Source organism: Niameybacter sp. (genome assembly GCF_036655075.1).
Taxonomy (GTDB): domain Bacteria; phylum Bacillota; class Clostridia; order Lachnospirales; family Cellulosilyticaceae; genus Holtiella.
The window spans coordinates 1-55,447 of record NZ_JAVVQU010000017.1; the positions used below are offsets into that span (position 1 = coordinate 1).

Here is a 55,447-nt window from a genome sequence, read left to right on the forward strand (position 1 = left end):
TCATATCCTTCTACAAGTTTATCATCAGTGGAGAGTATTTGGTACCAGCTGATTTAGCACTTGCAGGGGAGGCAGCTAGTATCAGCAAAGAGATGGACATAACAATAGAAAGACAGGTAGTTATAGGTGTATTGGTCTGTTTAACTATTATTATTAGTGGGTTTAAATGTAAATGGATTGAATTTAGAAAAGGATATCGCTTAGCAGGAAGTATACTTTGTGCCACTTTGTTTTTTACTACTGCTGTTATAGGTGCTAAAGTATGTCCAAGAGAGCAGGGGGCAACATCCCCAAAACCAAGTTTAACAGTCAATGAGAAGTACAATGAAAATGGATTTATCGTAGGCTTCACCCAAGAGATTATAGACTTGTTAGTAGAAGAGCCAGAAGGCTATAGTAAGGAAAAGGTAGAGTCACTTTTGGCACCTTATACGCTAGGTGGAAGTGAAGAAATGGACATAAAACCAAACATTATTATGATTATGAGTGAGTCCTTTTTCGACGTGACAAAGCTTACGGAAGTTACCTTCTCACAGGACCCTTTAAGTTTTTTTAGAAGTTGTCAAAATCAACTTGGAAAAGGTAATTTATCTACTGCTATATATGGTGGGAGAACAAGTCAGACTGAGTATGAAGTGTTGACGGGGCAATCCGTTTATTTTACGGACCCAAGTAATATTGCTTATAATGAGTTTGTCCATGAAGACACCCCAAGTTTAGCTAAGCTACTTAAGGCAGAAGGTTATCAGACTATGGCATTGCATGGTTATGAGAAAAAGTTTTTCTCAAGGGATAAGGCATATCCCAATCTTGGATTGGATACCTTTATTGCCAGTGAAGACTTTGTAGCACCAGACTTAGCAAGAGGATATATTTCAGATAACACTTTAGTAGATCATGTGGTACAACTTTATGAGGACAAGGGTGAGCAGCCATTGTTTTATCACATTGTAACCATGCAAAACCACATGCCTTATAGCGATACTTATAAAACAAATGGCATTACTGTGAGCGGTTCAGACTTATCAAGAGAGCAACAAGATATTTTAGAGACTTATGCAAATGGGTTGAAAGACTCTGATAAGGCGCTAGAAAAGTTAGTAAACTACTTCAGTCAAGTGAAGGAACCCACCATTATTGTTATGTATGGCGACCATTTGCCTGCGTTAGATGAGCAGTATAGCTTATATAAAGATTGCCATTATATAAAAGGAAACTTTGATGCCATAGACTGTAGCAAACTTTATGAGACACCATTGATGGTATGGAATAATTATGGTTTGCCAAGTCATGACTTTGGAACAATTGATACCACCTATTTAAGTAGTCAGTTACTTAATTATATCGGTTATCATAAAGACCCTTATATGAACTATCTTTTAGATGCAAGTAAGGTGCTACGAGGCTATGGGGAATATTTCGATATAGATGGTACAGGTCAGGTACAAAGTCCTAAGGCGCGTAGTGCACAAGAAAAGGAAATGCTCAAGAATTTATGGCTCATACAATACAATAGGTTAGGCGTAGAGTGATAAAACTTAGTATAGATAAAAAGTATAGGAGATTTTAGAATAATTTGGATAAAAATATTGAAAAAATATTGGAAAAAATAATAATTAATGATAAGCTAATAAGAATGTACAACATATAAATAGACTATAGTAAGGATGATTAACTCATGATGAAACAACTAGATACACTTAAATACATCAATGATGAAGTAATTTTTGTAAAAGCTAGCGGTGAGACACTTCAAATGCCTAATTTAACAGCGCTTTTAAAGCTTTATAATCAAACTGAAGATGAAGCTTTAAAAGAACGTATTCAAGATATTTTAAATCATGATATTGCAAGTTTATTAATTGCAGAGATTATGATTGATATGCAAAATGATCGTGTACAAGAACGTTTGCAAACTGGAGAAATTAGCAAAAATATGCACCATGTAGGTACATATAATATTATTTTAGAAAGTCATCTAGAACAAGCAAAGGCACTCTTTGAGGAACTAGTATTAAAGGGTAAACTAATAGGAAATTTTGAAGAAGTATTATTTGCCAAGTTCCCATGCGGAATTGTTATTGAACATGTGAAGTTTCCTCAATATGTAAATACTGAGTATGTGGTAGAACTTTTAAAATAAAATTAAATAAAGATATAATGTTAAAATTTGATAACATTGTAATAAAGCAACTTAACAAATAAAGGAAGTATGTTAAAATGAAAGATGTTCCTAAAAAACGACAAGTTTACAACCATCAAGGAGGTTACAATATATGCGGAAAATATGGACATTATTCATGGCTAGCACCCTTTTTTTGAGCCCAATTTATGTGCAAGCAGAGATGTTAGATCCAATCAAAGAAGTTTTAGATAGCTTAGAAACAGTAGCAGGGGAAAACGAAAATCTAGGTATTGTAATAGGGGAAGAAGGGAATCCTCAAGGCGATAACCCGGAGGTATTACGAGAAGAATTAGAGACAGAAGTGCCAACACCAGAAACAGAGAGTACAACAGAAGGTACGACTGAAGAGGGGGGAACAACAGATGCCCCTATGATTGATGATCATGTACCAGAACAAGTTATGGACCCCAATAAGGTATTGCTAACATTAGATAGTACAATAGTATGGCTATACGGTGAAGCAAAAGAACTTCTTTTAGCACCTAAGGTTGTAGAGGGGCGTACTTATTTGCCACTTAGATTTGTAGGGGAAGAGATTTTACAAGCTCAAGTAGAATGGCTAGCAGATACAAGACAGGTTCGTGTCACTAAGGAAGGAAAAGAAGTTGTCCTTAGTACTACAGAAGCCAAAGCGTATGTGAACGGTGTAGAAGTTGAAATTGAAGCAATGCCTATTGTTGAAGAGGGGACAACACTCCTTCCACTTCGTTTTATGGCAGAGCAATTTGAACTTTCAATTGAATATGATGCACCAACGCGTACCATTGCAATTGAAAAACCTATTGAAATTCCGAATACACCACCTGTTGCGCAGTTCGAGTTTGTAGAAGAGCGTTATGTAGCAGGGCAACAGGTACAAACAAATGACTTAAGCTTTGACCCAGATGGTCACCTCATTACAGAGCGTCTATGGATGATTGATGGTAATCCAACAAAGACTGCATCATCTTTAGAAAAAATCTTTAAAACGCCTAAGCAAGGCTACTATGAAATTGCTTTAAAGGTTAGAGATGAAAGAGGTATGTGGAGTGATTGGAACAGTCACATGATTATGATTGCACCCAATGAGGCACCAGAAGTTATAGAATTTGATACCACAAAAAGTAAGTATAAACGTGGTGAAGCAATTACTTTAGAGTATGAATATGAAAATGAAGAATGGGAACAAATCACAGCGGAAAAATGGACTTATCGGAGTACAAAAGAAGCTGCTAACAACTACTTGTTTACAAAACCAAAGGCTATTTATACAGAAGGTGAATACATAGTAATGTTAGAGTTAAAAGACGCCTATGGGAATTGGAGTACAAAGGCTGAAACAACAGTTGAAGTAACAGGTGAAGTACTTCAAACAGAATTTGAAGCCATGTTTAACTCAGGTACAATAGGGGATACTTTAGCGAACTTTGAAGGCACCAACTATCAAATGTATAAAGAAGCAGATGCCATCTACTTAGAAGATACAAAAGGGCTACTGATGATGAGTAACTCACCAGAGGTGGTTAGCCAAAAAGGACTTTTATATGAAGATACATTAATTGGTTTAGGACGTGTCATGTTCCATCACATTAACAATTTTGACAGCTTAGACAATCAACTAGATAAAAAGCGTTTAGTCGTTATTGCTAAAAATAATACAGAGGCACCTGTCATGGGGACTATTTCAAAATTAACAACAAAAGGGCCTTCAGATGATGTTTTATTTGTAGGACAACAATTGCTTTTAAGTTACTTAGATAATACAGCTGTGCAAAGTTTAAACTTAGAGCCAGGGGCACAGCAAGTAATTTATGATAGCCAAAATAAAAATTGGTTAAAAGGGCAAGCTATTTCAGGGATGTTTGATGTAGAACTTAATGGACCTGTAACGTTTACAGTAGCCTTACTTGGGCAAAATGATACACTTGAAGATATACCACTTATGCCAAGACCAGACAGAGATGTTCATCCAAGGGGAACATTTGGTATAATAGATAAAAATATTATGATTGATTTAATAAGTGAAGATGAAAAGACCAAGTTAGTGATCGGTAAAGATGCAACGGAGTGGGTGCAAGGTTATGATGCGCTTCTCAATACAGAGTCTGCGAACAGAGGAAACTTTGGAGTAAACTACCATGTCACTGTAACTGCAAAAGAAGATACAGCTGTGATTCTTAATCCACGTGGAAATATGTTCAAAGGGGCTATCAAATGGGAGCAAGACCGTGCCTATTTGACACCATCAGCAGGGTACTTCCCAAGTTCTAATCGTGCTGCCTTTATGGGAATCGTTAAAGGGGGCGAGACAAGAACCTTTACGTATATGTTACCAAATGGTTCTTCAGCACCTGTACTCTTTGGTTTCATCCCAGAAAGTGAATGGGGAGAATAATGTAAGAAGATCACATACCAAGCTAGACGGTGGAAGTAATGAGTCAAGAAAAAACAGAGATAGATAAAAAGATAACTAGATAGAGACAAATCAAATCAGGATGGATACAAGATAGATAAAGAGAGATAAAACATTGGAAAAAATTACAATGTCTTATCTCTCTTTTAAAATTTCCTAAACGGCATATAATAAGCCCAAAGGGAGATGATGAGATGAAAAAATTGACTTTAAGTCTGTCTTACATTGCAATAGCCTTTCTCGTGGTATTAGGCTGTAGTCAGTTTATTGAGGAGAGAGCCATTGGACAAGTGAGTGAACAAGTTATGGAGCAATTTGCCACTCAACCTGTAGATAAAACTACAGGCGCCCCTATAGGACAAACTGTGGAGCGAGCCATTGGGCAAATTAAAGATGCCACTATGGAACAACTTATAGAAGAGCCTCTTATTCCAAAGCCTGAGCCAAATAAAGCTAAGGCAAGTGACAAAGCACAAGAGACTTTAAAGGAGGAAGAAAAGGTTGTTTATCTAACCTTTGATGATGGTCCAACAGGAAAGGTGACAGAAAAAATATTAGATGTACTCAAAGCCCATGATATAAAGGCCACTTTTTTTGTTGTTGGAAAAGAAATTATTCAAAGAGAGTCTGTGCTTAAACGTATTTATGAAGAAGGACATAGTATAGGGCTCCATACTTATTCTCATAATTTAAAATCTATTTATGCCAGTGATGAGAACTTCTTAGCAGAGATGGAAAAGGCAACAGATAAAATTCACGAAGTGTTAGGGACAACTATCAATCCTAAGATTATTCGTTTCCCAGGAGGTAGTTCAGGGAGACTTAGTGAAGACCTGCTTAATAAGCTTCATGAAGAAGGCTACAAAATTTACGATTGGAATGTCAGTCTAGAAGATGGTGTCAATCCTAATTTAACGCCTAACCAGATGGTGCAAAATGCAAAAAAATGTAGCCGTAATACAACAAGACGTATTATTTTGGCACATTGTAACTCAAGTAATAAAAACACATACAACGCATTACCAGAGATTATTAATTATTACAAATCTCAAGGATATGTATTCAAACCTATTGATGAAAAAACACAAGAATTTTACTATCGTATCAAAACAAAGAAGTAGGGCATCAGAATAGATAAGTGAAATACTCAATAAGAGCCCTAGTCAGGATAATAAATGCATCCTGACTAGGGCTCTTATTGAGTGGGTTGTAGAAAGTGTATTTTTATTTAGATTTAGACCTGGTAAAGAAATTGAGTAATTTAATGGCACCATAGATCATAGTCATGACAAGGAAAATGCCTCCCATGCCCCCTAGCATAATTAACAAGCCCTGTTCTAACATACTAATCGCTCCCTTATATAAAGTTTTTAGAGTAGAAGTGCTAAGATAAGACCACCTGCAATAACAGAAGCTACCTGCCCAGCCACGTTTGCACTAACAGCCTGCATAAGAATGAAGTTTTGTGGGTCTTCTTCTTTAGCCAGCTTTTGAATGGTACGAGCAGACATTGGGAAAGCAGAGATACCAGCAGCGCCTACCATTGGATTAATCTTATCTTTTCTAAAGAGATTAATCAGTTTAACAAAAAGGACACCAGCAATCGTATCAAAGATAAAAGCAATGAGGCCCATAACAATAATCAAAAGTGTACTAGGTGTTAAGAAACTCTCAGCCTTCATTGTAGAAGAGATGGCAAGCCCTAAGAGGATAGTTACAATGTTAACAAGTTCGTTTTGAGCAGTTTGACTAAGGCGATCCACAACACCACTTTCACGCATTAAGTTACCAAACATCAAAAAACCAATAAGTGGAATGGAGTGAGGCGCTATAAAGCCAGCAACTAAAGTCACGATAATAGGGAAAAGTAGCTTGGCCCGTTTAGAAACGGTAGTAGAGGTATAAGTCATACGCATACAACGTTCCTTTTTGCTTGTAACACATTTGATGGCAAGAGGTTGAATGAGTGGAACAAGTGCCATATAGGAGTAAGCAGCAACTGAAATAGGACCTAAAAGACTGGGTGCCAACTTACTTGCAACAAATATAGAAGTTGGTCCATCAGCAGCTCCAATAATACCAATAGAAGCAGCTTCTGGAAGGGAGAAACCAAATAAAAGAGCAATAATTAAGGTGAAGAAAATACCAAATTGAGCAGCAGCCCCTAGGAAAAGCATAAAAGGACGTTCGAGTAAGGGGCCAAAATCAATCATTGCACCAATCCCAATAAAGATAAGGAGTGGGAAGAGCTCTGTGGCGATACCACTTTTAAATAGAATGTCTAAGATGCCTTCCATAGCGGTACCTTCTGCTGCTTGAGTAATAGCACCCGAAAGCGGGATGTTGACAAGGAGCACACCAAATCCCATGGGAAGGAGTAAAGTAGGTTCATACTTTTTGACAATGGCAAAATAAAGGAGTAAGAAGCCGATAAGAAGCATGAAGAAATGACTAGGCGTAAACTGTTTGAAGCTTTCTAATAATATTTCCACGACAACACCTACCTAAGAGGGATAAGTTTATAAATTATACAATATATATATTAGCTACCTAGATTAAATAGTCCAAAATAGTAGAAGTTTTAAGGGCGAGCTGTTATAATATTGAAGTTTATAAGCATACATCTTAGGAGGCAGAATGAATACAAAAATTAATAAAAATACTTCGTTATTTTTACTGACTTGGCCTATTATTGTGGAGCTTTTATTGCAGATGTTAATCGGAAATGTAGATCAAATGATGATTAGTCGTCATTCGCAAACAGCAGTTGCTGCCATTGGGAATGTGAATCAGATTATGAACTTACTTATCATCACGTTTAATATTATTACAATGGCTACTACTATTTTAGTCACCCAATATTTAGGGTCAAATAATAAGGAAAAAGTATCTGAGATTTACTCATTAGCAACATATACTAACTTGTTCTTTAGTGGTGTTATCGGTCTGCTGATGGTTGTCTTCCATAAGCCTATGTTCAACATGATGGGAATGCCAGCAGAACTTTATGCAGATGCTACGATTTACATCGTGATTGTAGGTGGCCTTATTTGCTTACAAGGTGTGTTTATGTCTTATGCTGCTATTTTTAGAAGTAATGGACTCATGAAGCAAACTATGATTATTTCGATGGTCATTAATGTAATCAACGTAGTCGGGAACTTTATTTTCTTAAATGGGATTTTGGGATTTCCAGAACTTGGCGTAACAGGAGTAGCACTTTCAAGTGTCATCAGCCGTTTGATTGGGGTAATTCTTGTGATGTGGTTATTTAAGAAAAAACTTGATGCTAAAATTAGCTTGAAATATTTGAGACCATTTCCAAAAGATACATTAAAACGTCTTTTGAAAATAGGAGTACCCTCCGCAGGAGAATCTTTGTCTTATGATATTGCTCAAGTGTGTATTTTGGCCTGTGTTAATAGAATGGGTACATATGTTATCGCAACTAGAGTCTATAGTAATATGATTGGGAACTTGTCCTGCATTTACTCGGCTGCTATCTCCTCGGCTATACAGATTGTGGTTGGGCACCTAATAGGTGCTGGAGATGTAGACGATGCAGATGAGTTGGTGCGCAAATCCTTAAGACCAACAGTGCTTATTTCTTTAGGGATTGCAGTACTTCTTTATCTAGGCAGTGACTTATTGTTTGGGTTATTTACCAAAGACCCTGCAATGTTGGCACTCGGAAAGCAAATTATGTTTATTCAAATCTTTTTAGAAGTAGGTAGAACTTTTAATTTGGTAATCATCCGTTCCATGCAAGCTGTAGGGGATATTAAATATCCTGTAGTGATTGGTATTGTGTCCATGTGGGGGATAGCGGCACTCCTTTCTTATGTATTAGGTATTGTCTTTAATATGGGATTAGTAGGCGTATGGATTGCTATGGCACTAGATGAACTTATACGAGCCGTACTCGTATATAGAAGATGGCGAAAAGGTACTTGGAGAGGCCGAGCACTTATATAAAGAGAATATTATAAAATATTCTAAAGAGTATAAGAAGAAGTATTGTTGTTTATAGCGATATACTTTATAATAAGATATTATATGAGATATACTATATACTATGGAATTTGAAATAGGAAAGGATGATGAAGGTGAGAAAAGATAATAATGTTGGATTATATGTAGGACTCTTATTGGTATTAGGAGGCATTGTAGCTTTTCTAGACTTAAATGGGTTGTTGCCAACGAAATTTTTGAGTCAATACGTAAGCTTAATTATGGGTATTGCCCTATTTATAGCCTTTTTAAGAACTCAGAAATTTTCAGTTTTAATGACCTCAAGTTTCTTCGTTTTTAATGGAATCTTATTACTTGTAGATCAATACGTACAGGGGTGGAATTACTTTACGGGAATTTTTATTATACCAGGACTTATGTTTATGGTAGCCTTTATTGCAAAGAGAGTAATAGGGTATTTAATACCTGGTGCCCTTTTAACCTCATGGGGGATTTTCCTATTGCTCATTACAGCGGATGTGATTTCAGGATTTAGTATGATTATGGGGATGGGATTCATTTTTACAGCACTTGCCTTCTTTTTGATTTTTCTTTATGACCAAGAAGCTTGGGCTGGTGTGCCAAGTTTAGTATTATCTATTGTAGGGGTTATTATTATTACCATGGGATTAGGAGAAGTGGCAAGACTTGTCCTCTTTAACATGACAGCCGTTAGTGTTGTACTTATTGGATTAGTTCTAATTGGTAGAAGCTTCTTAAAAGGGAAAAAATCACATGACGAGGAGGAATAGTTATGGGAGTAGTAGGGAGAGTTGAAAAACTAGAAAAAGGATTTGCTATTGTCACTATGGAAAGACAAGATATGTGTGGGGAATGCCATGTTTGTGAGCTACTAGGGGAAAAGAAGAGTTGCACCCTTAAATGTGTGAATGAGTGTCAATGTCAAATAGGAGACAAAGTAGAAGTAGATGTTGCTAAAGCATCCTTTTTAAAAGCAACACTCATTCTATATGGACTTCCTTTATTAGGACTCATAGTGGGAGTAGGCCTTGGCTACTTTATTTCAGAACTTGCTTCTTTAGGTCTGGGTATTTTATTTATGGGTCTTGTTTACTTAGGGGTCAAAAAGCAGGATAATAAAAATAAATACAACGAGATGCTCCCTTCTACCATACGTGTTGTAAAGTAGATTCAGACGATATAAATATATTTATTAAGTAGAAGAAGACCTATGAAACGTGTTAGAAACACTGATTTCATAGGTCTTTTATTAGATTATTTAAGTTTCAAAAGTATTTCCATTATTCATAAAGGCTTCAGTCAAGGATTTGAAGTCTTTTCGTTGTGCACCTAAAGCGGAAGAAGGGGATGAAGGAAGACTTTGTTGATCTAAGGTGGTACTTACAGAAGATAGTGGAGGTAAGGCAGATAGTGGTGTAATAGGTGCTTCAGGTGTAAAGGCTAGTGGCTCTTGAACCAAGGTATTCATCAATTGGTCTAAAGGAGAGAGACTTGCTTGAGGTGTAGACGTAGTGAGTGGTGTGGAAGCAATAGATGCAGATGCTGAGGTATATGTAGAAGGGATGTTGTAACGGAAGTTGATCCCTTCTATCAGGAGTGCTAATTCATCTTGTGCAACTAAATCAGGATGGATACCTCTTATATCTAAATCAGCGATGGTGAGTAACCGTAGTGTACTAGATAAACTGGCATAAAGAACAGAAGCATCCATATTTTCATGTCTTAAATCTATGTATGCATAGGGGTTTACATGACTTTGTAAATGACTCACAATAGGGCTGCTAAAGGTATCTGCCTCAGGTAGGGCCACTAAAGTATAGCAACGATTATTATAGGAGTAGTGAATCCACAAAGTATCTAGGTAGCTGAGAAGAACAGGGGCATTTGCATCTTCTGGAATAGAAAGAATTAGGTCTTTATTTGTACTGGTATCCAAAAGATGGAAGGTCGCATGACCATATTGGTCACCTTTATATAAGACATAGAGTTTATTGTGATGACTACATATATTCCAATCCACAATGGGTATAGAGGATTGCACCAAAGTTGTGATACTTCTATTTTCTGTGTTAAAGATAAGCATATTTAAACAGTAACTTTCTTCATAGGCGGGATATAGAATATAGAGTGTATCATTTAAGGTGTAATAAGATAGTGGTGTTTTAAGGGGTAAGGATGTTAATAGATTTTCAAGGTTAGGTGAAGTGCTTGTAAGTGTTTGATGAACCAGAGAGCGATTAAGGCCATTGGGATGCATGACCGTGTAAAAAAGATGCGGCTCATTCTCAAGCCATTGGATGGATAAGTTTTCAAATAAGTATACAAATCTAGAATCTTCTAGGACAACACGTTTAACAGGATGAGTGGGAGAAAGGTTGTAATAAGTTACTTGATGATTTGCACTTTCCACTACAACGTGCATGATGTCTTCAGTGTCTAAAGTTACACTATATACTAAGCTAGTGCCAGTGTGAATAAACAGAGGTCTTGAGAAACCATCTTTGTTATAAGTTTGATAAAAAATTCCTTGCTTAGGCTTTTCATCTACGATGATAAAAGTGTCTTGTGTGCGAAGTAAAAAAGGCATAAGGTTACCTCCTATAGAGTACTTAATATAATCATATTTATTTAAAAATTAATTTATACATAAATGTCACCCTTTTACTAGAATTTCCATATTATAGTATTGAAAACGACATTTTATGATGCACCTTAGCAAACATGTAGGAGGTTTGAATTTATGAGCAAATGTTCAAATACAGACACGAGATTTTTTAAAATGCCTAATGCAGGTATTTGTGATATATGTCATCCTTGTGAAACATCAAAACTTGAAGCAACTGCAATGTGTCCACCCATTGGCGAACCAAAATGTTTAACCATGGTGGCTCCAGTTGTATTCGATGAATGCGGTATTAATCTTTGCCGTGTTTTTGCAATCAACGATTTAGTAGACGCTTGTGAAGGTCCAACGAACCGTACAACAGACATTGTTTTTGATGGCCTTACAACTATTGACTTACAAAATGCATCTAACATCCAAATTAAAGTAGTAGATATTGACTTTAACTTTGTATGCCCAGAGACCTGTAGGTATTCTGAAATAAAACCAAGCAAGAACACACCTAATTTATCAAGAGTAGTCCTTAGAGACATCAACGTAACTTTCGTAGTAAGCATCATTGATTCTACTTGTAAAGTATGTAAAGAAGGTATGATGACATTAAGATATCTTCCAGGCGAAAACTGCCCAGGTTACACAGAAGACACTAATCCTAGCAACATCGCATTCGACTTGTATACACCATACGGTATTTCTTATGCACCAGAAAATCCAGCAGGTTGTAATAAACTTATTCCAACTATCAACTATCTTGGATTCGTAGAAAATCAGCATTGTCAAAACTGCAATTGTCCAGAAGCATGCCATGACTACCATGAATTTGAATCAAATAACAGCTTACGTCAAGGTATTTCTGCTCAAGCTCTTGCAAAAGTTATCGGTAAAGATGATGATTGTATGGCAATCGGACTTACAATGTACTTCAAAGTTATCTACTTTGTACAATACAAATTCCATCATGAAGGCCTCTGTGTACCACCAAAATTCTTAGCTGTAAACACTTCAGAAGTAAGTACTTGTAAAGCATTCTGTGATGGCGACCTTCTTGAACCATGTATCCAACCACTTAATGTAGGTGAAAGACCAAAATGCTTACAAAATGCTTGTGGATGTGGAACTAAAAAACCTGAACCTAGAAATGAAGGTAACTGTAGATAAATAGTATGTAAAAAGGGGGACACTAAGTAAAATTAGTGTCCCCCTTTTTATTGAATTAAGCGTTGAAAGTAAATTGACTAAGAAGTGCTTTAAGTTCTTGAGACCTTGCAGCAAGTAGTTCAGAAATATCTACACTTTGCAGTGCAAAGTCAGCAATGTCATAAGTAATGGTAGAAATTTGCTTGATATCCTTTTTCAGAGTATAAAGTGCGCTAGAACTATGCGTAATAGAATTAATAGGTGCTTGGGTCATATGCATATTCTTAGAAAGGACATTGAGACGGGTTAAAGATACACAAGATAGGGTAATGAGTAAGAAGTTCTGATATAAAAAGAAGTGTAAGAGATGAAAGGGTCACCTCTTGCACTTCTTTATAGTTTTTGTCTATGGGGGCGGAAAAGAATAGGAAGTAATGCTGCCATAATAATGGCACCAGCAATAACTCCTGAAAGTTGAAACGTCGTTAAGGCATACTCTAATGCTTTGGTATGATCAGAAAAGAGTAAGGCATACATGGTACGGTAGAGCCCAATTCCAGGTACCAGTGGGATAATCCCTGGAATGAGAAACACAGTCACAGGGGCACGCTTATATTTGGCTAAGAAGTAAGATCCTTGTGCAACAAAGTAGGCCCCTAAAAAAGTAAATAATACGTCAGAGTAGCCGCCTAGTACACCCAGTGTATAAATTCCCCAACCTATAGCACCTATAATACCACAAGCAATAAGATGCTTGTGCTGTACATTAAAAAGGATGGAGAAAAAGATTGTTGCAAAAAAGGCACTTACTACGTGAATAATTAATGTGCTCATTAGAGTAAACCTCCTAAATAGAAACCGATACTCATTGGTATGCCGACTCCAGCTGCAATAGCTACAGCAATGAAGAGGGCCTCTGCAAGACGAGAAATACCAGAAAGGAGTTCATCTCCAATGGTGTCACGAATACCATTGGTAAAGGCTAGTCCAGGCACAAGGGGCATGATACTTCCTATAACAACAGCCTCAGTATCAACTATATTGGCAACAAAGAAGTTGAGTATTGCAACTATACTTCCTATAAACAAGGAAACCATAAAAAGAATAAGGTAGTTAACGATTTCCTTATTGCGAAGATGATGTTGAATTGTAGAGGCACAGGCCCCTATGACACAGGCAATTAAGAATTCGGTAATTCCTCCATTAAACATAAGTGAAAAGAACCCCGAACTAAAAGCCGTTGCGAAAGTAATCATTTTAGGGGAATAAGAAGGTGCATCGTCAATGGATTTTAGCGTAGTAGTAGCTTCTTCTAAGGAAAGTATACCATCTACATAGTCACGAGAGAGTTGATTTATTTTTTCAATCTTATCCATTCGCGTACTTCGATTTTTAATACGGGTAAGTGTTGTTGAGTTGCGTGAATCAGTATTTTTGATGGTTGCCATAACTACAGTAGGTGTGACAAAGGTATCTACTTTGTCAAAATGATGGTGGGCTAAGAGACGGCAGATAGTATCTTCTACACGGTAAGTCTCAGCGCCGCTTCTTAGCATAATCTCACCTACGTTAACAGCAAATGCAAGTACTGATTCATTGTCGTTTTTTTGTTCCATAATAAGGCCTCACTGCATAAAGATTATTTAACATAAGTATACAATGGTCTATAAAGCGTGTAAAGGGATTTAGAATTCTTTAGGTTAAGTGCTTGTAAAATACAGAATAATGATGTTAATATTAATATATAATTCAAAAATTAAAATAGAGTATATTTAATCATTAGTAAAGATAAAGGGGAATAATATGAAGAAACTAATGCTTGGTAACGAAGCGATAGCAAGAGGTGTTTATGAATCAGGAGCGAGCGTTGCAGCAGCCTATCCAGGAACACCAAGTACAGAAATTACAGAATGTATTGCAAAATATGAAGATATTTATGCGGAATGGTCATCTAATGAAAAGGTAGCCATGGAAGTAGCTATAGGGAGTGCAGTAGCAGGTGCTAGATCTGTTGTATCCATGAAACATGTTGGACTTAATGTAGCAGCAGATCCACTTTTTACAGCAGCATATACAGGAATTCATGCAGGGCTTGTTGTATTTGTTGCAGATGACCCGGGTATGCACAGCTCACAAAATGAGCAAGATACTAGATTGATTGCAAGAGCAGCTAATGTACCTGTTCTTGAACCAAGTGATAGTATGGAATGCAAAACCTTTGTAAAGCGTGCTATGGAACTTAGTGAAGCTTATGATACACCTGTTATTGTACGTCTTACAACAAGAGTTTCACACTCACAAAGTATTGTAGAATGTGAAGATAAAGTAGATTTTAAGGTAAAGCCTTATGAGAAGAATATTCGTAAATATGTCATGACACCAACAAATGCAACAAATGCGCATCTAATAGTAGAAGAACGTATGAATCGCCTTGCAAAAGATATAAAAACACTTGGACTCTATCAAGAAGAATTAAATGATAGTCGGATTGGGATTATTACAAGTGGTGTATGTTACCAATATGTAAAAGAAAGTGGTATCCAAGCCAATATCCTCAAACTAGATATGGTCAATCCTCTTCCACTTGACATCATTCAAGAATTTGCAAGCAAAGTAGATAAAGTCTATGTAGTAGAAGAATTAGAACCTGCTATTGAAGAGCAAGTAAGAAGTATGGGTATACCTGCAAAAGGGAAAGAACTCTTTGGTAGACAAGGGGAAATTACAGTACGTAAAATTCGAGAAGTATTTGGTATAGAAGTAGAAGATGTAAGAGTACCAATGCAACTTCCAATCCGCCCACCTGTACTTTGTCCAGGGTGTCCTCATCGCGGGGTGTACACTATACTTAAAAAACTTAATTTAACTGTTACAGGAGATATTGGTTGCTATACACTGGGTTCTTCTGAGCCTCATGCAGCAATGGATACATGTATCTGCATGGGTGCAAGTATTGGGATGACTCATGGCTTTGAAAAAGCACATGGAAAAGAAGTTATGAAGAATACAGTTGCCATTATTGGTGATTCTACCTTTATCCATTCAGGCATTACAGGTCTTATTAATGTGGTGTATAACCAAGGTGTAGGAACTGTGATTATTGCAGATAATTCTACGACAGGTATGACAGGACATCAAAATCATCCTGCTACAGGAAAAACTTTAAGAGGAGATATCACTAGTGTACTAAACTTAGAAGCATTAGTAAAAGCGGTAGGGGTAAAAAATGTACGTGTTGTAGATGCTTATGACATGAAGGCAGTAGAAGCTGCACTTAAAGAAGAAACAGCAAGAATGGAACCATCTGTTATTATTACAAAAGCACCTTGTAAGTTACTCATTAAAGAAAGGTGGACACCTTACAAAGTGAAAAAAGATGACTGCATTAATTGTGGTATTTGTATGAGACTGGGTTGTCCAGCTATTGTAAAAGGTGAGACAATGACAGAAATTAATGATGCGCTTTGTGCAGGATGTGGACTGTGTGCTTCTATTTGTCCTAAAAAAGCTATAAGTAAAGGAGAAAACTAAGATGACTAAAAATATACTTATTGTAGGGGTAGGCGGTCAAGGAACATTGCTTACAGGACGTATCATTGGAAACTACGCCTTAAGTAAAGGACAAGATGTAAAAATGTCAGAAGTACACGGCATGGCCCAACGCGGTGGGAGTGTAGTTATGCAAGTTAAATATGGTGACAAAGTATACTCTCCACTTGTAGAAATAGGTGAAGCAGATATTATCTTCGCTTTTGAAAAGTTAGAAGCACTTAGATATAGCCATTATCTTAAAAAAGATGGTGTAATCATAGCTAATACACAACGTATTGACCCAATGCCCGTTGTAATGGGTAAAGCAAAATACCCTGAAAATATTGAAGCAACGATTAAAGAAATGAATCCAGAAGCTTGCCTTATTGACGCACTTTCTATTGCTAAAGAAATTGGTAATGTAAAAGTAGTGAATATGATCATGATTGGTGCATATGCAGCATACATAGGGGATACCCTAGAAGAGTGGAAAAAAATTGTTGAGGACACTGTACCCCAATATACTATTGAAATGAACCAGACAGCACTTAAAAAAGGATACGAAGCTTATATCAACAGATAATGGTTATCTGTACAGAATGGAAATTATCTTATATGATAAATAATAAAGGTAGGTGTTAATATGTATGCATTAAATGAAGTGGAAAAAATAGATCCCGAAATTGCAGCATTAATTGAATTAGAAACCAAAAGACAACAAAGTAAAATAGAGCTTATTGCTTCAGAAAACTTTGTAAGTGAAGCTGTAATGGCAGCTATGGGTAGTACTTTGACTAATAAGTATGCAGAAGGCTACCCTGGTAAGCGTTATTATGGTGGTTGTGAAGTTGTAGACCAAGTAGAAGACTTAGCAAGAGAACGTGCCAAACAACTTTTTGGGGCGGATCATGCCAATGTACAGCCTAACTCAGGATCACAAGCCAACCAAGCGGTATTTTTTGCAGTGCTTAAACCAGGAGATACAGTAATGGGCATGGACTTAAGCCATGGTGGACATTTAACTCATGGGAGTCCTGTCAATATTTCAGGAAAACATTACAAAATTGTATTTTACGAAGTAGAAAAAGCAACAGGGCTAATCGACTATGAAAAAGTACGTGAAAAAGCATTAGAAGCACGTCCTAAGATGATTATTGCAGGAGCAAGTGCCTATGGCCGTATTATAGACTTTAAAAAGTTCCGAGAGATTGCAGATGAAATTGGGGCATACCTTATGGTAGATATGGCTCATATCGCGGGCCTAATTGCAGTAGGCCTTCATCCGTCACCAGTACCTTATGCAGACTTTGTAACAACAACTACACATAAGACATTAAGAGGCCCTCGTGGGGGAATGATTCTTTGCAAAGCTGAGCATGCAAAGGCTATTGACAAAGCTATCTTCCCAGGTATTCAGGGAGGGCCATTGATGCATGTGATCGCAGCCAAAGCAGTCTGTTTTAAAGAAGCTTTAGGTGAAGGGTTTAGGGCTTACCAACAACAAGTTTTAGACAATGCAAAAGCACTCAGTAAGGCACTTATTGCTAAAGGCTTTACTATTGTATCAGGTGATACAGATAATCACCTGATGAACGTAGACCTTCGTAATATGCATGTAACGGGTAAAGATGCTGAGCACCTCCTAGATGAAATAGGGATTACATGCAACAAAAATACCATTCCATTTGATCCAGAAAGCCCATTCATCACAAGTGGTATCCGACTTGGTACACCAGCTGTTACAACACGAGGTATGAAGGAAGAAGATATGGAAGAGATTGCAGAAATTATGTATCTTGCCATTACCAACTTTGAAGCCAATGGGGAAATGTGCAAACAACGTGTAAGTAGACTTCTTGTTAAGTATCCACTTTACACAGAGCAATAGAATCATAAATAAGACTGACCAATAAAAGACCTATGAAACGAGGACATTAAAACTCGTTTCATAGGTCTTTTGTTATTCAAACTATACACAGGTCTTTTTTTGCAATCTTTTTCATATAATTGGAAAGGACAACTTTTATAATATATATTTCATAAAATTTTAGAAAATATAAAGGGTTTTTTATCTAATTTGTAGAACATATATTATAAGGGGAGATGCTTAATCTAATTCTATAGGAGGTGTGTCTATGAATGTGTATGAGACAAAGAATATTCGTAACATTGCGCTGTTAGGACACGGAGGATGCGGTAAGACTACACTCGCAGAAGGAATGCTTTACACAGCAGGTGGCAAGAACAGATATGGGAAAGTAGAGAGTGGAACAACTTCAAGTGATTTTGACCCAGAAGAAATCAAACGTAAGATTTCAATTCGAACTTCTCTCGTTCCTGTAGAATGGAAAGGGCATAAGATAAATGTATTAGATACTCCTGGATATTTTGATTTCCTAGGAAATGTAAAAGAAGCTTTAAGTGTTTCAGATGCAGCGGTAATCGTTATGAAAGCTGGAAGTGGTATTGAAGTAGGAACAGAAAAAGTATGGGAGGCTTGTGAAAGTATAAGCTTACCCCGTATGCTTTATATTACAGAAATGGATGCGCCAAATGTGAACTTTGAAGCGCTTCTTGAAGGGTGTAAAGCTAAATTTGGTCCAAGCGTAGCCCCTATGCAAGTACCTTGGTATGATGGAGAAAAGTATGTGGGTTACATTCATGCAGTCAAAATGGTGGCAAGAAAATTTGAAGGAGATAAAGTAACCGAATGCCCAGTTCCAGCAGGATATGAAGAGGAGTTGAAACTTGTTCGAACGATGATTCTTGAAGCTGTTGCTGAAACAGACGAAACACTTATGGAAAAATATTTTGCTGAAGAAGAAATCACAGTCAGTGAAATAGAAAATGCACTTAAAGTGGGTGTAGCATCCGGTGATATTGTACCTGTATTATGTGGCAATGCAATAGATCGTGCAGGTATACGTACATTGATGGACAACATTATCCGCTGTTTTCCCTCACCAGATGAAGCAAGGAACCCTTGTGAAATAGAAGGTAAGACAGGTATTTTTATATTTAAAACAATGGTAGATCCATTCATTGGCAAGTTCTCTTTATTTAAAGTAAAAAATGGAAAAATTAGCAGAGATGACAGTTTGCTCGATATACGAACAGGTGAAAGTGAGAAATTTGTTCACCTCTATATTCTTCAAGGCAAGGAGCAAGTTGAAGTTGAAACTTTAAATGCAGGTGATATTGGTGCAGTTGCTAAATTAAAAGATGTGAACACCAATGATACGTTGTGTGATAAAGAGGCAGGGTTTGAGTATGAAGCCATAGAATTTGATAAACCTTACGTAAAGATGGCGATTTTCCCTCTTGGTAAAGGTGATGAAGAAAAGATGTCCTTATCTCTTGCAAAACTTATGGCAGAAGATAAGACTTTCTATACAGAATATGATAAGGAAACGCATGAAACGGTTATTTATGGCATAGGCGAACAACAGCTTGATGTTATTGTGAGTATGTTGTTGGAGAAATTCAAAGTAGCAGTTAAGCTAGAAAAGCCAACCACACGTTACCGTGAAACGATTAAAGGCAAAATGCAAGTGCGTGGTAAACACAAGAAACAATCCGGTGGGCATGGTCAATACGGAGATGTAGTGATGGAATTTGAGCCTTCTGGTGACTTAGAAATGCCTTATATCTTTGAAGAAAAAGTATTTGGTGGAGCTGTTCCAAAACAATACTTCCCTGCTGTTGAAAAAGGGTTAGAAGAATGCATTCATAAAGGGGTGCTCGCAGGTTATCCTGTAGTAGGTCTTAAAGCTATATTATTAGATGGATCTTATCATCCCGTTGACTCTTCAGAAATGGCTTTCAAGATGGCCACAACTATGGCTTTTAAAGAAGGTGTTGTAAAAGCTAAACCAACTATTCTTGAGCCTATTTCCCATGTGGAAATCAGCGTGCCAGAAGAATATACAGGAGATATTATGGGAGATATGAAGAAGCGACGTGGACGCCTTATTGGTATGGAACTTAGGGGTAGAAAGCAAATTATTATTGCTGAAGTACCTATGTCAGAGCTTTATCGCTATGCGACAGATCTGCGTTCAATGACGCAAGGACGAGGCAGTGTGGAATATAACTTTGAGCGTTACGAAGAAGCACCACAAGAAATACAAGAAAAAGTTATTGAAGCAAGAAAAGAAATGGCTTAGAAATAAAAGAAGTAACTGATTTTAAATAATAAAAGGCTATGAAACGAGATAGAATTCTAGTTTCACAGCCTTTTTGCTATTTAAAAATTGATAAATAGTTGATAGGAACTTCCTATGTTAACCCAACTATATTTTTGCGTTAATAATAATAAGATGAAGAAAGCATAGCAAAAGTTCCTGCAAATATTAAAAGGTAGAGAACAAAAATAACAAGGGTAAAGATAAAGGCTCCAAGCCCTGCACGATTCCAAGTTTGTTGTGTAGCGAGGAAGTCTTCCAAGTTATCAAATTTACCACTTCGCCAAGCCCATTCATTCCCTTTGACGCCACATACGAACATCCAGATGAAATTAAATAATGGAATAAGGCAAAGAAGTGGCAAGTAGCTGTAGTTACCAACACCCCACATGGCATTGAAGAAAAAGGCGCCCCAGTTCCATTTTTTAACTTCATCTGGGACTACACCTTCTTGATAAGGTGTTTTAGGTGTTGTATCCATCTCAGCACAGACAGGAGTATAGCTTGGTGATGTATTAACTTGTGGACGTGTATAGACTGGCTCATCTATAGACCCTTGCCCCGTTTGCCAAGGTGGGTCCATGTTGATGGATTGACTTGTATTAGTGGTTGGTGCTACCGTAGGTTCCATAGGTGCTTCTTGGGCAAGAAAAGCACCACAAGAAGAGCAAAAAGCTTCGGTCCCTTCAAGAGGGGCATTACATTTTGGACAATTCATATGTAAGTTCTCCTTTAATAAATTTCAAAATTAAATAAGGCTACGATTAGGAATGTGTATAAAATAAGGAATAATACAGTACCGACAAGTGAGAAGATAAACTGTCCAATGCCTCCCCTATTCCAAGTTTTTTGAATCATTAAGAACTTCTCAATATCTTGAGGTCCACGATAGTTGCCACTTTTCCAAGCCCATTCATTTCCTTTGAACCCACAGAAAAAGATCCAGACAAAATTGAAGTAAGGGATAAGACATAAAAGTGGTAAATAAGTTTTGTTACCAACACCCCACCAAATATTGAACATAAAAGCGCCCCAGTTCCATTTTTTGATTTCTATTGGGATACCGTTCGCATATTGATAAGTAGGTTTAATTCCTTCATAAGTGATAGCTTGCCCACAATTGGGACAAAAGTTTTCACCATGAAGCTTGGCATGACAGATTGGGCAATTCATAAGGTTCCTCCCTAAATTATAAAATAAACGAATTTGAATATTACAATTTTAGTATATATCAATTTTCATTAAATGTCACCTTTCTTCTTATGGACGCATATACCTAGAACATAGCTAGATTGAAATGAATAAAGAGGAGATGAAGGGGTGGGAACATTTGAATATTTAAAGGAGCTGAATATCCTTTCGACTATAGTAAGGTTAAGTCTGGCCACTCTTTTTGGAGGAATTATTGGATTTGAGAGAGGGCGAAAGAGAAGACCAGCAGGACTTAGGACTCATATTTTGGTGTGTATAGGCGCCACTCTTGCAATGCTTACCAATCAATATGTTGTGCAAATATTGGGGGTCGGACAGGATGCCACTAGGCTAGGTGCACAAGTCATAAGTGGAATAGGTTTTCTTGGTGCAGGGACAATATTGGTCACAGGGAAACAACAAGTAAAAGGGTTAACAACTGCAGCAGGATTATGGGCATGTGCCTGTATGGGGCTTGCTATTGGAATTGGTTTTTATGAAGGTGCAGTGATTGGTTGTCTATTCATTTTAGGTGGAGTAAGTGTCTTGCATAAGTTAGATATGTACTTAGTTAGTCGTGCAAAAGAAGTAGAGTTTTATATTGAAATTGCCCATATACAAGATTTAGGAGATATACTTACTCGCTTAAAAGTAGATAAAATTCAGGTTGTTGCCCTAGAGATTACTAAATGTAGAATAGAGGGTATGGAGAAGATAGGAATGTTTATTACTCTTAAACTTTGTAAGCATTATACCCACTTAAGTTTAATAGAAACATTTGCTAGTATGCCACAAGTAGAGTATATTGAGGAAATATAAATAATTTACATTAGGCGTTGATTTTCCTTAAATCATATGATAGAATTACTTTGACATAATATAAATAAATATGAATATTTGTGTAATGCTAAGAAACGAAGTAGTAATACCAACTTTTTTTTCAGAGAGCTATTGGATGGTGAGAAATAGCAAGAAAGTGTATGAACTCGTCGTGGAGCATCTTAATTGAACTTAAGTAGATTAAGCGGGCCTTCCCGTTATAGAAGACATAAGTGCAGCCTCTATAGGCTGAATTAGAGTGGTACCGCGAAATTATGCCTTTCGTCTCTATAGTTTTAGAGATGAAGGGCTTTTTTATATTAACCTAGAAATTAAGTTTAGTTTTCAGGTTAATGATTACAGCTGCTTAATTTTGTTTATTATAAAGGAGGAATCATCATGCAATACAACCCACAAGAAGTTGAACAAAAGTGGAGAAAAAGATGGGAAGAAAATCCTATCAATGAAGATACTGAAGACAAAAAACATTACTACTGTTTAGATATGTTCCCATATCCATCAGGAAATGGTCTTCATGTAGGACACTGGAGAGGTTACGTTTTATCAGATGTTTGGAGTCGTTATCAAATTCTTCATGGATACCATGTGCTTCATCCAATGGGATGGGATGCTTTCGGTCTTCCAGCAGAAAACTATGCGATCCAAAAGAAAGTACATCCAGCGATTGCTACAGCTGAAAATGTACAAAACTTCAAACGTCAACTTCAAGAAATTAGTGCTGTATATGATTGGGATAAAGAAGTTAACACAACAGATCCTAACTATTACAAATGGACACAATGGATTTTCCTTAAAATGTTTGAACAAGGCTTAGCTTATGAAAAAGAAATGCCAATTAATTGGTGTCCATCATGTAAAACAGGTCTTGCCAACGAAGAAGTTAAAGATGGTGGATGTGAACGTTGTGGTAGCACAGTGACAAAGAAAAATCTTCGTCAATGGATGCTCAAAATCACAGCTTACGCAGAAAGACTTCTTAACGACTTAGATGGCTTAGAGTGGCCAGAAAAAGTTAAGAAAATGCAAGCTGACTGGATTGGAAAAAGTTATGGTGCTGAAATTGACTTCAATGTAGAAGGCACTAATAAAAGCCTTAAAGTTTTCACAACACGTCCAGATACACTTTATGGTGCAAGCTTTATGGTACTTGCTCCAGAACATGCAGATGTACTTGAACTTGCTGATGAAAGCCAAAAAGCGGCTGTTGAAAAATATGTATTTGATGCATCTACTAAATCATCGGTTGACCGTATGGCTGACAAAGAGAAAACAGGTGTATTCTTAGGAAAATATGCGATTAACCCACTTAACGGAAATCGTCTGCCAATCTGGATTTCAGACTATGTACTTGCAGACTACGGTACAGGTGCTATCATGTGTGTACCAGCCCATGATGAACGTGACTTTGCATTTGCAACTAAGTTTGAACTTCCAATTATCCAAGTTATTTCAAAAACTGGAGAACAAGAAACACTTACAGAAGCATTCACTGAAGAAGGCATTATGATTAACTCAGGTGAGTTTGATGGTATGAAATCAAGCGAAGCTAAAGTGAAAATTCCAGATTACCTTGAATCAAAAGGTATTGGGACAAAAACAACAAATTACAAACTTCGTGACTGGGTATTCTCACGTCAACGTTACTGGGGCGAGCCAATTCCAGTAGTACATTGTGATTGCTGTGGTGTAGTGGGTGTGAAAGAAGAAGACCTTCCAGTAAGACTTCCAGACGTAGAAAGCTACGAGCCAACAGGTACAGGTGAATCTCCACTTGCGGCTATTGAAGAGTGGGTAAATACAACTTGTCCAAAATGTGGTGGTCCTGCAAAACGTGAAACAAACACAATGCCGCAATGGGCTGGATCTTCTTGGTACTTCTTAAGATATCCAAACCCACACAATGATAAAGAACTTATTAGCCAGGAAGATATGAAAAAATGGTTACCAGTTGATATGTACGTAGGAGGTATTGAACATGCCGTTCTTCACTTACTTTACGCACGTTTCTACACTAAATTCTTAAATGATATTGGCGTAGTAGATTTTGCAGAACCATTCAAACGTCTCTTTAACCAAGGTATGGTTACAAAAGATGGCGCTAAAATGAGTAAATCAAAAGGAAACGTTGTTTCTCCAGATGAACTTGTAGAAAAATATGGTTGTGACTCACTTCGTATGTACGAACTCTTCATTGGACCACCAGAACTTGATAGTGAATGGGATGATAGAGGAATTGAAGGGGTATACCGTTTCTTAAATAAAGTTTGGAAACTGATTAGTGAAAACAAAGAAGTAGAATCTACAAAAGAAATGGAACGTATCCGTCACAAAATGGTATATGACATTACACAACGTATGGAAGGCTTTAACTTAAATACAGTTGTAAGTGGTTTCATGCAATATACAAACAGCTTAGTAGATATACAAAAACAAGCAGGTGGTATTGACCACGAAACAATTAAAACACTTATTGTTTTACTTGCACCATTTACACCTCACATCAGTGAAGAGTTATGGGAGCAAGTAGGAGAAGCAGGCAGTGTATTTGCACAAGCCTGGCCAACTTATGATGAAGCAAAGATGGTAGAAGATGAACTTGAAATCGCTATTCAAGTAAGTGGTAAAATGGCTGGTAAAATCACAGTTGCAGCAGATGAAGCAGAAGAAAGTGTTCTTGCAAAAGCACGTGTTGCAGCTGCAGCAAGACTTGAAGGTAAACAAATCGTAAAAGAAATTTATGTTAAAGGTCGTATCGTTAACATCGTTGCAAAATAATAAAAAAAGTCCTATACCACTTTAAAGTGATATAGGACTTTTTTTATATAGAAAGAGGTATAGTAAAAAACTTCCTATCTAGATACAATAGGAAGTTTAATAAAAGTATTTATGCAGTGTACTTATTGCATACTGTTTTGCATCATACGTAAAAAAGCATCAAATTGAGTACGCTTCCCTGCTGGAAGAGAGTTGCGAAGTTCTACCATGAGAGCTTGTTGTCTCTCAGGTGTCATTTGTACGTTATAGCGCTGAGCTTCACTAGAAATCGTCATCATAGCAGCCATAAACTGAGAAGGGTCTTTCACGGAACGTAAAGTACGTTCAAGGGTCATTAAAAAGTTTTTGTTAATGCCTGCAAAGGCAGGATGATCACAAAATGCCATTCTATATTACCTCCTTATTATTTGGGTGATTAACTATTATTATTATTATTATTATTATTATTAGGTTTCATAAAAGCTGATAGTAAATTAATCATTTGTCGTTGTTTATCATCTAAGAGTGGAGAAAGTGCATTGAGCATATCAGCAGGATTTGGGCCAGAAGATTTATTAGATGCAGGTGGTGGATCTGATGTTGTAGAAGATTGAGGTGGTACCATATCTTTAAAGAAGTTAGCAAAATTGAAAGGTGAAGATTCAGATGCTGGTAGTGGTTCAGGCTCAATTTCAAAATTAGCAGAAGATGGAGTGGAGTCTGAACTTCTATCCATCTGAGATAAAATATTTTTAACTTCGCTAAGTTTCATGAGAGCATCTATAATATAAGTTTTATCAGGATTTAAACTACCACGAATATCTGTAAGTAGCTTATTTTCCCAGTTTTCACCACGCATCATGGATACTTCTGGTTCTATAGTAGAGGCATTATTGTTATAAAGCTGAACAACAGAAATAAATTCTAATAGTTTGAGGGAAATAGCCAAATTTTTTTGCATACCCCGATCTAGATAGGGTAGAACACTTTTACATACACGCATAAGTTCGGTATTGACTTGATCATCAAGCTGATTTCCGCTGCGATAAGGTACAGGTGATGTGGACATGGTGGTCCCTCCTTATTATTAATCTTTATAATGTATGCGGTTGGAGGATTGTCATAGAACATAAAGTAAAAAGGATTAAAGTTTGATTAAAAACAGAGAGAATAGATAGAAAAATTTTAATATGTGTATATAATTAAGGTTAGGTTTAAATAAATGATGATTAGGAATAGAATGAGATTGAATGGAATTAGAAAAAGGAGAGATGAGAATATGAAAATAAAATTATGTTTTAAAACAGTGCTAAGTTGTGTCCTGCTAAGTTTATGTTTGAGCATGCCAGCATATACACAAGCAACGAGTACGCCTATGACAACAGAGGCATTTATGAAGGTACTTAAACCATTAGATCCTTTTAATCGCTTAGATGTACAAAGTGTATCTGGGGCACCACTAACAAGAGAAAAAGCAGCAGCAATTCTTGTAAAACTCATGGGGTATGAAGGGATTGCAAAAGATTATCAAACCAGCTCTATTTTCAGTGATGTAAAAGGATATAATGGAGAAATCAGTATAGTGAAACAGCTAGAGATTATGAATGGTGTAAATGAAAATACATTCAATCCAAGGGGAACTGTAACAAAAGAGCAGGGAGAAACCATTGCTAAACGTGTAGAAGAAAAGCTAAAGGCACCTACTCAGTGGAAGCATGCCTTTTATGCCTTATCTTCAAGTAGTCAAATGGAAATGATACCTCTATATGATGCAGTAAGCTTTGGATGGGCACAGGTAGTATATGATGAAGGAACACAACAATTTAAATTAGAAAGTAACAACAATCAAAATGATTTTAAAGTTCCTCAAGGTTTTGAAAAACCTATGGATTTAGCTAAGGTTAATCAAGTGGAACAGTATTTGATGATATTTTTTGAAGATAGTGGTCAAGAGGCTCAAAAACTTTTAAGAGATGAGAAACAAAGGGAAGCATTAATTGCAGATATGGTGAGTTTATGTAACCAAATTTCAAAAGATGGTCAGACAAGAAGCTTTGATGGGATAACCATAGACTTTGAAAACTTTATAAGTAGTGACTTAAAGGCACCTTATGTACAGTTTTTAAAGGAGTTAGACCGTGCCCTTGAAATAAATAATAAGAAATTAAATGTAGCACTTCAACCTACCAACCATTTTAAGGGATATGACTACAAAGTAATAGGTGAAGTGGCAGACCGTATTATCTTAATGGCACATGATTATGCACCAAAGAAGCTTTCACCTTTTGAGCAAGAAATAGGGGTAATTATGACACCTATGACACCTATTAATGAAATCTACAAAGCTTTTTGTGCGATTACCCATCCAATTACAGGTGTTCAAGATACTAATAAAATAGTTCTTCAGATTTCATATGGAAGCACACAATGGCAGGTGCAAGACGGAAAGGTATTAAATGCTAAACCTTATACACCAACCTACGATAAGATTTATGAGCGCCTTAGAATAAGTGATACACAGGCAATTTACGATGAGCAATATCAAAATCCTTATGCCGTTTATGAGCAAAATGATGTGAAAAATATTATCTGGTATGAAAATAATAAGAGTGTGCAAGCTAAAATAGATTTAGCAAAGCTCTTTGGCATTCAAGGTGTTTCCTATTGGCGATTAGGCACTATTCCACAGTATGAATAAAGGACGTAGTTATTTTTACATAATCGGAAGAATATATTAATAATGAACCTATTATAGAAAGTAGGTAAGTTATGGATCAGTTTATGCGTATTAATCTAGAAAGGGATGTCAATGAGATTGCAAAGCTTATAAAAGGTTATATGACTAAAACTTATATAAATGAACTCACCAGTGAAGTATTTAGGTGCGAAGAAATATGTAGCCATAATCGTTCGAAAGAGGTTCAGCTTTTAGAAGCACTCATGCCATTCATACCTGTTGAAAAAAAAATGATTCTTGAAGAACTAGGAAAAATGCTTAGATATGAGCAAGTGGCTAATATGATGCTTCCTAAAATTTTAACTTCTTATAATTCTACAGGGATGCGACAAGAATCCAATGAAGTTATGATACAAGAAGTGGTTATTAAAGCACTTTTGTTTAAGATTATGAATACAGTAGAAAACCGCTAGAACATAAGTTGTTCTAGCGGTTTTCTATTTACTTATGGGAGGTAGTGTTAGAAAGAAATACAAAAGCTAAAACCATGAGGATAAGTGTGTTAGACGACTTACCATCACTACCACCAAAAGGATTTTTGCCATTCATAAATAAGAATGCTATAAGGATAAGCCATATCCACTCGCTATTGCCGCCCATTAAACTTGGTAAGCTTCTTGTAGTGTCTTCGGGAATTGCGTTATAGAAGCAGTTGGTAGCATCCTCTGTTTGAGGAGTAAAGTTAATAGATTCAGACATAGGAAATGCCTCCTAAATTGAGTTATCTACCACTATTCTATTAGCAGATATGGCAAAAAATACTATTTAATTATGAGCGCGTTGCTCAAATTAGCATAAGCTAAAGCTATTATTACAGCAGAAGAAAAGAACGATGATGATAATCCACCAGTAGTTGCCGAATCCACATTCATTTTTGCAGCCACAGCCACCGTTATTACCACTAAATAAGTTCTCTATTAATTCGGTGCCATCCATGCAGCAGAAGAAAAAGAAAGCGATGATGATCCAGATCCAATAATTATTACACATATATAGTTACCACCTTTCATAACTTAACAAATTAATGTTGGGATTATTTACAATTAAAATAAAGTTTAAATTTCAGTTGATTTCAGTTGAAGTTTTTGTTTGAAGCTTTATTGCTACTTCAATATTATCTTATGAGATTTGGCAAAAAATGTTACTTATTTTTTCCATTTTTATCAAATAAAAAAATGATAAGAAGGAGAATAAGAAGTGTATCAGATGAAATCAAGGGATTTGGAGGTTCTACCTTCCTAGATGAAGGCCTAAAATGTGGATCAATATCACTATGTTCTAACTGTTCAGGTGTAAAAAGATTCATAGGTTCACTTCCTTATTTCGAGGATATCTTGTACTATACTATGAAAAAAACTATACTTATATACAAAATTTGAAATATATTATTGACATCTGAAAAATGATTGCATACAATTATACCAATAGCAATATTCAGATATTTAAATCATAAACTGAGTTATAATTCAAAAGGGGGATTAATATGTTCGAAATTGATAAGAAGTCAAATCTGCTAGAACTACCAGAAAATCGTTATCAACTCAAAGAAGTTGATGAAGCTGTTATGTTTAGAGAATTCTATCCATATGAAGAAATTCCTAAAATAGCATTCAATAATGTGCATGTTCCTATTAATATGCCGTCAGAAATATGGATTACAGATACAACCTTTAGAGATGGTCAACAATCAAGAGCGCCTTATACAACACAACAAATTGTAGAGATTTATAAGATGCTGGGTAGATTAGGTGGTCCTAAAGGGATTATTAGACAAACGGAATTTTTCCTTTATAGTGAGCAAGACCGACGTGCAGCCTTAGAGTGTATGAACCTAGGATATGAGTTTCCAGAGGTTACCTCTTGGATTCGTGCTTCTAAGAAAGATTTTAAATTTGTAAAAGACATGGGGATTAAGGAAACAGGTATTCTTGTAAGCTGTTCTGACTACCATATTTTCCACAAGTTGCATATGAAGCGCAGTGAAGCAATCGAGCATTATCTAGGCGTTGTTAAAGATTGTATTGAAGCTGGGGTAAAACCACGTTGTCACTTTGAAGATATTACACGTGCAGATATATTCCACTTTGTTATCCCATTTGCAAGAGAGCTTATGAAATTGATGGAGGAGACTGGGGTACCTATTAAAATTCGTGCCTGTGATACTATGGGCTATGGCGTGTGTTATCCAGGTTCTATGATCCCAAGAAGTGTTCATGGCATTATCTACAACTTGCATAAGGATGCAGGTGTACCACATGAACTTATTGAATGGCATGGGCATAATGACTTCCACCGTGCAGTAGCCAATTCAACTGTAGCATGGTTATACGGTGCAAGTAGTGTCAATTGCTCACTATTTGGTATAGGTGAGCGTACAGGGAATACCCCTCTAGAAGCCATGGTGATAGAATATGCACAGCTTAAGGGATGCTTAGATGGTATGGATCCTACAGTGATTACAGAGCTTGCAGAGTACTTTGAAAGAGAACTTGGGGAAGTGATTCCACCAAGGACACCTTTTGTAGGGAAAAACTTTAATGTAACCCGTGCAGGGATTCATGCAGATGGACTTTTGAAAAATGAAGAAATTTATAACATTTTTGATACAGGTAAAATCCTTAATCGACCAGCTAGAGTAGCGATTAGTAATACATCTGGATTAGCAGGTATTGCACACTGGATTAATAGCAATCCAAGTTTACAGACATTTAAAAATATAGATAAAAATGATCCTCTCTGCCTCTATTTAAAACAATGGGTAGATGAAGAGTATGAAAATGGTCGCGTGACGCTCATTACAGATGAAGAGTTAGAAGTGTTAATCCGAGAATACGTTAGTAAAAAAGAATAGAGAGAAAAAGTTTAGTAAGAAAACAGTGCTTAAATGATACAGAAAGCCTAGAAATAAGGAGGAGAAGATAAAAAGTGATAGATGAGATACAAAAGGGTTGTACAAAATATACTATAGAATAAATTTTTAAAATTATATATAATATTTTATATAGATTAAAATATAGGAGGGGAAACATGGCACTTACATTGACTGAGAAAGTATTGAAAGCACATCTTATAGAAGGGAAAATGACAAAAGGAAATGAAATAGGTATTCGTATAGATCAAACACTCACCCAAGACTCAACAGGAACTATGGCTTATTTACAGTTTGAAGCAATGGGGATTGACCAAGCTAAGACAAAGCGTTCAGTTGCCTATATTGACCATAATATGCTCCAACAAGGTTTTGAAAATGCAGATGACCATAAATACCTTCAAACTGTAACCCATAAACATGGTATTTACTTTTCAAAACCCGGAAATGGGATTTGTCATCAAGTCCATTTAGAACGCTTTGGCGTGCCAGGGCAGACGTTACTAGGATCAGATAGCCATACACCAACTGGTGGTGGCATTGGAATGATTGCCATTGGAGCGGGAGGCCTAGATGTAGCTGTAGCCATGGGGGGGGGGACTTATTATATCACCATGCCACAAGTTATAAATGTAGAGCTTACAGGGAAGTTAAGACAAGGAGTATCTGCTAAGGATATTATTTTAGAAGTACTTCGTAAGTTAGGGGTAAAAGGTGGACTTGGGAGAGTGGTTGAATATACAGGTGAGGGGATTCAATCTTTATCTGTACCAGAGCGTGCAACGATTACTAACATGGGTGCAGAACTTGGTGCAACCACATCTGTTTTTCCAAGTGATGAAGTAACTCACTCTTTCTTAAAGGCACAAGGAAGAGAAGAAGTATTTACAGCTTTGCAGCCAGATGAAGGTGCTCTCTATGATGATAAATTAGTTATTGACTTAGATGAGTTAGAGCCATTAGTAGCCCTTCCTTATAGTCCAGACAATGTGAAGACTGTTAGCGAAGTGGCTGGAATAAAAGTAGATCAAGTGGCTATTGGAAGTTGTACTAATGGATCTTACGTAGACCTTGTGAAAGTCTCAAAAATTTTAAAAGGTAAGACAGTTCATCAAGACGTAAGTCTTGTAATTTCACCAGGGTCTAAACAAGTTTTAACCATGCTTGCAGCAAATGGTGCATTAGCTGACTTAGTGGCAGCAGGGGCACGTATACTTGAGTCAGGATGCGGTCCGTGTATTGGAATGGGGCAGGCACCTGCAACAGATGCCATTTCCCTTCGTACATTCAACCGTAACTTTAAAGGGCGTTGTGGAACCACATCAGCAGATGTATATCTAGTAAGTCCTGAGACTGCAGCTATTAGTGCTCTCACAGGTGTACTCACGTCTCCTCTTGCTATAGAAGATGTAGCATTGCATGTAGAGATGCCAGAAGCTTTTGTAGTAAATGACAATATGGTAATTTCCCCAAGTATGACACCGAGTGAAGTAGAGGTAGTTAGGGGGCCTAATATCAAACCTTTCCCACTTAATAAGCTTCTAACAGATTGTAAAGGAAAAGTACTTATTAAGGTAGAAGATAATATTACAACTGATCATATTATGCCTTCTAATGCAAGCCTATTACCATTCCGTTCTAATGTACCACATCTTGCTAAGTTCTGCTTAACACCCTGTGACCCAGAGTTTCCAAATCGAGCAAAGGCTAATGGTGGAGGGATTATTGTAGGAGGAGATAACTACGGTCAGGGGTCCTCTCGTGAGCACGCAGCCCTTGCACCATTAGAACTTGGCATTCGGGCAGTTATTACAAAGAGCTTTGCACGTATTCATAAAGCCAATCTCATTAACTCGGGGATTATACCGCTTGTATTTGTGAATGCCACAGATTATGACACCATTGATGTGATGGATGAATTAGAGATTCCGGATGCAAAAGTGCAAGTGGCTAATGAAATGTATTTAATCATTGAGAATAAAACGAAAGCGTTAACATACAGCGTAAAGTTAGAAGTCTCTCCTCGTGAAAGACAAATGCTCCTTTTAGGTGGCAAAATCAATATGATTAAAGAAGCAGTACAAGAAGGCAGATAGGTTTTTAGAATCACAAAATATAGATTAAAAGCAAGGGGGACATAGAACATGGATAAATTACAAAGGGCAAGTGAGCATTTTGCAAAGATTGTGGAGGAGCAATTAGCACGTGTAGAACGTATGAAACAAGACCCAGGTCCTGTAGATTATGAGAAAATGGATAAGATTATTATTGGGTGTTGTGGTGGTGATGGTATTGGTCCAGCCATTACAACTGAAGCTGAAAGGGTGCTTCAATTTGTTTTAAAAGATGAAGTTGCAAGTGGGAAGATTGAATTTAGACAAATCCAGGGCTTAACAATTGAAAATCGTATTGCTATGAATAAAGCAATTCCAGACGATGTATTAGATGCTATTAAGGCTTGTGATATTATTTTAAAAGGGCCTACAACAACCCCTTCAAAGGGAGATGGACCAAACATAGAAAGTGCTAACGTTGCCATGCGTCGTGAGTTAGACTTATTTGCTAACGTACGTCCTGTAAATGTGCCAGAGCTTGGTATCGACTGGACTTTCTACCGCGAAAATACAGAAGGGGAATATGTCCTTGGAAGTCGTGGTATACATATTGATGAAGACGTAGCATTTGACTTTAGAGTAATTACGACTCAAGGTGTTAAACGTATTGCCAGAGCGGCCTTTGAGTTTGCACGCAAAAATGGAAAGAAACGTGTAGCGATTATTACTAAGGCGAATATCCTTAAAAAAACAGATGGTAAGTTTTTAGAACTTTGCTATGAAGTGGCCAAAGAATACCCAGAAATTGAAGCGGATGACTGGTTTGTAGATATTATTTCAGCTAACCTTATCAACGAAAAGGTAAGAGGCGGATTTGAAGTATTTGTACTCCCTAACTTATATGGGGATATCATTACAGATGAAGCAGCCCAAATCCAAGGTGGTGTAGGGACAGCAGGAAGTGCTAATGTAGGGAATCGTTATGCTATGTTTGAAGCAATTCATGGTAGTGCACCACGTATGGTAGAAACAGGGCGTGCGCAGTATGCAAATCCAGCGAGTATGATTAAAGCTGCAGAGTTACTCCTTCGCCATATTGGCTATAAGAAAAAAGCAGACTGTGTCATTAAAGCGCTAAGTATTGCCAATGAAACAGTACAAATGACTGGACGTAGCGATGGGGCTACAGGAGCAGCCTTTGCAGATTGCGTAATCAATAACTTATAGATGGAAAAATAGATTAGAATGAAAAGTGGCTGCCACAAAGTAAAGTGGTTGCTACTTTTTTGTAAGATAAACATAAAGAATCGCTTAAAACGATTTATTAAGGTTAAGCTATTATAGAGTTTAGTTTATTGAGGGTGATAAATGATAGTCCTCAAAATAAAATCACAAGGGGTATAAATGATGGAGAATCAAAGGAGTGTAACAATACAACCCAAGCAAAGGGGATTAAGTGGGAGTGCGTTAAAGTGGATTGCCATTGTAACGATGCTAGTTGACCATACGGCTGCAACAATAGTAAACAAGTGGCTTTTACTAGAAGGGGTAGACTTTATGAGCATGGACTTTAATACACAGCTAGGTGAGCATGCGATGGGGCTTTTGGCACTTTATGGAATTATGAGAATGATAGGACGTATAGCTTTTCCTATTTTTTGTTTTTTACTTGTTCAAGGATTTACGCATACTCATGATGTGAAAAAATATATTTTAAGGTTAGGTGTATTTACACTTATTTCAGAAATTCCTTTTGATTTAGCCTTTAAAGGAACATTTTTCTACTGGGGCTATAACAACGTATTCTTTACCTTATTGTTTGGTGTGTTTGTCATGTGGGGCATAAAGGTTGTAGAGGAACAAAGTAGCTGGGGAACAAGTTTGAAATGTGTATTAAAGATATTGGTAGCAATAGGAGGAATGATAGCTGCTATTATATGTCATACAGATTATTCATGGATGGGTATTTTTTGTATTACGCTTCTCTATGTGACACGGAACAACAAGGTAAAACAAATTATAGTAGGGTGCATCAGCTTTGCTTTTGAAATCGTTGCACCACTAGCTTTTATTCCAATTGGATTTTACAACGGTCAACGTGGGAGGAATATGAAATATTTCTTCTACATCTTCTATCCAGCTCATTTACTTATTCTTTATCTCATTGCACTCATGTTTTAAAATGATGCTTCTAAAAATTTCTGATAGGCATAGGTCTAAATAGGACAGCCCTTTTCATATATTTTAATAGGTACAAAGGTACATATAGGATATGGGGGGAAACTAATGAAGGTAGGAAGAAAAAGAGTTATAGGTGTAACAATACTTGTAGGTCTTGTTGTAATGGCATCTTGTTGTTTATGGAATGAATATAAGGGACAGTCCAAGTATGTTCTAAATGAATATTTAAAAGCTATGAATAGCAGAGACTACAAGTATGCAGTCTCACTCATACATAAAGATGAGAGACTAGAGGATTTTAGCAATGAAGAGTTAATAAGCTTTATGTATAACTACTTTGAAGAAAAAAACTTTGTGAAAGTAGAAGTGAGTAAAAAAGAAATAGGTGTTCAAAAGGTAGATGCGCAAAAAAAAGTTTATGAAGTTAAGTATATTTTCGAAGCACAAAAGGTAACCAGTACGTTAAGCCTCGTGAAAGTATCAGATAGGTGGGAAGTAGTTTTTCCTTTTAAAATGGAAGATGTACATATTTATACACCACTTGGCTCAAGTGTATGGTTTGGGCAAGAGCAAGTGACAACAAAAGAGGAAAATAAGTATATAGTGAAGAATGTATTGCCGGGAAACTATGTAACGCGCATTACTTTTCCAGATGAAGTGTGTGAAGACTATATCACAACAATCAATGTTCCGTCTGAAACAGAGGTAGTTATTCCTTATCAAATGGTAGAGGTAAGCATAGAGTGTATGAGTGGAACAGTTGTAGAATTAAGTGGAGAAAAGCAAGTTAATAAAAATGGATTTGTATGTTTTGAAAATGTTTTAGAAGGGGTATATCCTTTAAAGATTTATGACCAATATGGTAATATTGAACCCTATGAAGAGCATATAAGTGTTTCACAAAATAATAAGCAATTTAAGGTGGAAGAGCTTACTTTATCAGCATTAGGCAATGACAGACTAAGAAAAAGTGTGGATGCATTTTATAATGCATATCTAGAAGGCATTAAAACCCATGAAAGTGAATTTATTACCCAATTTGCTACACCAGAAATAGGCCCACATTTGATAGAGGCGTTCGAGGCTTGGTTCATCAAAGGTAAAGATGTGCAAGATGCTAAAATGGAAGTTGAAATACAAGAAATTAAGATGACAAAAGAAGGAAGCTTAGAAGTTGAAACATTAGAAGTGGTCAAAATGCGTAACAAAGAAATAGATGCAGGTGGCAAAGTGTACGAACAAGAATATCAGGTGACTTTAAAGTGGATTATGGAACTGATTTGTCAAGGAGATACGTATAAATTGAAGGACCGAAGCATAGAAGAAAGCCTTGTTTCTTACAAAGATAAAGATGGAAAATGGATTGCATATTAAATATTGAAAAAACCATTGCACTTTTTATAGAATTTGTTAGAATAGGGTTTGTATACATAGATACGCGTACCGAAAAGGTGCGGGTAAGGAGGAAAAAAGTGAGTTACAGTACAGCTGGAACAGATAAAGCTTCTTTAAGGGGAAGAGTGTTTAATGCAATTAGAGAAGCCATTTTAGATGGGAGCTATCAACCGGGAGATGTATTACGAGAAAGTAGTATAGCTAATGAACTAGGCGTAAGTAGGACACCTGTAAGAGAAGCCATTAGACAACTTGAACTTGAAGGACTAGTACACTCTATTCCAAACAAAGAAACCGTTGTAGCTGGTATTACGGATGAGGATGTAGAAGATATTTATCTTATTCGTTCAAGACTTGAAGGGTTAGCTGCTCGAAAAGCAGCAACTAAAATTACCGATGAAGACTTAAGACAAATGGAAGAAATTTTAGCTTTGACCGCTTTTTATGTTGAGAAAAATGAATTTAATCAACTTAAAGAGCTTGATCATAAATTCCATGACATTATTTATAATGCAACACGCAGTAAAACGCTTAACCATATCCTTTCTGATTTTCATCACTATGTGCAGAAGGCAAGAAAAGCTTCTATTTCTACACCAGGTAGAGCAAAAGAATCTTGGAAAGAGCATGAAGCCATCTACTTAGCGCTAAGAGATAAGGATGGAGAAACAGCAGAAAAGCTTATTGAGCAACACATTAAAAATGTAGAATACAATATGCATCTTAATATTGATTGATAAAGAATCCCCGTAATGCTTGTATAAGTGCACTACGGGGATTCTTGTATGCTCGAAGAGGCGCTATTTTACTATAAGTTTTAGACTTAAAGTAAGCTTTCAAGTTCTTCCGAAGTTGTTTCCCAGTTGCCATAGAGTGTAGCCACATCTGCTTCAGATTGAGCCTTTAGGTTAAGTACCTCGCGTGATTTATCTGGGTCTGTATAGATTTCTTCTAGACAAAGCTGTTCATCAAAAGTGATCACTTCAGTTTCTTTTGATTCAATCTGTGCTTCAATCTCTTTTAATGCAGCCTGCAGTTTTTTTATGCGATTTTGAAGTTCTTTTTGCTTTTGCCAGTCTTCTTTTGTAGAAGGCGTACTAGGCTTAGCATAAGCAGAAGAAGTAGAGAGGGTTATACTCACAGGGGCTTCCTTTTTCTTCTCCATAAAGTAGTCATAGTCACCTAGATACATGGTCATATGGTCATTTGCCATATCGAGTACTTTAGTAGCTGTCTGATTAATAAAATAACGGTCATGAGATACATAAAGAATGGTACCTTCATACTGGTTAAGTGCATTTTCAAGAACCTCTTTGGACATCATATCAAGGTGGTTAGTCGGCTCATCTAGGATGAGAAAATTGGCTTTAGAAAGCATGATTTTAGCGAGAGCTACACGGCCCTTTTCACCACCACTTAAAGCACGAATAGGCTTAAATACATCTTCACCTGTGAAAAGGAAGCTAGCTAACATATTACGAATTTCTGTATTTGTAAGATCAGGATAGGTATGTTGAATTTCTTCCATAATAGTAGCACTTAAGTCTAGAGTAGCATGCTCTTGGTCATAGTAACCAATATGTACGTTAGCACCTAGAGCGATAGTACCATTAGAGATATCCGAAGTCCCCATAATCATACGGAAGAGAGTTGTTTTACCGATACCATTTGGGCCTACAATAGCAACTTTTTCTCCGCGTTTGATGTCAAAGTCAATTCCACTAAAAAGTGTGCCATCTTCAAAAGATTTAGCAAGTGATTTGACTGTAAGGACATCATTTCCACTTGTAATACGTGGACTTAACACTAAGTTCATGGGTTTGTCATCAATCATAGGTAAGTCTATAATTTCTATTTTATCTAAAAGTTTTTCACGGCTTCTAGCACGTTTAATAGATTTTTCTCGATTAAACTGACGTAGCTTTGCAATGACAGCACGTTGTTTAGCTATTTCTTGTTGTTGCTTCTCATACTGATGCATAGCTGCTTCATAAACTTTTTCACTTTCAATAATAAAGTGACTGTAGTTCCCATTATAGACCATAGCGCGTCCAAACTCTAAGTGAATGACTTTAGTAACAACACGATCTAAGAAGTAGCGATCATGAGAGATAATAAGTACTGCCCCTTTGTAGCTTCTTAAGTAGTTTTCAAGCCACTCTGTAGCAGCAATATCTAAATGGTTAGTGGGCTCATCTAGAAGAAGTAAATCAGGTTCTTCTAAAAGAAGCTTAGCAAGTGCTACACGTGTTTTTTGTCCACCTGATAGCGTAGTGATAGGCTGATTGTAGATTTCTTCTTTTAGACCAAGCCCTTTAAGCACACCTTTTACTAAACTTTTATATTCATAGCCTTTTTTGTTTTCAAAAGTCATACGTAGTGCATCATAAGTGTGGGTAAGCTCCATGGAATGTGTTCTTGCAATTTCTTCTTCCATTTGATGTAGCTTTTCTTCTAAAGCAATGACTTCATCAAAAACATGCAAAAGCTCTTCGTAAACACTATGAGTAGAGTTAAATTGCATGTTTTGTTCTAAATAGCCAAGTGTTGCACCTTTGGCAAAGAAAAGGTCGCCGCCGTCGCAAGACAGTTCTCCTGTTAAAATTCTAAATAAAGTTGTTTTACCAGCCCCGTTATTTCCAACAAGGGCAACTTTTTCCGTATCTTCTATATGAAATGAAATATCTTTTAACACAACTTCTTCGTTAAAAGATTTACGTATACTATGGCAGTTAGCAATCATAAGTGAACCTCCTCGTTAATGTAGTTTCATATTAACAGAAAATCAGTAAAAATAAAAGTCAAGAATAGAAGGTGCAGATTGACAAAAAAAAAACTAAAATGCTATACTAGACTAATAGAAAGAGAAGGAGGTAAAGATGTGACTGAAGAGAGAAAAATTTCTATGGCAGTAATTCGTAGATTACCAAGATATTATAGAAATTTAGCAGAATTACTAGACAATGGTGTAACTAAAATATCTTCTAGAGAATTAAGTGAGAGAATGAAAGTTACAGCTTCTCAAATTAGACAGGATCTTAACAACTTCGGCGGTTTTGGACAGCAAGGATATGGATATAATGTAGAATATTTACACAAAGAAATAGGAAAAATACTAGGACTTGAAAAAACACATAGTATGATTATTGTAGGGGTAGGTAATTTAGGTCAGGCCCTTGCAAACTATACAACTTTTGCAAAACGTGGTTTTAATTTAATCGGATTATTTGATGTCAATCCAAGACTTGTAGGTATGAGTATTCGTGGCCTAGAAGTTATGGATATTGACCAGATGGAAGCGTTCGTAAAAGAACATAAAGTAGATATTGCCATTTTGACAATGCCTAAGACAAAAGTCAAAGAAACAGCTGAGAATTTGGCTAATTGGGGTGTAAGAGGACTTTGGAACTTCTCACCTGTAGATTTATTTGTACCAGATGGTGTACAAGTTGAGAACGTACATCTTTCACATTCATTAATGACGCTTGCGTATAAGATTAATGAAGGCGAAGAATAATTATGAGATTTTATTTAAATACTTCCAAGTAAGACGATAACATAGTCTTGCTTGGAAGTATTTTTGCTAAATAAAACTATTTAGGTAACTTTTACGTGACGATATATAAAGTACAGCAAGATAAAGAAAGAGAAAAAATGGTCAAAGGGGTTATAGATAAAAACTAGTATACGGTTAAGGTGTTGATAGCTAATGATTTGATCCAACAAAAGGAGAAAGAGCTTATAGGCTATTTAAAAGAGCAAGGCAATTTAACCTTTACTAGTACTTACATAATATAGTAGGCTATAAGCATATTGATAAATTGGATAAGAAGTTGGGGGATTCTAAAAAGTGATAGTAGGAATAGGGAATGATATAGTAGAAGTAGAACGTATTAAAAAAGTAGCTTTACGTACGCCAGCCTTTTTGGAGAAACTTTTGACAATAAATGAGAAAACACGTTTAGTAACTGGGGATAAGCTACAGTTTGAATCTATAGCAGGTGTATTTGCGGCTAAAGAAGCAGTGAGTAAGGCATTAGGTACGGGGTTTGTAAATTTTGAAGTAAAGGACATTGAAGTGACAAAGGATACAAAGGGAAAACCAGAGATTCAACTTCATGGAGGAGCCTTGATACTAGCGAGAGAGCTCGGGATTACGCACATACATCTTAGTATTTCACATACAAAAGATTATGCTACGGCTTTTGTGATTGCAGAAAAGGGGAATGTAGATGAAACTTGCAACAAAAAGTGAAATGAATCAGCTAGATCAAGAGGCACTAATCAAGTATCATATTCCAAGCCTGCTACTTATGGAACAAGCAGCGAGTAGGCTTTTTGAATACGTTGTGGCTCATCATAAAGGCAAACGCATCCTTATTCTATGCGGACCTGGAAATAATGGAGGAGATGGCTTAGCTCTAGCAAGACAACTTGTATGCTTAGGTGGTATGCAGGTGAGAATTGGCCTTGCAACAACTTTAGACAAGCTTTCAAAGGATGGAAAGTGCTATTATGCTATTTGTGAAAAGTTGGGGATACCTTGTGTGAACGTATTGATAGATAGGAAACAGCAAGAGGAACACATGGAATGGGCAGAGGTAATAGTAGATGGTATTTTTGGAACTGGACTTACAAGGAATGTAGAAGGGGACTTAGCGATGCTTCTTCAACAAGTTAACAAGGTAAATGCCTTTAAACTGAGCATTGATATGCCTTCAGGGATTGCATGTGATACAGGAGATGTATTAGGTGAAGCAATTAGGGCAGATTGCACCATCACTTTTCAAATGGGAAAGGTAGGGCAGTTTTTATATCCTGGCATGACTTATATAGGGGAGTTGAGAATTGTAGAAATTGGTATTCCAGGTCAGCTTGTAGAGGAAATGAGAGGAAAATACTGTGCTATTGATAAGACACTCGTGCAGAAGTTATTGCCTGATCGCCCAGTAAGGAGTAACAAAGGAAGTTATGGAAAAGTGTTAATGATAGGCGGACAAAAAGGGATGAGTGGAGCAATTTGTATGGCAAGCCTCGGAGCTATGCGTGTAGGGGCAGGAGTGGTAACTATAGCAGTACCTACAAGTTTGACAGATATAGTAGAACAAAAGGTGACAGAAGCTATGACGCTGCCTCTTCCAGAATGGCAGGGACACTTAGCAAAAGAGGCTGCAGAGGTGATACACGCTTGTATTAAAAACTACTCTGTAGTTAGTATAGGCCCAGGACTTGGTCGAGGAGAGGATTTGCAAAAGATCATGGAGGTTGTAGTACAAAGTGATAAACCACTTGTAATTGATGCAGATGGTCTACATGCTCTCAAGCCACATCTTGAAAAGCTAAAGCAGCGTACGGCTCCAGTTATTCTTACCCCACACGTAGGAGAAATGAGTGCATTATGTGGTGTAGGTATTCCAGAAATTTTGAATAGCCCCGTAGAATATGCCAGGACTTTTAGCGAGACATATAATGTAATTGTAGTCCTCAAGTTAGAACGTATGATTGTAGCAGTGCCAAGACAAGATACTATTTATATTAATACTAAGGGGCATCAAGCGATTGCAAAAGGTGGGGCTGGAGATGTACTCACAGGTTTTGTTACAGGGTTGTTAGCTTGTAGCAAACAACCAGAATCTGCCACGCTACTAGGATGTTACTTACATGGCGATACAACTAAGAGGCTTGTAGCCTATAAGGGCGAGTACAGTGTACTCCCTACGGATTTATTAGAGTATGTAGGAGAAAGCTTTAAGGATATAATGAGTTTATAAAGTTTATCATATATTAACCTTCAGAGGAGTATATTAATTATAGAGGAAATGAATGAGAGTACACCAAAGAGCAAACTTGGATGCTGATAGCCCCTTCCTTTTCGTATTTGTCTAGGAGGTTTTTTATGTACAAAGTAAAAAGAATTTTGGTGATTGGCTGTATCCTCTTACTAACGGGTTGCTTTTGGGGATGTCAAAACCCACAGTTAGGGATGCATAACGTAAAAAATGTAGAAAACATGTTGGAGAATTTAAAAAACTATGAAGCAAACCTTTCAATAACATTTACAAAAAACAAAGATAAGAGTAACATTAAGATGAAGCAAGTTTGGCGAGAAGATGGAACATACGAAACGACTGTTTTAGAACCGGAAAGACTAAAAGGTTATTGTACGACCTATGATGGGAATACAATATCTCAGTATAATCCCACTAATCAAGAAACCATTCAAACAAAAGTAAGTCCTGTTTTAAATCAGTTACTATTTGGAACCTTTGTAACACAATACAATGAGAACAAGGTAGGTGCAGTAGACTCTGCGATTACTTTAACGATTCCAGGACGATTTAAATATATGGCAAGCGAGAAGGTTTGGTTTGATGAACAGACAAAATACCCAGTAAAAATAGAAATATACGATACAGAAGGCAACCTTACAATAGAGCTTGTATTTGAAAGTTTTAAGTATAATATTGTAAAGTGAGGCCTTTAAAGGAGGCTTAATATGTTATCTCTAAGACCACGAGTCGTAGCAGAAGTAAGTACTGACGCCATTAGGCATAACTATCATGAAATTAGAAAAGTTGTTCCACATAATACGCGCATTATGAGTATTGTTAAAGCAGATGGCTATGGGCATGGTGCTATAGAAGTTGCTAAATTACTTCAAGAAGAAGGCGCAGATTGTTTTGCAGTAGCCATTGCAAAAGAAGGGGAAGAACTAAGAGAAGCAGGCATTGAAAAACCTATTTTGGTGTTAGGATACACACCGGCGGCTGATATAGAGGCGCTCATTCAATATGACTTAACACAGACGGTCTTTTCTTATGAAATGGCAGAATTTATTTCAAGAGAAGCTATTAAGTTTAATAAGTCAGTTAATGTCCACATTAAAGTGGATACAGGGATGGGACGTATTGGATTTTTGGCTGACCCACAAAGTGTAGAAGAGATTAAACGTATTGCAACATTACCTAATATTAATATGGAGGGGATTTTCACACACTTTTCAAGTGCAGATGAAGGTGACTCTTCTTATACAAAAGAGCAGTGGAGTATTTTTACAGGTTTTTTAAATGAACTCCATGAAGTAGGTATAGAATTCCCTATTGTGCATGCTGCAAATAGTGCAGCGGTCATGGTACATAGCTATGCATACGTTAACATGGTGCGCCCTGGAATTATTATGTATGGTTATTATCCGTCTAATTATTTACATGGAAAAAAGATTAACTTAAAGCCAGCAATGACCCTTAAAACTCAGGTAGTGCATGTGAAAACTTTGGGAGAAGGACATTTCATTGGATATGGTAGAAAGTTCTGTACACCAAGAGAGATGAAAATTGCTACTATTCCAATTGGTTATGCAGATGGTTATTCTAGAAGACTTTCCAATAAAGGACGGGTGCTCATAAAAGGTCAATATGCTAATGTCTTAGGAAGTATTTGTATGGACCAATTCATGGTAGATGTAACCCATATTGAAGACATTAGTGTAGGGGACGAGGTTGTTGTATTTGGTAGTCAAGGTGATAAAACTGTTTCGATTGAGGAGTTAGCTAGACTGACAGATACAATCAATTATGAAATAATGTGTATGATTGGTAAAAGAGTCCCTCGTATTTATGTATAATTTTAAAAAAGTTGGCAAAAGGTATGCGTAAGGGAGTGGTTCAAATGGTTCATCCAAGTGATCGTACAAAAGTAGAGGTAGGAACTTCCTTAAAGCACAATAAAGAAAAACAGGTTTTAGATACTATGAGAAAGGGCTATCAGGAGATGGCAGCTCTAAATTTGTCTTTATCAAAGTTATACTTTGAAGTAGAAAGAGAGGTCGAATCCTATTACGACCACGCCACGGAGTGTGAGTAGAATGCAGGTGAAACGTGGAGATATATTTTATGCAGATTTAAGCCCGGTAATCGGTTCTGAACAAGGTGGGGTAAGACCTGTTTTAGTAATTCAAAATGATGTTGGCAACAAGTTTAGTCCAACAGTCATTTGTGCAGCTATTACTTCTAATGTTCACAAGACCAAGATGCCAACTCATGTAGAAATTAACGCAACAGAGTACGAACTTGTTAGAAATTCAGTAATCTTATTAGAACAAATCAGGACAATAGATAAAAGACGTCTCAAAGAGAAAATTTGTCATTTAGAAGATGACTTTATGAGAATGGTGGATAAAGCACTTAAGCAAAGTTTGGCATTAGATACATAACAAGCGAGCGAGGCTAGTTCACTAGTCTCGCTTTTTGTGATACAATAAAAGAAAATGGAGGAGATGTTGAATATGAAAGATTTAATTGAAAAGCTTAGTTCAAGTCTTAAAAATACGTGTAAGGAAGCATTAGACCAAACTCAAAAAACAGTGGATCAGGCTAAATATCGTAGTGACATTTTAACTCTAAAAAACGAACTGAAAAAACTTTATCAAAAACTAGGAGAAGCTTATTATAAAAAACACATAGAAGGGGAAAAAGCAATAGCCCCAGAAGCAATTTGTAATCGTATCACCAGTTTAATTCATGAGATTGATAAGATGGAAAAAGAAGTAGAAGACACTGTATATGTACAAAAAGATAGTTTTGATGCCTATAAGCGTGAAGTGCGTCAAACGTGGAATGAAAATCAACCAACCTATGCCAGTGTAAAAAGAGACGAAAATGGTATTAAAATATTGAGGTTTTGTCCACATTGTAATGTAGGTAACCCAACCAAAGCTATGTATTGCATTCATTGCGGAGAAAAATTATAAAATTAAAATAGGAGGAAAACTATGCAAAGTAAGTTTACAGCACAAGCAAAAGCTGCTTTTGAATATGCTCAAACAATTGTGGACCAGTTTAGACATAGTTATTTAGGAACAGAACATTTACTCGTTGGTCTTTTACATGTCAAAGACTCTGTTGCACAGACGGTAGGGCTTGAATGTGGTATTACAGATGAAGATGTAGTAGAAAAAATGAGAGAAGTACTTGGATTTGGGGATAAGTCTAGTGTGATTACAAGGGATTATACGCCTCGCCTTAAACGTGTTATTGAGTTAAGTAGTGTTGTTGCTAGCCAAATGAATGTAAGCACAATCGGAACAGAACAGCTGCTTCTTGCTATTGTAAGAGAAAGAAATAGTGTGGCAGTTAAATTACTTGAGGTATTAAATGTTAATGTAACAACGATAATTTCTAGTATTATGGAAATAGTATCTGTAGATGGAAGTATAAAAAATACACAATTCGGTGGCAATCAAGGAAAGGTACAGGTTAAGAGTAATACACCTACTTTAGATAAATATAGTAGAGATTTGACCGCACTTGCAAAAGAAGAGAAATTTGACCCGATTATAGGACGTGAAAAAGAGATTGAGCGCATTACTCAAATTCTTTCACGCCGTACAAAAAATAACCCTTGCCTAGTAGGAGAGCCAGGTGTAGGTAAGACAGCAGTTGTAGAAGGTCTTGCTCAAAAAATTATAGCAGGAGCTGTACCTGATTTGCTTCAAAGCAAACGTGTCGTATCTTTAGATTTATCTGCTATGATTTCAGGCACTAAATATAGAGGGGAATTTGAAGAACGTATTCACAAAGTACTTGAAGAAGTACAACAAGCGGGAGAAACTATTCTCTTTATTGATGAGTTGCATACCATCATTGGAGCAGGGGGAGCAGAGGGTGCAATGGATGCTGCTAATATATTAAAGCCTTCACTTGCCCGAGGGGAAATCCAAATTGTAGGTGCAACTACTTTAGAAGAATATCGCAAACATATTGAGAAAGATGCAGCTCTTGAGCGTCGTTTCCAACCTGTTACAGTAGATGAGCCAACAGAACTTGAAACGGTTACCATCTTAGAAGGGATTAAAGATAAATATGAAGTGCATCATCAAGTGCAGATTACGGAAGAAGCACTAAAAGCTGCCGTACGTCTTTCAAGCCGCTATATTGTTGACAGATTTTTGCCAGATAAAGCGATTGACTTAGTGGATGAAGCTGCTTCAAGAGTACGCCTTAGAAGTTATACAGCGCCTGAACATATTAAAGATTTAGAAGAAAAGCTTATAGCATATGGGCTTCAAAAAGAAGAAGCTATTATTAACGAAGAATATGCAAGAGCAGGTGAAATTAAACGCGAGGAAACACTTCTCAAGGAAGAGATTACACAGGCAAAGATTCAATGGGAATCGAATCATACAAAAGAGGCACAAGTTGTAGGGGAAGAAGACATTGCAGCTGTTGTAAGTATCTGGACAAATATTCCAGTTAGTAAGTTGGCAGAAGAAGAGGCGGCACGTCTTAGAAGCCTTGAAAACATTTTACATGAACGCGTGGTAGGACAAGAGGAAGCAACACTAGCAGTAGCTAAAGCTGTGCGTCGTGGACGTGTTGGACTCAAAGATCCAAACCGACCAATAGGCTCTTTCTTATTCTTAGGACCAACAGGAGTAGGAAAAACAGAGCTTACGAAGGCCTTAGCAGAGGTGATGTTTGGTGACGAAAATGCTATGATTCGTTTAGATATGAGCGAATATATGGAAAAGCATGCTGTCTCTAAATTGATTGGTTCGCCTCCAGGTTATATAGGCTATGAAGAAGGTGGGCAACTTACAGAGAAGGTAAGACGTAAGCCTTACTGTGTTGTACTCTTTGATGAGTTAGAAAAAGCACACTCAGATGTGTTTAATATTTTACTTCAAATTTTAGATGATGGACATATTACAGACTCTTCAGGACGTCGTGTTAATTTCAAAAATACTATTATTATTATGACCTCTAACTTAGGGGCACGTAATATTATTGAACCAAAGCGTGTAGGGTTTAACTCTACAACGGATGAGAAGAAAAATTATGAAGAGATGAAGAAAAGTGTTATGGATGAGTTAAAGCACGTGTTTAGACCGGAGTTCTTAAATCGTATTGACGAAACACTTGTATTCCATTCACTGACTAATGAACATATTAAAGAGATTGCCCACATTATGATTCGTGACTTAACAAATCGTATTACCAAAAATGTAGGTATTCAAATCAAGCTTACACAAGAAGCACTCAACTTCTTAGCTGAAAAAGGATATAGCAAAGCTTATGGGGCAAGACCTTTAAAACGTACTATTCAAACGTATATTGAAGATAAATTGGCAGATGAAATCTTAGGCGGACAGCTCCGAGAAGGTGATGAAGTTCAAGTAGACTTTGAAAGTGACACAATTGTACTGAAAAAACAATAATCCTATACTTTTGGCATTAAATAATGTATAATACTCATATATACAGATAAGCGTTTTAATATAATTTAGTGGAGGGTTTTAGCATGGCTGTTATTACAGAAATCATTCGTCTTAACGAGGATGGCACACTTAGTTTTGGAAATTATGACTTAGAAGTAAAGACAAAGGTAAATGATTTTGAAGTGGATGGTAGATTCTACAAAGCTAAATCATTTTATGAGGTGACGAAGCTAAAAAAAGACGGTGCACTTGTTTACGAATCGCTACCAGGTACAGCTGTACATCACTTTGTAGTGACAGATGATATTGTGAGATTTGAAGTCGAAGGTAATAAAATGGCACAGATTACTTTAGAAATACAGCCAAATACTGAATATAAATTATTAATCGAAGATGTACTTGTTGACCATGTCAAAACATCAAGTACAGGAAAAGTTGTGTTTTCAGTAGAACTTAATCATGAACCTAAAAGCGTAGTGCTTAAAAGAATAGGATAAGTTGATCAATGAAAGCTGTTGTAATTGTTTGGGAGGATTCCCAACATTGCAACAGCTTTTTACATAGAAAAACTTTTGCTTGGATAGTGTAGCTATAAATGGAAGGTATAGGGCTTAGGAAAAGAGAAAGAAACAGTCTAATAGTGGGAGAGTTAAAAAAAGTATGTTATGATGAAAAGAAATAATGCTTTTAAAAACCTAAAAAAGGTTATACTATAGCAAGTTGAAAGTGAACGAAGGAGAACAGTATGGCAAAACTCAAACAAGCGTATGTATGCCAGCAATGTGGCTATGAATCTGGAAAGTGGATGGGAAAATGTCCAAGTTGTAACGAATGGGGCAGCTTGGTAGAAGAAGTTGTAGAAGCAAAAAAAACACCTCTTGCATCAAGTAGTGTCAAAGGGACAAGTAATGCACCTATCCGATTAAAAGATATTAAAATAGAAAATGAAATTAGAACAACAACAGGTATGAATGAACTAGACCGTGTATTAGGTGGTGGTATTGTAAGAGGGTCACTTATACTTGTAGGTGGAGATCCAGGGATTGGAAAATCGACCTTGTTACTTCAAATTTGTGAAGAACTAGGTAGGCAGGAAAAGAAAGTACTTTATATTTCAGGTGAGGAATCTGTAGGCCAGATTAAAATGCGCGGAGAAAGATTGGAAGTACATACGGATAATCTAAGTCTCTTAGCAGAAACAAATATGAACTTTATAGAAGCTCAAATTAAAACAACCAAGCCAGACTTAGTTATTCTAGACTCTATTCAGACGGTATATTGTGATGATATCACTTCAGCACCTGGAAGTGTAAGTCAAGTTAGAGAAGCTACACATAAGTTGATGAATTTGGGCAAAGGTTATGGCATCACTATTATGATTGTAGGACATGTAACAAAAGAAGGTGCACTAGCTGGACCACGTGTACTAGAACATATGGTAGATACTGTACTCTACTTTGAAGGTGAACGTCATGCTTCCTTTAGAATTTTACGAGCGGTTAAAAACCGATTTGGATCTACAAATGAAATTGGTGTATTTGAAATGCAAGATATAGGACTTAAAGAGGTGCTGAACCCTTCAGAAATTATGCTAGCAGGAAGACCTATGGATGTAGCTGGGTCTCTTGTAAGTTGTTCTTTAGAAGGGACAAGACCGATGCTGATAGAGGTACAATCTTTAGCAAGTTTTACAAGCTTTGGGATGCCAAGACGTACAGCGACAGGGCTTGATTATAATCGTGTGGTTATTCTTATTGCGGTACTTGAAAAACGTGCAGGCCTAGACCTTGGAAATTATGATGTATATGTAAACTTAGCAGGTGGGTTAAGAATGAATGAACCCTCTTTAGACTTAGCTGCAGCATTGGCTATTGCATCTAGTTTTAGAAATACATCAGTAGACCCACATACAGTTATATTTGGAGAAGTAGGATTAACCGGAGAAGTAAGAGGGGTGCCAATGGCAGAAAAACGTGTCATAGAAGCTGCTAAGTTAGGGTTTAAAGTTTGTATTATGCCGAAGGCAAATGTAGACAAGCTACCTTCTATTAAAGGAATTAAAGTGATAGGGGTTGCCAATATAGGTGAAGCGTTGGATGCTATTGCGGTGAGGTAGTAGAGTGAAATATTAGTAGAATAATGGATATGCATAATAGAATAAGTATGCTTTCAGTCTGAAAGAGGGGCGCTTCAAATGATGAAGTGTCCCTCTTTTACTAGGATTAAACTGCCTTTTACGAGTCTTCTAGTATATAGAATAAATTTTGATAAGGGCAATAATCTTTCTCACTACCTGGTTCTATGTTTTCTTTAATGTAAATAAGTGCACGGTTTCGCCAAAAAAGAAGACTTCTTTTCATCTCCTCTTTATCTTGAATATGAAGGTCCTCGGGTTCTTTTTCAGAGTTACCACCAGGATACATGGTAATAAGTTCATAGGCGTCGTTTACTTGCTGTGACTTTTTGAGAATACACATGACCTGATAGCTATAGCCTGGTTCTTTGCCTTTGATAAAACGCGTATATAAGTTTCGTTCTAGTCTTTTGGCATAAATAATTTCATCATCATCTGTAGTTTCAAGTAACATACTATAGCCTATAGGGGTATCAAAAGTTGTAACAATCCTTTCCACATCGCCCTTCAAATAATCAAAAGTACCCTTTAATCTGAGTTGCTCAAAGGTTTTTTCCCAGCCCTCTAAAAACTCTTTATCATGACAAGCCATATGACTTCTTAAATGATCTGTAAGTATAAGCTCCATTCATTAACCTCCAGTTGTATAGTCTAGAATTTAGTATTTGTTAGGAACACTATTTTATGTAAGTTAAGTCACAATCTTCGAATCACCATTCAAAAAATAGCTTTGGTGATAATATTTATTCTTTTTATAAGAACGTACTGGAGTAATGCAGATAACGGATTAAAAACGGTAGTTAAACAATAGCTATGTATGAGTAAAAAAATAAAATTATTTAATAATACACTAAAATAATAACTAAAAATAAAGTTTAAAAATTAACCATAATTCACAAAGTGTAAAAAAAGTTTGTTATTTTATTGACGAACAAATATAACTTATGCTATTTTTAACATATAAGTGTTATTTTTTTAACATATAGATATTGAACTTTAAAAAGGGTATAAACAATGGGAGGAGAAATATGGAATCAGTAACAGCGGTAGGCAAACCAGTAATAAGTGAAGAAATTGTAGCAAGTAAGTTTAAATGGTCTGATCTGTATAAGAATGAAGATTGGTGGGCTATTTGGTTAGGGTTTATTGTTATTACACTTGGATTTATTAGTGTAACAACGGAGGCTTTTACTTTTAAAGGTGTCAAAGTAGCAACATGGGGAACAGAAGCAAATCCATCTGTATTAACTGTCTTAGCAGATGGAAAGTTTATTATGGGTGTAGGCTTTACATTTATTGTATTAGCTTTATTATTTAGCATTGGTATTAAATGTATGGGCAGAAGTCCTGTTAAATTTATAGCAGGATTCGCAGGGGTATTCTTATTAGCCTTACTTGCGTATACATTAGCAGCACAAGTAACAATGAAGAATTACCTTGAATATGCTTTCTGGGCACTTCTTATTGGTATGTTAGTGTGTAATACCATCAAGACGCCAGATTGGCTTAAGCCAGCGATTCAAACGGAGTTTTATATTAAAACAGGTTTAGTTATCATGGGGGCAGAGGTTCTTTTCTCAAATATTGCTGAATTTGGTATTTATGGACTTGGCATTGCATGGCTTGTAACACCAGTTGTTATCATCTTTATGTGGATTTTTGGTACAAAGTTCCTGAAAATTACGAACAAATCAATGGTTATGATTATTGCATGTGCAACATCTGTATGTGGTACATCAGCGGCTATCGCAGCTGCAGCAGCTTGTAAAGGTAAGAAAAATGACTTAACTTTTGCAGTAGGTCTTTCACTCATTTTTACAGTAGTCATGATGGTAGTTATGCCATTTATTTGTAAATGGTTTAATCTTGATCCAATGATTGGTGGCGCATGGATTGGTGGTACAGTAGACTCAACTGGTGCGGTAGTACTTGCAGGGGAAGCACTAGGTCCAATCGGTGGGCAAGTAGCAGCACTTGTAAAAATGATTCAAAATATCCTTATCGGATTTGTTGCATTTGCAGTAGCTATCTTCTTCACAACAAAAGTAGATAACACAGCGGGTAACAAAGTAGGTGTTTCAGAGATTTGGCATAGATTCCCTAAATTTATTATTGGATTCGTACTAGCTTCTGTTGTATTCTCATTCTTGGTAGAACCAGCACTTGGGACAGAAGCAACTAAAACAGTTATTAAATCTTTAAGTGGATTTAAAGGATGGTGCTTCTGTCTTGCATTCATGAGTATTGGTCTTGAAACAAACTTCAAAGAAATGGCAAGCCAAATGCAAGGTGGAAAACCACTTACACTATATGTAGTAGGGCAAGTATTCAATTTAATTTTAACTTTATTCGTAGCATGGCTTTTATTAAGTGGAATCTTCTTACCAATTCCTAATATTATCGCTTAAGCCCCAAAGAGGAGAGGATTATTGTGAAACAAGCGCAGATGATCAAGGTTTTAAATAGTATAGCGTTGGTGTTTTTCATTATTATAATAGGATGTGCAATCTATATTATGAAGAATGATATAGGACTTATAGAAGGGCTTAACTTTGGTCCCGGTTCCTATTATTATAGTGATATTCCAGGTTGGGAAAAGTATTTCTTTACCCATAAATTTGCGCAAGATTTAAATCCTCTTTTAATTGCAGGTTTATTTTGCGGATGGGGATTCTTATGCTGGAAAGCATGGGTATACTTAGATAGGAAATTTAAATAGAATACATAATAGGAAAGAGGCTGTTGAAAAACAGTCTCTTTCTTGTCATTTCAAGAGCGTGAGAAAGCAAGTGTATAGATTACTACATTATATAGAAGAAACTCCTCCAAAATAAAAGGAAGAGTTTATAAATCAAAAGTTAAAAAGCTTCTAGAATAGCACGAGCAGCCTTTACTTCTTCGCCATTTGTTTCATAGATGATGGACTCATCAATAGAAGGTAGCCCCATATAGACATGAGGGTTTTTATGTTGACTAAGAGATGGACGAAGTGTTTTTGCTGAAAGATGAATGCTTGTTGCACCTGTATCTTGTAAGATGTCTTTTAAGTTACTTGTATTAACACCGGCACCAGGCATAATATCAATACGTCCATGAGCAGCCTTAATTAAGTCTTTGAGTAAAGAGCGACCTTCATAAGCAGAAGCTTGTTGACCCGAAGTGAGAATAGTATGGAAGCCAAGAGTAATCGCATCTTCTAAAGCTTTAAAAGGGTCTACACATACATCAAAAGCACGATGTAGGGTAAGGTGCATACCATCTGCAAGTGCAGTAAGGGACTTAAGGCGTTCTACATCTAAGTGACCATCTGGCGTAAGGGCACCTAATACAAGGCCATCTACTAAATGTTCACGGCAAGATACAACATCACGCTTCATTTGTTCAAATTCTAAGTCAGAGTACACAAAATCACCAAAACGTGGACGGATAATGGCATAAGTGGGTATTTTAACTACAGCTTTTACCATTTCAATAAGACCTGTACAAGGTGTGACACCACCAATCATTAAGTGACCACAAAGTTCAAGGCGTGTTGCGCCATGAGCAGCGGCTATAATAGCAGATTCAGCGGAATCGATACATATTTCTAAATTAAAATCTTTCATAATAGACCTCTTTCTTTTGTAAATACTTGCTGTTATTGCTGTCAGTATAACTTAGGAATAGATGGCTTTCAAGGAGAAAATGGATTTTACAAGTGAAGTAGGAGAAAGTGTGATATAATAAAAAATACATCGAAAGAGAGTGGGGGATGGGATGAATATACGACCAAGGGCAGCTGCTATCATTTTAAACAATCGACGAGAACTACTGCTATTAAGACAAAAAAATCCCGATACAGGATTTGAGTGGTGGACACTTCCGGGAGGCGGTATGGAACCGGAAGAAAGTGTTATTGATACAATTGTAAGAGAAGTAGAAGAAGAATGTAATGCAAAATGTAGACCACTTCGTCTAATCTATATGAGTGAATATGTAGATTATGAGCTGGATACCCATCACTTAGGGATGTTCTTTTTAACAATAGTAGAGGATGAAAGTACAATTCAAGCTGGATATGATCCAGAAGTAGAAGTACAATATATTAAGGAATGTCGGTTTGTAACTAAGAAAGAAATTCAGACATCTAAAATTCCAATTTTTCCACCAGTATTTAAAAAACAATTTTGGGAAGACCTAAAAAATGATTTTAAAGACTGTGAAGTTTATCAAAGAGGGATGATTTCTGACAAGTAAATGTTAAAAAATTCCATTTTATACACAAAATGTGGATAAAATGTGGATAAGTATAAAAATACGTCTTTGAAATTTTTTCAAAGACGTAATAAAATACTATTTGAGTGAATATTTTCCTAAAATACTTGTACGAGCTTTTTCGTTTTCAATGACGGAAGATAGTGAAATACCAAGCGTGTTTGCAAGTGCACCTAAATAAAAGAGTACACGCCCCATTTCTTTTTCTATAGATTCATTACAATCAGGACAAGGATAGCCTTCTAAGTGCGTACTTAATAGGGATTTTAACTCTTCAGATGTCGTAATGGTAGAGAAGTCTAATTGTTGCTTACAAATTTCAAGCTTAATACATCCACACATCGTAGCGGATTTGGAGATTGAGCGATTGAGACGTGAAGAAGCATCTTGTAGTTTAGTCATTTGATCTAATATACTCTTGTTGCGAAGAACTAAGTCATCTATAAAATTCTGAAATTGTTCAAGTTCAGTAGGCTCTATCATTTTAAACATCACTCCTAAATTATAGAATTAATATATATATACAATAGTATATCATAACTGGGAAAATTTTGAAAGTTATTAACACGATAGATGGTTAAAAAAACCAAAAAAAAATATACAAACTTTTAGGGAATTTATGTTATAATACTACATTGTATAGAAAGAGGACAGAATAAATAAGTAAAGAGGTATGATATGAAACTAAGTTTTAATTTTGAAGGAACCAAGATCGATTATGACCTAATATATAAAAAGAGAACCAGCATCGCCATTAATATGGAAGAAGACGGTCAAATCAAAGTGTTAGCACCTGTAGGTACACCTTTATTTAGTGTCATGGATAAAGTAAAGGGAAACGCAACGTGGATCTTGGGAGAACTTTTACGCATACAACGTGCCAAAGAATACGCAAATCACAGTATGTACTTAGGCAAAAACTATGGAATTGAATTTGTAGAAGATGAAACAAAGGAAACTCCAGTAGTTAAACTTGTAAGAGGTAAGTTTGTAGTTGAAGGGCAAAACATTACAAAAGAGACAATGATGTTACCTTTATGTGAATGGTACATAACAAAAACAATGGGCAAACTGAAAGAGCGCGTTAAACTTTATAGCGAGCACTTTGAAAAAATGCCAAAAAAACTTGATGTAAAAATACTTCAAAGTAGGCTTTGGTATATAGAAGAAGATCAAATTACTTTTGATGTCAATATTGGTGTAGGCCCAGTAACTTTAATTGATAGTGTTTTAGTAGAAGCACTTTGTAGATTCAATGGTATTGAAGATAGCAATAGCGTACTTGCAAAAATAGTGCCAGAATCAGAACAAGCAAGAGAATGGGTAAATATAAATAAAGATCGTTTTATTTTTAGATAATACCTTCGGGTATTATCTTTTTTTGAAATAAACTTCTAAGCACTATACCTAGATTTGGGGAAATATATAAGGGTGAAGCTTCTAAAAGGGAAAAGTACTTTGTATAAAAAGTGCATTTCGTATTGTGTATAACCAGATGCTTAAGGAGAAAAAATAGGAAAATACAACGATCAGTATGCACTATAAGGAAAGACTTTGTATAGGTGTATAAAAGTTAAGAATTTAAGAGAAAAATATATGAAAATTAGACTAAAAAGGAAGGCGCAAAAAGTGTATAAAAACTGTTGACATCATTATATAGTTCTAGTATACTTCATAGAGTCAGCGGCGGGAACAGTAGCAGCAGGCATAGAAAATAAATACCTTATGGGGGCTTAGCTCAGCTGGGAGAGCACCTGCCTTGCACGCAGGGGGTCAAG

At 36.5% G+C, this 55,447-nt stretch carries 54 protein-coding genes and 1 other annotated feature; of the genes, 37 read left to right on the plus strand and 17 right to left on the minus strand.

All coding sequences use genetic code 11. The features are described from left to right. The 4 genes from RRY75_RS06330 to RRY75_RS06345 all read left to right on the plus strand — a co-directional run. The coding region (locus RRY75_RS06330; RefSeq protein WP_332715992.1) for an LTA synthase family protein at nucleotides 1-1,532 on the plus strand (1,532 nt) is incomplete at its 5' end. 146 nt (nucleotides 1,533-1,678) lie between these two features. Then, nucleotides 1,679-2,143 carry a hypothetical protein gene (locus RRY75_RS06335; RefSeq protein ID WP_332491011.1) on the plus strand — a complete coding sequence of 155 codons (465 nt, stop codon included), beginning with the start codon at nucleotides 1,679-1,681 and terminating at the stop codon, nucleotides 2,141-2,143. A gap of 133 nt (nucleotides 2,144-2,276) precedes the next feature. Then, nucleotides 2,277-4,559, plus strand: a complete 2,283-nt coding sequence (locus RRY75_RS06340) for a copper amine oxidase N-terminal domain-containing protein (protein ID WP_332715995.1) — start codon at nucleotides 2,277-2,279, stop codon at nucleotides 4,557-4,559. Nucleotides 4,560-4,771: 212 nt separating this feature from the next. Further along, a complete protein-coding gene (locus tag RRY75_RS06345; RefSeq protein WP_332491007.1) occupies nucleotides 4,772-5,698 on the plus strand; it encodes a polysaccharide deacetylase family protein in 927 nt (308 codons plus the stop codon). Between the two features lie 103 nt (nucleotides 5,699-5,801). On the opposite strand, the gene RRY75_RS06350 is transcribed toward RRY75_RS06345, so the two are convergent. Continuing rightward, a complete protein-coding gene (locus RRY75_RS06350; protein ID WP_332528323.1) occupies nucleotides 5,802-5,921 on the minus strand; it encodes an OadG family protein in 120 nt (39 codons plus the stop codon). Between the two features lie 26 nt (nucleotides 5,922-5,947). Further along, complete coding sequence (locus RRY75_RS06355; RefSeq protein WP_332491005.1) at nucleotides 5,948-7,069, minus strand: sodium ion-translocating decarboxylase subunit beta; 1,122 nt, start codon at nucleotides 7,067-7,069, stop codon at nucleotides 5,948-5,950. A 145-nt stretch (nucleotides 7,070-7,214) separates the two neighbouring features. Here RRY75_RS06355 and RRY75_RS06360 point away from each other — a divergent pair, with 145 nt between their 5' ends. From RRY75_RS06360 to RRY75_RS06370, 3 genes are all read left to right on the plus strand, one after another. Then, nucleotides 7,215-8,552, plus strand: a complete 1,338-nt coding sequence (locus RRY75_RS06360) for an MATE family efflux transporter (protein ID WP_332491003.1) — start codon at nucleotides 7,215-7,217, stop codon at nucleotides 8,550-8,552. Nucleotides 8,553-8,683: 131 nt separating this feature from the next. Beyond that, nucleotides 8,684-9,340, plus strand: coding sequence for a hypothetical protein (locus tag RRY75_RS06365; RefSeq protein ID WP_332491001.1), 657 nt, complete (start codon nucleotides 8,684-8,686; stop codon nucleotides 9,338-9,340). 2 nt (nucleotides 9,341-9,342) lie between these two features. Continuing rightward, nucleotides 9,343-9,738 (plus strand): SoxR reducing system RseC family protein, encoded by a 396-nt coding sequence (locus RRY75_RS06370; RefSeq protein WP_332490999.1) that lies wholly within the window; start codon nucleotides 9,343-9,345, stop codon nucleotides 9,736-9,738. Nucleotides 9,739-9,828: 90 nt separating this feature from the next. On the opposite strand, the gene RRY75_RS06375 is transcribed toward RRY75_RS06370, so the two are convergent. Beyond that, the gene (locus RRY75_RS06375; RefSeq protein WP_332490997.1) at nucleotides 9,829-11,157 is read right to left on the minus strand and encodes a hypothetical protein; all 1,329 of its coding nucleotides are present in this window, start codon (nucleotides 11,155-11,157) and stop codon (nucleotides 9,829-9,831) included. A 153-nt stretch (nucleotides 11,158-11,310) separates the two neighbouring features. On the opposite strand from RRY75_RS06375, the gene RRY75_RS06380 reads away from it, so the two are divergent. Further along, entirely contained in the window at nucleotides 11,311-12,351 is a 1,041-nt protein-coding gene (locus tag RRY75_RS06380; protein ID WP_332490995.1) for a hypothetical protein, read from the plus strand. Between the two features lie 55 nt (nucleotides 12,352-12,406). Here the strand turns inward: RRY75_RS06380 and RRY75_RS06385 are convergent, their stop codons facing one another. From RRY75_RS06385 to RRY75_RS06395, 3 genes are all read right to left on the minus strand, one after another. Then, nucleotides 12,407-12,604: a hypothetical protein gene (locus tag RRY75_RS06385; RefSeq protein WP_332490994.1), complete on the minus strand. Its 198-nt coding sequence runs from the start codon at nucleotides 12,602-12,604 to the stop codon at nucleotides 12,407-12,409. A 119-nt stretch (nucleotides 12,605-12,723) separates the two neighbouring features. Continuing rightward, nucleotides 12,724-13,164: a threonine/serine exporter family protein gene (locus RRY75_RS06390; RefSeq protein ID WP_332490992.1), complete on the minus strand. Its 441-nt coding sequence runs from the start codon at nucleotides 13,162-13,164 to the stop codon at nucleotides 12,724-12,726. Continuing rightward, nucleotides 13,164-13,946 (minus strand): threonine/serine ThrE exporter family protein, encoded by a 783-nt coding sequence (locus RRY75_RS06395; RefSeq protein ID WP_332490990.1) that lies wholly within the window; start codon nucleotides 13,944-13,946, stop codon nucleotides 13,164-13,166. Before RRY75_RS06395 ends, RRY75_RS06390 begins: the two co-directional genes overlap by 1 nt. Before the next feature lie 187 nt (nucleotides 13,947-14,133). Here RRY75_RS06395 and iorA point away from each other — a divergent pair, with 187 nt between their 5' ends. From iorA to RRY75_RS06415, 4 genes are all read left to right on the plus strand, one after another. Then, nucleotides 14,134-15,861 (plus strand): indolepyruvate ferredoxin oxidoreductase subunit alpha, encoded by a 1,728-nt coding sequence (gene iorA / locus RRY75_RS06400; protein WP_332716004.1) that lies wholly within the window; start codon nucleotides 14,134-14,136, stop codon nucleotides 15,859-15,861. Between the two features lies 1 nt (nucleotide 15,862). After that, nucleotides 15,863-16,444, plus strand: coding sequence for an indolepyruvate oxidoreductase subunit beta (locus RRY75_RS06405; RefSeq protein ID WP_332527527.1), 582 nt, complete (start codon nucleotides 15,863-15,865; stop codon nucleotides 16,442-16,444). Nucleotides 16,445-16,504: 60 nt separating this feature from the next. Next, the gene (glyA, locus tag RRY75_RS06410) at nucleotides 16,505-17,749 is read left to right on the plus strand and encodes a serine hydroxymethyltransferase (RefSeq protein ID WP_332490985.1); all 1,245 of its coding nucleotides are present in this window, start codon (nucleotides 16,505-16,507) and stop codon (nucleotides 17,747-17,749) included. A gap of 247 nt (nucleotides 17,750-17,996) precedes the next feature. Then, nucleotides 17,997-20,027 carry an elongation factor G gene (locus RRY75_RS06415; RefSeq protein ID WP_332490983.1) on the plus strand — a complete coding sequence of 677 codons (2,031 nt, stop codon included), beginning with the start codon at nucleotides 17,997-17,999 and terminating at the stop codon, nucleotides 20,025-20,027. Between the two features lie 139 nt (nucleotides 20,028-20,166). Here RRY75_RS06415 and RRY75_RS06420 read toward each other — a convergent pair whose 3' ends face one another. Both RRY75_RS06420 and RRY75_RS06425 read right to left on the minus strand, forming a co-directional pair. Continuing rightward, the gene (locus tag RRY75_RS06420) at nucleotides 20,167-20,763 is read right to left on the minus strand and encodes a zinc ribbon domain-containing protein (RefSeq protein ID WP_332490981.1); all 597 of its coding nucleotides are present in this window, start codon (nucleotides 20,761-20,763) and stop codon (nucleotides 20,167-20,169) included. A gap of 14 nt (nucleotides 20,764-20,777) precedes the next feature. After that, nucleotides 20,778-21,218: a hypothetical protein gene (locus RRY75_RS06425; protein WP_332490980.1), complete on the minus strand. Its 441-nt coding sequence runs from the start codon at nucleotides 21,216-21,218 to the stop codon at nucleotides 20,778-20,780. Nucleotides 21,219-21,365: 147 nt separating this feature from the next. Here RRY75_RS06425 and RRY75_RS06430 point away from each other — a divergent pair, with 147 nt between their 5' ends. Both RRY75_RS06430 and leuS read left to right on the plus strand, forming a co-directional pair. Continuing rightward, complete coding sequence (locus RRY75_RS06430; protein ID WP_332490978.1) at nucleotides 21,366-22,055, plus strand: MgtC/SapB family protein; 690 nt, start codon at nucleotides 21,366-21,368, stop codon at nucleotides 22,053-22,055. An 81-nt stretch (nucleotides 22,056-22,136) separates the two neighbouring features. Further along, nucleotides 22,137-22,348 (plus strand) — a binding site (T-box leader). Between the two features lie 106 nt (nucleotides 22,349-22,454). Further along, nucleotides 22,455-24,851: a leucine--tRNA ligase gene (leuS, locus tag RRY75_RS06435; RefSeq protein ID WP_332490975.1), complete on the plus strand. Its 2,397-nt coding sequence runs from the start codon at nucleotides 22,455-22,457 to the stop codon at nucleotides 24,849-24,851. A 122-nt stretch (nucleotides 24,852-24,973) separates the two neighbouring features. Here leuS and RRY75_RS06440 read toward each other — a convergent pair whose 3' ends face one another. Together RRY75_RS06440 and RRY75_RS06445 are read right to left on the minus strand one after the other, a co-directional pair. Continuing rightward, nucleotides 24,974-25,237, minus strand: a complete 264-nt coding sequence (locus RRY75_RS06440; protein WP_332490973.1) for a hypothetical protein — start codon at nucleotides 25,235-25,237, stop codon at nucleotides 24,974-24,976. A 29-nt stretch (nucleotides 25,238-25,266) separates the two neighbouring features. After that, nucleotides 25,267-25,899: a hypothetical protein gene (locus RRY75_RS06445; protein ID WP_332716012.1), complete on the minus strand. Its 633-nt coding sequence runs from the start codon at nucleotides 25,897-25,899 to the stop codon at nucleotides 25,267-25,269. Between the two features lie 210 nt (nucleotides 25,900-26,109). On the opposite strand from RRY75_RS06445, the gene RRY75_RS06450 reads away from it, so the two are divergent. Further along, nucleotides 26,110-27,528 (plus strand): glycosyl hydrolase family 18 protein, encoded by a 1,419-nt coding sequence (locus RRY75_RS06450; RefSeq protein ID WP_332716015.1) that lies wholly within the window; start codon nucleotides 26,110-26,112, stop codon nucleotides 27,526-27,528. Nucleotides 27,529-27,599: 71 nt separating this feature from the next. Continuing rightward, a complete protein-coding gene (locus RRY75_RS06455; RefSeq protein ID WP_332490968.1) occupies nucleotides 27,600-27,980 on the plus strand; it encodes a hypothetical protein in 381 nt (126 codons plus the stop codon). A gap of 28 nt (nucleotides 27,981-28,008) precedes the next feature. On the opposite strand, the gene RRY75_RS06460 is transcribed toward RRY75_RS06455, so the two are convergent. The 3 genes from RRY75_RS06460 to RRY75_RS06470 all read right to left on the minus strand — a co-directional run bounded on the left by RRY75_RS06460 (nucleotide 28,009) and on the right by RRY75_RS06470 (nucleotide 28,873). Beyond that, nucleotides 28,009-28,266: a hypothetical protein gene (locus tag RRY75_RS06460; protein WP_332490966.1), complete on the minus strand. Its 258-nt coding sequence runs from the start codon at nucleotides 28,264-28,266 to the stop codon at nucleotides 28,009-28,011. Between the two features lie 90 nt (nucleotides 28,267-28,356). Next, a complete protein-coding gene (locus tag RRY75_RS06465) occupies nucleotides 28,357-28,557 on the minus strand; it encodes a hypothetical protein (protein WP_332490965.1) in 201 nt (66 codons plus the stop codon). Between the two features lie 151 nt (nucleotides 28,558-28,708). Continuing rightward, nucleotides 28,709-28,873 carry a hypothetical protein gene (locus tag RRY75_RS06470; protein ID WP_332716020.1) on the minus strand — a complete coding sequence of 55 codons (165 nt, stop codon included), beginning with the start codon at nucleotides 28,871-28,873 and terminating at the stop codon, nucleotides 28,709-28,711. A 177-nt stretch (nucleotides 28,874-29,050) separates the two neighbouring features. Between RRY75_RS06470 and RRY75_RS06475 the strand changes: the two genes are divergently transcribed. From RRY75_RS06475 to RRY75_RS06500, 6 genes are all read left to right on the plus strand, one after another. Then, nucleotides 29,051-30,418 (plus strand): hypothetical protein, encoded by a 1,368-nt coding sequence (locus RRY75_RS06475; protein ID WP_332490963.1) that lies wholly within the window; start codon nucleotides 29,051-29,053, stop codon nucleotides 30,416-30,418. A 176-nt stretch (nucleotides 30,419-30,594) separates the two neighbouring features. Beyond that, nucleotides 30,595-32,532 carry an aconitate hydratase gene (locus RRY75_RS06480; protein ID WP_332490961.1) on the plus strand — a complete coding sequence of 646 codons (1,938 nt, stop codon included), beginning with the start codon at nucleotides 30,595-30,597 and terminating at the stop codon, nucleotides 32,530-32,532. A 48-nt stretch (nucleotides 32,533-32,580) separates the two neighbouring features. Then, nucleotides 32,581-33,717: an isocitrate/isopropylmalate family dehydrogenase gene (locus RRY75_RS06485; RefSeq protein ID WP_332490959.1), complete on the plus strand. Its 1,137-nt coding sequence runs from the start codon at nucleotides 32,581-32,583 to the stop codon at nucleotides 33,715-33,717. Nucleotides 33,718-33,897: 180 nt separating this feature from the next. Beyond that, nucleotides 33,898-34,671, plus strand: coding sequence for a TraX family protein (locus RRY75_RS06490; RefSeq protein ID WP_332527653.1), 774 nt, complete (start codon nucleotides 33,898-33,900; stop codon nucleotides 34,669-34,671). 105 nt (nucleotides 34,672-34,776) lie between these two features. Beyond that, nucleotides 34,777-36,045: a hypothetical protein gene (locus RRY75_RS06495; RefSeq protein WP_332716024.1), complete on the plus strand. Its 1,269-nt coding sequence runs from the start codon at nucleotides 34,777-34,779 to the stop codon at nucleotides 36,043-36,045. A gap of 98 nt (nucleotides 36,046-36,143) precedes the next feature. Beyond that, nucleotides 36,144-36,803, plus strand: a complete 660-nt coding sequence (locus tag RRY75_RS06500; protein ID WP_332490954.1) for a GntR family transcriptional regulator — start codon at nucleotides 36,144-36,146, stop codon at nucleotides 36,801-36,803. A gap of 86 nt (nucleotides 36,804-36,889) precedes the next feature. On the opposite strand, the gene RRY75_RS06505 is transcribed toward RRY75_RS06500, so the two are convergent. After that, the gene (locus tag RRY75_RS06505; protein ID WP_332527651.1) at nucleotides 36,890-38,809 is read right to left on the minus strand and encodes an ABC-F family ATP-binding cassette domain-containing protein; all 1,920 of its coding nucleotides are present in this window, start codon (nucleotides 38,807-38,809) and stop codon (nucleotides 36,890-36,892) included. A 138-nt stretch (nucleotides 38,810-38,947) separates the two neighbouring features. On the opposite strand from RRY75_RS06505, the gene RRY75_RS06510 reads away from it, so the two are divergent. The 11 genes from RRY75_RS06510 (at nucleotide 38,948) to radA (ending at nucleotide 49,397) form a co-directional block, all read left to right on the plus strand. Beyond that, nucleotides 38,948-39,583, plus strand: a complete 636-nt coding sequence (locus RRY75_RS06510) for a redox-sensing transcriptional repressor Rex (RefSeq protein ID WP_332490951.1) — start codon at nucleotides 38,948-38,950, stop codon at nucleotides 39,581-39,583. Nucleotides 39,584-39,916: 333 nt separating this feature from the next. After that, on the plus strand, nucleotides 39,917-40,321 hold the full coding sequence (locus tag RRY75_RS06515; RefSeq protein ID WP_332490950.1) for a holo-ACP synthase: 405 nt from the start codon (nucleotides 39,917-39,919) through the stop codon (nucleotides 40,319-40,321). After that, nucleotides 40,299-41,837 (plus strand): NAD(P)H-hydrate dehydratase, encoded by a 1,539-nt coding sequence (locus tag RRY75_RS06520; protein ID WP_332716029.1) that lies wholly within the window; start codon nucleotides 40,299-40,301, stop codon nucleotides 41,835-41,837. The genes RRY75_RS06515 and RRY75_RS06520 overlap by 23 nt, the downstream gene beginning before the upstream one ends. Nucleotides 41,838-41,917: 80 nt before the next feature. Then, nucleotides 41,918-42,541, plus strand: a complete 624-nt coding sequence (locus RRY75_RS06525) for a LolA family protein (RefSeq protein ID WP_332716032.1) — start codon at nucleotides 41,918-41,920, stop codon at nucleotides 42,539-42,541. A 21-nt stretch (nucleotides 42,542-42,562) separates the two neighbouring features. Continuing rightward, on the plus strand, nucleotides 42,563-43,690 hold the full coding sequence (gene alr / locus RRY75_RS06530; protein ID WP_332490944.1) for an alanine racemase: 1,128 nt from the start codon (nucleotides 42,563-42,565) through the stop codon (nucleotides 43,688-43,690). Between the two features lie 44 nt (nucleotides 43,691-43,734). After that, nucleotides 43,735-43,929 (plus strand): hypothetical protein, encoded by a 195-nt coding sequence (locus tag RRY75_RS06535; RefSeq protein ID WP_332527648.1) that lies wholly within the window; start codon nucleotides 43,735-43,737, stop codon nucleotides 43,927-43,929. A 1-nt stretch (nucleotide 43,930) separates the two neighbouring features. Then, nucleotides 43,931-44,278 (plus strand): type II toxin-antitoxin system PemK/MazF family toxin, encoded by a 348-nt coding sequence (locus tag RRY75_RS06540; protein ID WP_332490941.1) that lies wholly within the window; start codon nucleotides 43,931-43,933, stop codon nucleotides 44,276-44,278. 72 nt (nucleotides 44,279-44,350) lie between these two features. Continuing rightward, entirely contained in the window at nucleotides 44,351-44,815 is a 465-nt protein-coding gene (locus RRY75_RS06545) for a zinc ribbon domain-containing protein (RefSeq protein ID WP_332490939.1), read from the plus strand. A gap of 21 nt (nucleotides 44,816-44,836) precedes the next feature. Further along, nucleotides 44,837-47,281 (plus strand): ATP-dependent Clp protease ATP-binding subunit, encoded by a 2,445-nt coding sequence (locus RRY75_RS06550; protein ID WP_332527647.1) that lies wholly within the window; start codon nucleotides 44,837-44,839, stop codon nucleotides 47,279-47,281. An 83-nt stretch (nucleotides 47,282-47,364) separates the two neighbouring features. Further along, entirely contained in the window at nucleotides 47,365-47,778 is a 414-nt protein-coding gene (locus RRY75_RS06555; RefSeq protein ID WP_332494283.1) for an endosialidase, read from the plus strand. Between the two features lie 248 nt (nucleotides 47,779-48,026). After that, nucleotides 48,027-49,397, plus strand: a complete 1,371-nt coding sequence (gene radA / locus RRY75_RS06560) for a DNA repair protein RadA (protein WP_332494281.1) — start codon at nucleotides 48,027-48,029, stop codon at nucleotides 49,395-49,397. A 118-nt stretch (nucleotides 49,398-49,515) separates the two neighbouring features. Here the strand turns inward: radA and RRY75_RS06565 are convergent, their stop codons facing one another. Next, complete coding sequence (locus RRY75_RS06565; protein ID WP_332527646.1) at nucleotides 49,516-50,043, minus strand: hypothetical protein; 528 nt, start codon at nucleotides 50,041-50,043, stop codon at nucleotides 49,516-49,518. Between the two features lie 400 nt (nucleotides 50,044-50,443). Here RRY75_RS06565 and RRY75_RS06570 point away from each other — a divergent pair, with 400 nt between their 5' ends. Then, on the plus strand, nucleotides 50,444-51,823 hold the full coding sequence (locus RRY75_RS06570) for a YeiH family protein (protein ID WP_332494278.1): 1,380 nt from the start codon (nucleotides 50,444-50,446) through the stop codon (nucleotides 51,821-51,823). A gap of 23 nt (nucleotides 51,824-51,846) precedes the next feature. Next, nucleotides 51,847-52,134, plus strand: a complete 288-nt coding sequence (locus RRY75_RS06575) for a hypothetical protein (protein WP_332494277.1) — start codon at nucleotides 51,847-51,849, stop codon at nucleotides 52,132-52,134. A 139-nt stretch (nucleotides 52,135-52,273) separates the two neighbouring features. Here RRY75_RS06575 and RRY75_RS06580 read toward each other — a convergent pair whose 3' ends face one another. After that, nucleotides 52,274-53,020 (minus strand): copper homeostasis protein CutC, encoded by a 747-nt coding sequence (locus RRY75_RS06580; protein WP_332527645.1) that lies wholly within the window; start codon nucleotides 53,018-53,020, stop codon nucleotides 52,274-52,276. A gap of 151 nt (nucleotides 53,021-53,171) precedes the next feature. On the opposite strand from RRY75_RS06580, the gene RRY75_RS06585 reads away from it, so the two are divergent. After that, nucleotides 53,172-53,651, plus strand: coding sequence for an NUDIX hydrolase (locus tag RRY75_RS06585; protein ID WP_332494274.1), 480 nt, complete (start codon nucleotides 53,172-53,174; stop codon nucleotides 53,649-53,651). Nucleotides 53,652-53,747: 96 nt separating this feature from the next. On the opposite strand, the gene RRY75_RS06590 is transcribed toward RRY75_RS06585, so the two are convergent. Beyond that, on the minus strand, nucleotides 53,748-54,152 hold the full coding sequence (locus tag RRY75_RS06590) for a hypothetical protein (RefSeq protein ID WP_332494273.1): 405 nt from the start codon (nucleotides 54,150-54,152) through the stop codon (nucleotides 53,748-53,750). Nucleotides 54,153-54,347: 195 nt separating this feature from the next. Between RRY75_RS06590 and RRY75_RS06595 the strand changes: the two genes are divergently transcribed. Continuing rightward, on the plus strand, nucleotides 54,348-55,028 hold the full coding sequence (locus tag RRY75_RS06595; protein ID WP_332494272.1) for a YgjP-like metallopeptidase domain-containing protein: 681 nt from the start codon (nucleotides 54,348-54,350) through the stop codon (nucleotides 55,026-55,028). Nucleotides 55,029-55,447: the final 419 nt, after the last annotated feature.

What these genes read in the sequence shown, in the direction of transcription:
- RRY75_RS06335 (WP_332491011.1), top strand. Translation starts at nt 1,679, where the DNA reads ATGATGAAACAACTAGATACACTTAAATACATCAATGATGAAGTAATT.
- RRY75_RS06340 (WP_332715995.1), top strand. Translation starts at nt 2,277, where the DNA reads ATGCGGAAAATATGGACATTATTCATGGCTAGCACCCTTTTTTTGAGC.
- RRY75_RS06345 (WP_332491007.1), top strand. Translation starts at nt 4,772, where the DNA reads ATGAAAAAATTGACTTTAAGTCTGTCTTACATTGCAATAGCCTTTCTC.
- RRY75_RS06350 (WP_332528323.1), bottom strand. Translation starts at nt 5,921, where the DNA reads ATGTTAGAACAGGGCTTGTTAATTATGCTAGGGGGCATGGGAGGCATT.
- RRY75_RS06360 (WP_332491003.1), top strand. Translation starts at nt 7,215, where the DNA reads ATGAATACAAAAATTAATAAAAATACTTCGTTATTTTTACTGACTTGG.
- RRY75_RS06370 (WP_332490999.1), top strand. Translation starts at nt 9,343, where the DNA reads ATGGGAGTAGTAGGGAGAGTTGAAAAACTAGAAAAAGGATTTGCTATT.
- RRY75_RS06375 (WP_332490997.1), bottom strand. Translation starts at nt 11,157, where the DNA reads ATGCCTTTTTTACTTCGCACACAAGACACTTTTATCATCGTAGATGAA.
- RRY75_RS06380 (WP_332490995.1), top strand. Translation starts at nt 11,311, where the DNA reads ATGAGCAAATGTTCAAATACAGACACGAGATTTTTTAAAATGCCTAAT.
- RRY75_RS06385 (WP_332490994.1), bottom strand. Translation starts at nt 12,604, where the DNA reads ATGACCCAAGCACCTATTAATTCTATTACGCATAGTTCTAGCGCACTT.
- RRY75_RS06390 (WP_332490992.1), bottom strand. Translation starts at nt 13,164, where the DNA reads ATGAGCACATTAATTATTCACGTAGTAAGTGCCTTTTTTGCAACAATC.
- RRY75_RS06395 (WP_332490990.1), bottom strand. Translation starts at nt 13,946, where the DNA reads ATGGAACAAAAAAACGACAATGAATCAGTACTTGCATTTGCTGTTAAC.
- iorA (WP_332716004.1), top strand. Translation starts at nt 14,134, where the DNA reads ATGAAGAAACTAATGCTTGGTAACGAAGCGATAGCAAGAGGTGTTTAT.
- RRY75_RS06405 (WP_332527527.1), top strand. Translation starts at nt 15,863, where the DNA reads ATGACTAAAAATATACTTATTGTAGGGGTAGGCGGTCAAGGAACATTG.
- glyA (WP_332490985.1), top strand. Translation starts at nt 16,505, where the DNA reads ATGTATGCATTAAATGAAGTGGAAAAAATAGATCCCGAAATTGCAGCA.
- RRY75_RS06415 (WP_332490983.1), top strand. Translation starts at nt 17,997, where the DNA reads ATGAATGTGTATGAGACAAAGAATATTCGTAACATTGCGCTGTTAGGA.
- RRY75_RS06420 (WP_332490981.1), bottom strand. Translation starts at nt 20,763, where the DNA reads ATGAATTGTCCAAAATGTAATGCCCCTCTTGAAGGGACCGAAGCTTTT.
- RRY75_RS06425 (WP_332490980.1), bottom strand. Translation starts at nt 21,218, where the DNA reads ATGAATTGCCCAATCTGTCATGCCAAGCTTCATGGTGAAAACTTTTGT.
- leuS (WP_332490975.1), top strand. Translation starts at nt 22,455, where the DNA reads ATGCAATACAACCCACAAGAAGTTGAACAAAAGTGGAGAAAAAGATGG.
- RRY75_RS06440 (WP_332490973.1), bottom strand. Translation starts at nt 25,237, where the DNA reads ATGGCATTTTGTGATCATCCTGCCTTTGCAGGCATTAACAAAAACTTT.
- RRY75_RS06445 (WP_332716012.1), bottom strand. Translation starts at nt 25,899, where the DNA reads ATGTCCACATCACCTGTACCTTATCGCAGCGGAAATCAGCTTGATGAT.
- RRY75_RS06450 (WP_332716015.1), top strand. Translation starts at nt 26,110, where the DNA reads ATGAAAATAAAATTATGTTTTAAAACAGTGCTAAGTTGTGTCCTGCTA.
- RRY75_RS06455 (WP_332490968.1), top strand. Translation starts at nt 27,600, where the DNA reads ATGGATCAGTTTATGCGTATTAATCTAGAAAGGGATGTCAATGAGATT.
- RRY75_RS06460 (WP_332490966.1), bottom strand. Translation starts at nt 28,266, where the DNA reads ATGTCTGAATCTATTAACTTTACTCCTCAAACAGAGGATGCTACCAAC.
- RRY75_RS06465 (WP_332490965.1), bottom strand. Translation starts at nt 28,557, where the DNA reads ATGTGTAATAATTATTGGATCTGGATCATCATCGCTTTCTTTTTCTTC.
- RRY75_RS06470 (WP_332716020.1), bottom strand. Translation starts at nt 28,873, where the DNA reads ATGAATCTTTTTACACCTGAACAGTTAGAACATAGTGATATTGATCCA.
- RRY75_RS06475 (WP_332490963.1), top strand. Translation starts at nt 29,051, where the DNA reads ATGTTCGAAATTGATAAGAAGTCAAATCTGCTAGAACTACCAGAAAAT.
- RRY75_RS06480 (WP_332490961.1), top strand. Translation starts at nt 30,595, where the DNA reads ATGGCACTTACATTGACTGAGAAAGTATTGAAAGCACATCTTATAGAA.
- RRY75_RS06485 (WP_332490959.1), top strand. Translation starts at nt 32,581, where the DNA reads ATGGATAAATTACAAAGGGCAAGTGAGCATTTTGCAAAGATTGTGGAG.
- RRY75_RS06490 (WP_332527653.1), top strand. Translation starts at nt 33,898, where the DNA reads ATGGAGAATCAAAGGAGTGTAACAATACAACCCAAGCAAAGGGGATTA.
- RRY75_RS06495 (WP_332716024.1), top strand. Translation starts at nt 34,777, where the DNA reads ATGAAGGTAGGAAGAAAAAGAGTTATAGGTGTAACAATACTTGTAGGT.
- RRY75_RS06505 (WP_332527651.1), bottom strand. Translation starts at nt 38,809, where the DNA reads ATGATTGCTAACTGCCATAGTATACGTAAATCTTTTAACGAAGAAGTT.
- RRY75_RS06520 (WP_332716029.1), top strand. Translation starts at nt 40,299, where the DNA reads ATGAAACTTGCAACAAAAAGTGAAATGAATCAGCTAGATCAAGAGGCA.
- RRY75_RS06525 (WP_332716032.1), top strand. Translation starts at nt 41,918, where the DNA reads ATGCTGATAGCCCCTTCCTTTTCGTATTTGTCTAGGAGGTTTTTTATG.
- alr (WP_332490944.1), top strand. Translation starts at nt 42,563, where the DNA reads ATGTTATCTCTAAGACCACGAGTCGTAGCAGAAGTAAGTACTGACGCC.
- RRY75_RS06535 (WP_332527648.1), top strand. Translation starts at nt 43,735, where the DNA reads ATGGTTCATCCAAGTGATCGTACAAAAGTAGAGGTAGGAACTTCCTTA.
- RRY75_RS06540 (WP_332490941.1), top strand. Translation starts at nt 43,931, where the DNA reads ATGCAGGTGAAACGTGGAGATATATTTTATGCAGATTTAAGCCCGGTA.
- RRY75_RS06545 (WP_332490939.1), top strand. Translation starts at nt 44,351, where the DNA reads ATGAAAGATTTAATTGAAAAGCTTAGTTCAAGTCTTAAAAATACGTGT.
- RRY75_RS06550 (WP_332527647.1), top strand. Translation starts at nt 44,837, where the DNA reads ATGCAAAGTAAGTTTACAGCACAAGCAAAAGCTGCTTTTGAATATGCT.
- RRY75_RS06555 (WP_332494283.1), top strand. Translation starts at nt 47,365, where the DNA reads ATGGCTGTTATTACAGAAATCATTCGTCTTAACGAGGATGGCACACTT.
- radA (WP_332494281.1), top strand. Translation starts at nt 48,027, where the DNA reads ATGGCAAAACTCAAACAAGCGTATGTATGCCAGCAATGTGGCTATGAA.
- RRY75_RS06565 (WP_332527646.1), bottom strand. Translation starts at nt 50,043, where the DNA reads ATGGAGCTTATACTTACAGATCATTTAAGAAGTCATATGGCTTGTCAT.
- RRY75_RS06570 (WP_332494278.1), top strand. Translation starts at nt 50,444, where the DNA reads ATGGAATCAGTAACAGCGGTAGGCAAACCAGTAATAAGTGAAGAAATT.
- RRY75_RS06580 (WP_332527645.1), bottom strand. Translation starts at nt 53,020, where the DNA reads ATGAAAGATTTTAATTTAGAAATATGTATCGATTCCGCTGAATCTGCT.
- RRY75_RS06585 (WP_332494274.1), top strand. Translation starts at nt 53,172, where the DNA reads ATGAATATACGACCAAGGGCAGCTGCTATCATTTTAAACAATCGACGA.
- RRY75_RS06590 (WP_332494273.1), bottom strand. Translation starts at nt 54,152, where the DNA reads ATGATAGAGCCTACTGAACTTGAACAATTTCAGAATTTTATAGATGAC.
- RRY75_RS06595 (WP_332494272.1), top strand. Translation starts at nt 54,348, where the DNA reads ATGAAACTAAGTTTTAATTTTGAAGGAACCAAGATCGATTATGACCTA.